The organism is Mycobacterium sp. (genome assembly GCF_047975165.1).
Lineage (GTDB): Bacteria > Actinomycetota > Actinomycetes > Mycobacteriales > Mycobacteriaceae > Mycobacterium.
In genome coordinates this window covers 57,672-114,732 of the sequence record NZ_JBKECZ010000087.1, presented here as the reverse complement: position 1 = coordinate 114,732, position 57,061 = coordinate 57,672, and the positions used below count along the sequence as shown (strand labels likewise).

The following is a 57,061-nucleotide window of genomic DNA, read 5'->3' as shown; positions in this document are numbered from 1 at the left end:
GCCCGGGCGATGCTCCCACCACGTCCACACCGGCAGCCAGGATGCACATCACGTCGGCCATGGCCTCCGGCAGCCGGGTGTCGCCCATCGCGCAGTAGACGACGCACTGCGGCCCGGTGGCCAGCAGTGCGTCCAGGTCGCCGACGGCGTGGACACCCGTCGGCACCCCGGTACCGGCGGCGCCTCGCAGACCGGGACCGCACAACTCGGCGGCATCCAGCCCGATTTTCTCTTGCGTGGACACACACACGCCGGTCAGCTCGAAGGCGGAGTTGTCGATCAGCTCGGCCAGTGCCGGACGACCGACATTGCCGGTGCCCACCTGTGCGACACGAATCGGCATGGGGCTCCTCTGTCCGCGAGCGCGGCGCGGCAACGTTTCCAGACAGTAGTCCATAGGTTGCCGACGGTTCCCGAGGCACTAAAGTTGAGCTGTGGGGCACCGCGAAGATGTCGGGTTCACCTCCGGGGATGATCGGATCAGCGCCTGGTTGTATCGGCCTGACCGCAGCGATACGCCAACACCACTGGTGGTGATGGCACATGGCCTGGGATCGGTACGCACGATGAGACTGGACGCCTTCGCCGCGAGATTCAGTGCGGCCGGCTACGCGTGCCTGGTGTTCGACTACCGCCACTTCGGCGACAGTGAGGGTCAGCCCCGGCAGTTGCTCGATATCAAGCTGCAATTGGCCGACTGGGCAGCAGCCATCGCTTTCGCGCGAACCCTGCCCGGAATCGACACCGACCGAATCGCGTTGTGGGGCACTTCTTTCGGCGGCGGCCATGTGATCGAGTCGGCCGCCCGGCTGCCCGGCATCGCCGCCGCCATCGCGCAATGCCCCTTCACCGACGGAATCGCCTCGGTCCGCGCGATCAACCCGTTGACAGCGGCGCGGATCACCGCGCGGGCGCTGCGCGACACCGTCGGTGCCCGGTTGGGCAGAGACCCGGTGATGATCGCGACTGCCGGCCGCCCGGGTGATGTCGCAATGATGACCGCCCCCGATTCGTACCCGGGCTATTTGGCGCTGGTGCCCGACGGCGAGGAACTGCGCAACGAAGTGGCCGCCCGCATCGGGGTGAAACTGCCGTTGTACCGACCCGGCCGCAGTGCCGCGAACATCAAGTGCCCCATCCTGTTCTGCGTGTGCGAATCCGACACGGTGGCGCCGGCTCAAGCAACGTTGCGCCATGCCGCCAAAGCTCCGCGCGGCGAGATCAAGCGGTACCCCGAAGGCCATTTCGCAATTTACCTGGGTGCCGCGTTCGAGCGCGTCGTCGCAGACCAGATCGCATTTCTGGACAGGCACCTCAAACCCGCCGGCGTTTAGGCGCCGAAAAGCCGAAAATCGCGGGCCGACCGCTCTAGTCTCTGGTGGATACCCGAACTCGCGGTAGCGGATAGTCCAAGCGGGTGGTCGGGGGGGACAGGGACCCGCAATCGGAAGGATCGGGATGACACACCTACTTGCCTCGCCTGAGGCGCTGGCGGCAGCGGTCGGCAATGTGGACGGAATCGGCGCGACCATCCGCGCCGCCAACGCCGCGGCGGCGGGCCCCACAGCCGGGCTGCTGGCGGCGGCCGGCGACGAGGTGTCGGCCGCCATCACCGCACTGTTCAACGAATACGGCCTGGAATACCAGGCGGTGACCGGCCAGGCGACGGCGTTCCACAGTGATTTCACCCGCGCGCTGTCCAATGCGGCGACCTCCTACGCCCAGGCCGAAGCCATCAACGGCGCCGCCCTGAGCGCCGGGGTGTCCAGCACCCTGGCCACCGCCGCCGTTCCGGTTCAGTCGCTGCTCGGCGGGCCCGGAGCGCTGCTGACCGGATTCGGCGGCCTGACCGGACCGGGGTCGCTCCTGACCGGGATCACCGGCTTCGGCGGGACGGGCGCCCTGCCCGCGGCGCACCTGACGGACCCGATCACCGGGTTGATCATGGGCGGCACCGGCAACCCGTGGCCGGGAGAGCAGTACGTCGAGGACGTCAACACCGCCTTCATCCAGACGCTGTTTCCCGGTGCCACCCCGCTGGGTCTGACCACTCCCGAAGAGTTCTGGCCGGTCACACCGCAACTCGGCACCCTGACGTTCAACCAATCGGTCGCCGAGGGCGTCACCCTGCTCAACGAGGCGATCACCTCCGAGCTCACCGCCGGCAACGACGTCGTCTCCTTCGGGTTTTCCCAGAGCTCCACCGTCATCACCAACTACATCCGGGACCTGATGGCCGCCGGCTCACCCAACATCGACGACTTGGCGTTCATCCTGGCCGGGGCACCCAATAATCCCAACGGGGGCCTGTTCGCCCGCTTCCCGGGCCTGTATCTGCCGTTCCTGGACGTGTCGTTCGACGGCGCCCTGGAAGCGACCAACCCCTACGAGACGACCATCTACACCGCGCAGTACGACGGCATCGCCCATGCGCCGCAGTACCCGCTCAACGTGGTGTCGGACCTCAATGCCCTGATGGGCTTCTTCTACGTGCACAGTGACTATCCCGATTTCTCCGACGCGGTGCGGCTGCCCACCTCGCCGGGCTACACCGGGAACACCGAGTACTACATGTTCCTGACCCAAGACCTGCCGCTGCTGCAGCCACTCCGGGACTTCCCCGTGCTCGGCCCGGTGGCCGCCGACGTGATCCAGCCGCCGCTGCGGGTGATCGTCGACCTGGGCTACTCCGACTACGGCTATGCCGACGTGCCGTCCCCGGCCGGCCTGTTCCACATTCCCAACCCGCTAAGCGTCGGCTACTACCTGGGCACGGGGGCGTTGCAGGGGCCCTACGGCGCGGCAGTGGGCATCGGAGTGGAGGCCGGGCTGCTGGGGCCGGAAGCCTACCCGACCACCTACCCGTGGGTTCCGATGGTCAATCCGAGCCTGAACGTCGATCTCGGCCCGGCCCTCAACCAACCCCAGACGACGCTGCTGTCGCTGCTCAGCGGCGGCCTGGGCGATCTGTTCGGCGGCGTCCCGCCGATCCTCAACTGAGCGCCGGCCGGCTGATGTGGGTCGGGGCGAATCGCCCCTCCTGTCCGCGAGCGTAACGCCACGACGAAATCCGGAGCGGAATTTCGCAGCCCCGTTACGCTCGCGAACGACTCGCAGCGGCCGGCCCCCGGCTCAGCCTCCCAGCGGGGACTGGGTGCGGACGTTCTCATCGCGGATCAGCCCGCGCAGCAGCGCGGTGCTGAACTCCGCGGCGATCTCGTGTGCGGTTCGTCGCCCGGACGCGCGCAGCCACCGGTAGCTGCCCATCGTCATGCCGATGTAGCCCAGCGCCAGCACATGTGAGTCGCATTCGTAGAACTCGCCACTGGCGATCCCCCGGTCGATGAGGCCGTGCACATGTTCGTGGACCTGGGTCTCCTTGGCGCGCACCTCGGCAACCTGCTCGGGGGTGAACCACTCGGCGATGTAGGGCTGCTCCTGGAAGTAGACGGCGGCACGTTCGGGGTTGCCGGCGATACCTGTCAGCAACCGGGCGGTGTACTGGTAGAGCGCCTCCCGGGCGGTCCAGGAGGGATCGTCGTGCAGGGCGGCAAGGGTGCCCTCGGCTGCCTGGCGGTAGATGTCGAACAGGATCAGCGACTTGCGCGCGTAGTAGTGGTAGACGGTCGCCTTGTTCAGGCCGATCACGTCGGCCACATCGTCCATCCGGGTGCCGTGGTAGCCGCGCGCCGCGAACAGCTTGGTGGCAACGGACAGCAACTCCGCGCGGCGGGAAAGGCCGGTCTCGGACGGCATCGGTACTCGCTATCGTCGCTGCCGGTCCGGCCGATGGAACGTCGGGTGCGGCATCTACCAATCAACTGGTTGGACAGTTTACGGGGGACGGCACCTGTCGCAGCCACGTGGATGGGGCTAGACTCTGCGACGTACCCCAGTGGTGGGTCGATCACCAGCGGAGAGGTGGAGTTATGGACCCGGCGCCCGACTACGACATGAGCGACGAGCTCGAATACTTCTTCGGGTACCTCACCTGGGGAATCCGGGGCGTCGAATCCGGCAACGGCTACCCGCCGCCGTCCTACCCGCCGGTCTAGGCCCTACCCGCGTCGGCGGCACTACAGCGCTTTGAGTTCCTCGGCGACCCCGGTGACCGACTTCTTCGCATCCCCGAACAGCATGCTGGTTCCCTCGCCGTAGAACAGCGGGTTGTCGATCCCGGCGAACCCGGAGTTCATCGAACGCTTGAGCACGATCACCGACTTCGCCTTGTCGACGTTGAGGATCGGCATGCCGTAAATCGGGCTGGCGGCGTCGGTGCGGGCCGACGGATTGGTGACGTCGTTGGCGCCGATGACGATCGCCACGTCGGTGCGGGCGAACTCGTCGTTGATGTCGTCCATGTCCTTCATGGCGTCGTAGTCGACCTCGGCTTCGGCCAGCAGCACGTTCATGTGCCCGGGCATCCGGCCCGCGACCGGGTGGATCGCGTACTTCACCGTCACTCCCTTGGCCTCCAGCAGGGCGGCCATGTCTTTGACGGCGTGCTGCGCCTGGGCGACGGCCAGCCCGTAGCCGGGCACCACGATCACCTGGTTGGCGTAGGCCATCTGGATCGCCGCGTCGGCGGCCGAGGTGGATTTGACGGTCCTGTCACCGCCGTCCCCGCCGCCGCCGGGCGCGACTCCTCCGCCGCCGAAGCCGCCCGCGACGATCGCCGGGATCGACCGGTTCATCGCCTTGGCCATCAGGTTGGTCAGGATCGAACCCGAGGCGCCGACGATCATGCCGGCGACGATCATCGCGGTGTTGTTCAGCGCCAGGCCCGCCGCCGCGGCCGACAGCCCGGTCATCGCGTTGAGCAGCGAGATCACCACCGGCATGTCGGCGCCGCCGATCGGCAGCACCACCATCAGACCCAGCACCGCGGCGGCGACCAGCAGGCCGATCATCCACCACAGGGATGCCCCGCCGCTGCCGGGATGGGCGTTGAGGCCGATCACCACCGCCGCCGCGACCGCCCCGGTGAGCAGCAGCAGGTTGATGGGCTGCTGCAGGCGGCCGAAACCGATCGGTTTGCCGTCGATGATCTCCTGCAGCTTGCCGAAGGCGATGATCGAGCCCCAGAACGAGATCGACCCGACGATCGCGGCGAACAGCGACGCCACCACGATGTGCACGGTCGGCGACTCGCCGTGCTGGAACGCCGAGAATCCGGTGGTCTCGATGAACTCCGAGAGCGCGATCAGCGCGACGGTGCCGCCGCCGACACCGTTGAAGAACGCCACCAGCTGCGGCATCGCGGTCATCTTGGTCAGCCGGGCCGGCGGCACGCCGAGCACGACGCCGACCACCAGGCCCGCGATGATCACCACCCATTGGTCGGTGTGCCGGATCTTGACCAGGGTGGCCGCCACCGCGATCGCCATGCCCACCGCGGCGATCAGGTTGCCGCGCACCGCGGTCTTGGGCCCGGTCAGCCCCATCAACCCGTAGATGAACAGCGAGAACGCCAACAGGTAGAGGACGGTCACCAGGTAATTCATTTGGCGGCCTCTTCGGACTTGGCGCCGGGCAGGGCTTTTGCGCCGGCGCCGGGCAGCGCTTTCGGCTCGGCGCCCGGCAGCGCTTTCTTCTTCCCTTTGAACATGCCCAGCATCCGGTCGGTGACGATGAACCCGCCGATCACGTTCAGCGTGCCGAACACCACGGCGACGAACAGGATGATCTGCACCGCGACGGACGGGTGTTCGACCTCGCCGGCCACCACCAGCGCGCCCAGCACGACGATGCCGTGGATGGCGTTGGTGCCCGACATCAGCGGGGTGTGCAAGGTGTTGGGCACCTTGGAGATCACCGCGAACCCGACGAACCCGGACAGCACCAGGATCGCGAGGTTGGCCAGGAGTTCGTCGTACATGCCGTTCATCTAGCTGTCCTCTCCGGCATTCTGGCGGGTGACGCAGGAGTCGGCGATGACTTCGTCGTCGAAATCAGGGGCCAGCGTTCCGTCGGTGATCAGCAGGTCCAGCAGGGCGGTGATGTTCTTGCTGTAGAGCTCGCTGGCGTGCTCGGGCATGGTGGCCGGCAGGTTGAGCGGGGAGGCGATGGTGACATCGTGCTTGACGACGGTGCGCCCCGGCTCGGTGAGTTCGCAGTTGCCGCCGGTCTCTCCCGCCAGGTCCACCACCACGCTGCCGGGCTTCATCGCCTGCACCGCCCCGGTGGTCACCAGCCGCGGCGCCGGGCGGCCGGGGACCAGCGCGGTGGTGATGACAACGTCGAACCCGCTGATCGCGGTTTCCAGCGCCTTCTGCTGCTGGGCACGCTCTTCCTGGGTGAGTTCACGGGCGTACCCGCCCTCACCGGCAGCGTCGATACCGATGTCGAGCCACTGCGCGCCCACCGAGCGGACCTGGTCGGCCACCTCGGGGCGCACGTCGTACCCGGTGGTGCGCGCGCCCAGCCGTTTTGCCGTCGCCAGCGCCTGCAGGCCGGCCACCCCGACGCCCAGCACCAGCACGGTGGCCGGCTTCACGGTGCCCGCCGCGGTGGTGAGCATGGGGAAGAACCGGGTCGATTCGGAGGCGGCCAGCAGCACTGCCTTGTAGCCGGACACGTTGCCCTGTGAGGACAGCGCGTCCATCGCCTGGGCCCGGGAGATACGCGGGATGGCCTCCAACGCAAAAGCCTGCACGCCGGCCTGCTTCAAAGCGCCGATAGCGTTGTCGGCGTTGCGGGGTGCCAGGAAGCCGATCAGCGTCTGTCCGTCGCGCAGTTTGCCCACTTCGCCGGCATCCGGCGGCGCAACCTTGACGACGATGTCCGCCGCCCAGGCGTCGCCGATGGTGGCGCCGGCCTCGGTGTAGAGGGCGTCGGGCAGCAGGGCCCGTTCCCCGGCTCCGGCCTCGACGACGACGGCGACGCCGCTGTTCGCCAGGGCCGCCACCGCCTTGGGTACCAGGGCGACGCGACGCTCGTCTGTTCCGGATTCGGCCACCACCCCGATTGTGACGGGTGACGTCTGCGCTTGTGTCATGGCGCGTACATCTACTTTCTGCACTTTCCGGTGTCCTCGGGGTGCACCGCATTCTGATTGCTCAGACACCCTACGGGACTGCCGGGTCGAGTGAAAAACACGGCAATCACAGCGAACACCGGCAGCCGCACCGGTTGTCCGCCGCGTGTCCTATCGTGGCGAACATGGACTTCGCAATGTCCGCCAAAGCCGGCGACTACCACCAGAAACTGTCCGACTTCATGACCGAGCACGTCTTCCCGGCCGAGGCAGCCTACGAGCAGTATCGCAACGAGGCCGGCCCGAACGATTTCACCGTTCCCCCCGTCGTCGAAGAGCTCAAGGTCAAGGCGAAGGAACGCGGCCTGTGGAACCTGTTCCTGCCCGCCGAATCCGGGTTGACCAACCTGGAGTACGCGCCGCTGGCCGAGCTCACCGGCTGGAGCCTGGAGCTCGCCCCCGAAGCACTCAACTGCGCCGCACCCGACACCGGCAACATGGAGACCCTGCACCTGTTCGCCACCGAGCAGCAGCGCAAGGACTGGCTGCGGCCGCTACTCGACGGTGAGATCCGCAGCGCTTTCTCCATGACCGAGCCCGCGGTGGCCAGCAGCGACGCCCGCAACATCCAGACGTCGATCGTGCGCGACGGCAGCGACTATGTGATCAACGGCCGCAAGTGGTGGACCTCGGGTGCGGCGGACCCGCGCTGCAAAATCCTCATCGTGATGGGCCGCACCAATCCGGAAGCGGCCAGCCACCAGCAGCAGTCGATGATCCTGGTGCCAATGAACACCCCGGGGGTCGACGTGGTGCGCTCCACCGGGGTGTTCGGCTGGCAGGACCAGCACGGCCACTGCGAGATCGTCTACGACAACGTTCGGGTGCCCGCGACCAACCTGCTCGGCGAGGAGGGCTCAGGTTTCGCGATCGCCCAGGCCCGGCTGGGGCCCGGCCGCATCCACCACTGCATGCGGGCCCTCGGCGGGGCCGAACGCGCGCTGGCTCTCATGGCCGACCGGGCCCGCAACCGGATCGCCTTCGGCCGACCGCTGGCCGAACAGGGCCTGGTCCAGCAGGCGATCGCCACGTCCCGCAACGAGATCGACCAGGCCAGGCTGCTCTGCGAGAAGGCCGCCTGGACCATCGACCAGCACGGCAACAAGGCCGCCCACCTGCTGGTCTCGCAGATCAAGGCGGTGGCCCCGCGGGTGGCCTGCGACGTCATCGACCGCGCCATCCAGGTGCACGGTGCCGCGGGCGTCTGCGACGACACCCCGCTGGCCCGGCTCTACGGCTGGCACCGGGCGATGCGCATCTTCGACGGCCCCGATGAGGTGCACATGCGCACCATCGCGCGCTCCGAGCTCGGCAGGGAGCAGTCCGCGCTGGCCGCGGCGGTCACCAACCGTGACTGAGGGTTTCCGGGAGCTGCCGGGAGCCTGGAACTTTCGCGACGTCGCCGACGCCACGGCCGGGCTGCGGCCGGGCCGGTTGTTCCGGTCCAGCGATCTCAGCGGCCTCGACGACGGCGGTCGCGCGGCACTGCGTCGGCTGGGCATCACCGATGTCATCGACCTGCGGGCGGCCAGAGAGGTCGCCCGGCGCGGCCCGGGGGCGGTGCCCGACGGCGTCGAGGTGCACCTGCTGCCGTTGCCGGACCTTGGCGACGAGACGACGGACGCCGGGCCCGGGACCGGAGCTGGAACCGATGCGGTGACCGACGAAGAGGCGCCGCACGAGACCGCGTTCAAGCGGCTGCTGACCGAAAGCGGATCCGAGGAGTCCGACGAGGCGATCGAGGCGAACACCGTCCGCTACATGACCGAGGAGTACCGCGAATTCCCCACCCGCAACGGTGCGCAGCGCGCGGTGCTTCAGACATTCAGCCTGCTGGCTTCCGGACGGTCGGTGCTCACCCACTGTTTCGCCGGCAAGGACCGCACCGGCTTCGTGGTGGCCACCGTGCTGGAGGCCATCGGGGTGGACCGCGACGCCATCCTCGCCGACTACCTGCGCAGCAACGCCGCCGCACCGCAGTTGCGGGAACGGATCACCGACATGATCGCTCAGCGCCCCGACGTCGGCCTGACGCCGGAGGTGGTCACCTTCACCAAGGCGCGGCTGTCCGACGGGGTTCTGGGGGTGCGCCGCGAGTACCTGGAATCGGCGTGGCATGCTATCGACGATTCGTTCGGTTCACTGGACGGCTACCTGCGGGATTCGGGGGTGACCGACAGCCTCGTTGCTAGGCTGCGGCAGGCACTGCGAGGCTGAGACACCACGGCCCGCTACCACACACCACACGCATTGACCACCGCCGAACAAAACAGAGCAGGAAGCCCCCTCAACCATAGTCTTTTCTCACCACCCAGCCGTAGTTGATTACCGCCGCCGCGGCGAACGTCGCCGGCCTGCACACCGCGCTGGCCGAGGCCAACGCGACCGCCCTGGGCCGGACGACCGGCGTGGTGGCCGCCGCCGCCGACAAGGTGTCGGCCGCCGCCGCGTTCACCGGCCCACTGGCCGCAGCCACACCACTCGAATCGCTGATCAACCAGATCCAGGCGTTCTTCATCCCTCCACCACCAGCTCCTACACCGAGAACATCGTCGACTCGGTCACCCCGTACCTCGACCAGGAGTACGCGGTGCCGATGATCATGAGCCCCAGCGGCATCTCGGTGCCGGACGCTAAATACATGGGCAATGCCCGGAACTGGATGGACGCGGGATACGTCTTCGACCCGGCGAATCCCGCGAACTTCCCGCTGAGCACCAACGAGGGGCTGTACCCGATCACCGCTGTCAAAGACCTGGAGCTGACCCCGTCGATCAACCGCGGACTCCAGGAGCTCTACAACGGACTCTTCGGCCCCTACGGCACGATCACCCAGGGTACGGCGACCACGGTGTTCGGTTACTCCCAGAGTTCCATGCTGTCGTCGCTGCTGATGCAGCAGCTGATGGCTTCCGGCTCACCGAACACCGACCTGCTCAGCTTCAGCCTGGTGGGCAACGAGATGAACCCGAACGGGGGGATGCTGTCGCGGTTCCCCGGCCTCAACCTCGCAGCGCTGGGCATCGACTTCTACGGCGCCACCCCGGCGGGCTCCGGCTACCCCGTCTACAACTACGCCCTGGAGTACGACGGCTTCGTCGATTTTCCGCGGTACCCGCTCAATGTCCTGTCGGATCTGAACGCGTTCATGGGGATCGCGTTCGTACACACCACCCACATGGACTACGACCCGAACAACCTGCCGCCCGGCTACAGCCTGGTCGAGATGCCGATATCACCGGAAAGCGAAGCCAACTACCCGGGCCTGAACAATTACGACGTGATCACCTACGGCCAGCTGCCGCTGCTCACCCCGTTGCGCTGGCTGCCGGTGATCGGCGACCCTCTCGCGGATCTGGTCCAGCCGAACCTGCGCTAGTTCGTCAACCTCGGCTACGGCGACCCCAACTACGGCTACTCGACCAGCTACGCCGACGTGCCCACACCGTTCGGTATTGCCCCGCCGATCCCGCCGAACTTCCTGGGTGACCAGGTGATCCTGGCCAACGAGGGCTGGAACGATTTCGTCGGCGACATGAGCGGAATCCCCCCGGCGATGAGCCAGGACATCTCCAACCTGGTCAGTGGGGGTGGAGGGGTCGGCGGTACACCGACCTTCACCTTGCCGCCGGCCGACGAGTTCACCCTCGACAACTTCATCGACGGGTTCCAGGCCGCGAACGACCGCTTCACCTACGCGGTGTCTGCGTCGGCGTCGGATGCCTACGCCGTGCTGCTGCCCACCGCAGACATCGCCAACGCCATGGTGACCACGCTGCCGTCCTACTCGCTGAACCTGTTCCTCGACGGTATCCAGCAATTCGCCGACGGGGACCCGAACGGTTTGATAAACGCGGTCGGCAATCCGATTGTCGCCTCTACCGGGCTGATTACGCTGGCCGGCGGCCTAGAGGCCTTGTCGGTTATCCTGGCTGTCGGCTCGATCGCCGACAACTTCACCGGCGGCTGATAATAGCCCCGCGGGTTGCCATCGCTCTTGGCCGCAGTCAATTTTGTGATCCAGCGCACGCCGCGGTCGGCCGTGATCTACTATCACTCGTGTTGGGTATCACCGGTACCCCACCCCGTCATTTGGCCACCCCCGATGTACGCCGGACTGTGAAGGAATCCCGCCCATGTCGTTTCTCACCACCCAGCCGCAGTTGATCACCGCCGCCGCGGCGAACGTGGCCGGCCTGCACACCGCGCTGGCCGAGGCCAACGCGACGGCTCTGGGCCCGACGACCGGCGTGGTGGCCGCCGCCGCCGACGAGGTGTCGGCCGCCGCCGCCGAACTCTTCGAGACCTTCGGGCTGGAATACCAGCAGCTAGCCAGCCAGGCCACTGCCTTCCACAGCCAGTTCCAGCAGGCCCTGTCCACGGCCGGCATCGCCTACACTCAAGCTGAGGTTGCCGGCGCCGCCGCCTTCACCGGCCCACTGGCCGCAGCCACACCACTCGAATCGCTGATCAACCAAATCCAGGCGTTCTTCATCCCCACCACCAGCTCCTACACCGAGAACATCGTCGATGAGGTCACCCCGTGGCCGGGCAACAACTTCGAAATCCCCAGCATTCTGACCGGCAGCGGCACCTCGACACCGTCGGACAGCTACATGACCAAGGCCCGCGCCTACATGAACGCTGGGTTCGACAGTCTGGTGACCAACGGTTTTGCCAACAACCCGGTGAGCACCAACGAGGGGCTGTACCCGTTCACGGCGATCAAAGACCTGATGCTCACCCCGTCGGTGGATCGCGGCCTCCAAGAACTCTACAACGCCGTCTTCGGGCCCTACGGGACGCTCTCGATCGACGATGCAACCGGCGAGATTTCCGGTCGTCCCACCTCGCTGTTCGGCTACTCCCAAAGTTCCATAATGCACTCGCTATTCATGCAACAGCTCACAGACTCGGGTGTGGTTCCGAATCCGGACCTGCTCAGCTTCACCCTGATCGGTAATGAGATGAACCCCAACGGGGGCCTGCTGTCGCGGTTCCCCGGCCTCAATGTCGCCGCGCTGGGCATTGACTTCTACGGTGCGACCCCGGTGGACTCCGGCTACCCCGTATACAACTACACCCTGGAGTACGACGGGTTCGCCGACTTCCCGCGATACCCGCTCAACATCCTGTCCGACGTGAACGCGTTCATGGGGATCGCATTCGTACACGGCACCTACCTGGACTACGACCCGAACAACCTGCCGCCCGGTTACAACCTGGTCGAGCTACCGATCTCACCGGAAACCGAGGCCAACTACCCGGGCCTGAACAACTACTACATGATCACCCACGATGAGCTGCCGCTGCTGACCCCGCTGCGCTGGCTACCGGTAATCGGCGACCCCATCGCGGATCTGGTCCAGCCGAACCTGCGCTACTTCGTCAACCTCGGCTACGGCGACCCCAACTACGGCTACTCGACCAGCTACGCCGACGTGCCGACCCCGTTCGAGCTGTTCCCGCCGATCCCGCCGAACTTCCTGGGCGACCAGGTCACCCTGGCCAACGAAGGCTGGAACGACTTCACCAGCGACGTCAGCGCCATCATCCCGTCGATGAGCCAGGACATCTCCAACCTGTCCGGCGGCGGGGGGGGCGGAGGTACCCCGACATTCACCTTCCCGCCAGCCAGTGAGTTCACCCTGGCCAACATGATCGACAACTTCCAAGCCGCCAACGACCGCATCACCTATGGAGTCTCGGCGACGGCCTCGGGTTTCTACGCCGTACTACTGCCCGCGGCCGACATTACCAACGCCCTGGCCACCACGCTGCCGTCCTACTCGCTGAACCTGTTCCTCGATGGAATTCAGGACTTCGCCGGCGGCGACCCGAACGGGCTGATCAACGCAGTCGGCGACCCACTTGCCGTCACTGCAGCCATGCTGACAATGGGCGGCGGACTTGAGGCACTCGCCGTTCTCGACGCCGTCACAGCGATACCCGGTAACTTCAGCGCCAACTAAGGCCCGGTGAGGAGAGATCCCACCAACACCCACCCATGTCGTTTCTCGCCGTCCAACCGCAGGTGATGGCGGTCGCTGCGGAAAACTTGGCCGGGATCCACACGGCCCTGGCCGAGGCCAACGCGACCGCTCTGGGCCCCACGTCCGCCGTGGCTGCGGCTGCGGCGGACGAGGTGTCGGCGGCTGCGGCCGAACTCTTCGAGACCTTCGGCGCCGAATACCAGCGGGTGCTCGGTCAGGCTGAGGCCTTCCACGGCCAGTTCCAGCAGACCCTGGTCGCAGCCAGCACCGCCTACAGCCACGCCGAGGCGGCTGGTGCCGCAACGTTTTCTGCCCCGTTGGCAGCGGCCTCACCAATCGAATCACTGATCAAACAGATCCAGGCGTTCTTCATCCCGTCCACCACCAGCTCCTACACCGAGAACATCGTCGAAAGGGTCACCCCGTACCCCGGCGGGCCGTACGAGGTAGCGATGATCATGAGCGGCAGCGGCACCTCGACACCGTCGAACAGCTACATGAACAAGGCTCGCACCTGGATGAACGCGGCCTACACCATAACCGGCGCCAACTATCCGCTGAGCACCAACGAGGGGCTGTACCCGATCAGCGGGGTCAAGGATCTGATGCTCTCGCCGTCGGTGGAGCGCGGCGTCCAGGAGCTCTACAACGGACTGTTCGGGCCCTACGGGACGGTCGTCAACGGCCATCCCACGTCGGTGCTCGGCGCCTCGCAGAGTGCCGTCATCTCCTCGATCCTGATGCAGCAGCTCACGGCGTCGGGCGTCTTCTACGGCGCGGACAATCTGAGCTTCACCCTGGCCGGCAACGAGCTGGCCCCCAACGGCGGGTTTCTGTCGCGCTTCCCCGGCCTCAACATCGCCGCGCTGGGTGTGGACTTCTACGGCGCCACCCCGGCGGACTCCGGCTACCCCGTCTACAACTACACCCTGCAATACGACGGGTTCGCCTCCTTCCCGCAGTACCCGCTCAACATCCTGTCCGACATCAACGCCGTCATGGGTGTCGCGTTCGTGCACCCCAATTACGGGGATTACCAGCCGGACAACCTGCCACCCGGCTACAACCTGGTGGAGCTGCCGATCTCGCCGGAAACCGAGGCCGCCTACCCCGACCTGAACAACTACTACATGCTCACCACACCGGAGCTGCCGCTGCTGATCCCGCTGCGCTGGCTACCGGTAATCGGCGACCCCATCGCGGATCTGATCGAGCCGAACCTGCGCTACTTCGTCAACCTCGGCTACGGCGACCCCAACTACGGCTACTCGACCGGCTACGCCGACGTGCCGACGCCGTTCGAGCTGTTCCCGCCGATCCCGCCGAACTTCCTGGGCGACCAGGTGATCCTGGCCAACGAGGGCTGGAACGACTTCACCAGCGACCTGCGCACCATCGTCCCGGCGATGAGCCAGGACATTTCCGAGCTGGGCGACGCCAGCACGGGCGCCGGCGCCGCGCCGTCATTCACGCTGCCCCCGGCGAACGAGTCCACCGCCGAAAGCCTCATCGACCGCTTCCAGACGGCGAACCGCAACCTCACCTACGCGGTCTCGGCGTCGGCGTCGGACGTCTACGCCGCGCTGCTGCCCACCGCGGACATCACCAACGCCATGGTGACCACGCTGCCGTCGTACTCGCTGAACCTGTTCCTCGAAGGAGTCCAGGACTTCGCCGCCGGTGATCCGAACGGGTTGATCAATGCGGTCGGCAAGCCGATCGCCGCCTCCACCGGCATCTTGACCATGGCCGGCGGCATCGAGATCGCAGTACTCCTCGACGCCGCGTCTTCGATATACGACAACTTCACCGGCGGCTGACCGCAGCCGGGGGGCTGGCCTCCGGCCGCAGGTCGCCAGCCGCCGCCCCGCCGCCCCGCCGCCCCGCCTGCTCGCGAGCGTAACGCCACGGCGAAATCCGGAGCGTGAAATCGCAGCTCCGTTACGCTCGCGAACGATTCGTGGCCGCCGGCCGCCGGCCGCCGGGCCCCGGGGCCCAGGCCCCCAACCGGGCTACGGCTCCAGCACAACCTTGCCCAGCACGCCGCCGTCCTCCAGGCTCTGCAATGCGGCCCGTGCTTCGGACAACGGGTACCGCTGCGGCGGCGGCGGTTTCAGGCCAAGCGTAACCAGTTGGTTCAGGCCCGAGGAAAACAGGGCGACCGAGCCGGGAACGGTGTTGAGGTATTCGCCCCAGGCAACCCCGAGCACCCCGATATTGCGCAGCAACAGCCGGTTGACGCTCAGGGTGGGAATGCGGCCGGTGGCGAAGCCGACCACCAGGAGTTTGCCGTCGATAGCCAGTGCCCGGACGGCGTCGTCGAACGCCCGACCCCCGATCGGGTCGACGACAATATCGACTCCGGCGCCGTGGGTGTGCTCAAGGGCCCGCTCCACCCACCCTTCGGCCAGGTGCAGCACGTGGTCGGCGCCCAGCGCCTTCACATAGCTGGCCGCGGCCTCGCGGTGAGTGACGCCGATCAGCGTGCTCGCACCCATCGCCTTGGCGATCTGGACGGCGGCTGTCCCCACCCCACCCGCAGCACCGAGCACCAGCACCGTCTGCCCGGGACGCATCGCCGCGCGCCGGGACAGCGCAAAATACATGGTGTTGTAGTTGACCAGCAGTGACACCGCTTCGGCGTCGTCGAGCTCCTCTGGGCTGCGAATCACGTTGGCCACCGGAACCGCAACCTGTTCTGCGTAGCAGCCGAGTACCCCGAATGCGGAAACCCGTTCCCCGACCCGGAAACCCGAATCCTCCGGGGCCGAGTGCACCACGCCCGCGGTCTCCATGCCGGGCACGAACGGCGGCGGCAGCTTCAGCTGGTATTTGCCCTTGGTCAGCAGAAGGTCCGGAAAGCAGACCCCGGTGGCGCGAACGTCGATGACAATGTTGCCGGCCTTGGCGCGCACGTCGGCGACGTCGGTGTAGACGATCCCGGACGGCCCGGAAAGCTCCTCGACGACAGCGGCTTTCATCGACGGAAGGCGACTTTCATATGCGGCCCCGGGCTTTCATCAAGGCAGGAAGGGTTGACAGAGGCAGACGTTCAGCCCCTACAGCTTGAAGCCGGCCTTCTTCGTAGCCGACAAGTCGGTGATCTCACTCCAGCGGTCCGCCACATCCGCCACGGTGGGGGGCGTATCGAAGTTGGCGCCCTCGTTCTGGAACAACGCAACCCGTTGCACCTTGCCGCCGCCGACGACGAATACCGATGCGGTGTCGGGGCATTCCTCGGCGCACAGGTAGGCCACCACCGGTGCGACGAAGTCCGGCGTGAGCTTGGCCAGCACCTCCGGCGGCATGAGGTCCTCGGTCATCCGGGTGGCGGCGATCGGGGCGACGGCGTTGGCGTGGATGCTGTACTTGGCTCCTTCCAGTGCCAGAGTGTTGATCAGGCCCACCAGGCCAAGTTTCGCCGCGCCGTAGTTGGTCTGACCGAAGTTGCCGAACAACCCACTGGTCGAGGTGGCCACGACCACCCTGCCGTAACTCTGCTCGCGGAAGTGCGGCCAGGCGGCGCGGATGACGTTGTAGCCGCCGTACAGGTGCACCTTGAGCACCGCATCCCAGTTCTCGTTCGTCATCTTGTGGAAGGTGCCGTCGCGCAGAATGCCAGCGTTGCTGACGACCCCGTGCACGGCACCGAACTCGTCCAGCGCGGTCTTGATGATGCCCGCCGCGCCCTCTGGTTCGGCGACGCTGTCGTAGTTGGCGACCGCGCGGCCCCCACCGTCACGAATCTCGGCGACCACCTGGTCGGCCATCGCTGAACCCGCGCCAGTGCCGTCACGGGCGCCGCCGAGGTCATTGACGACGACGCAGGCTCCTTCCCGGGCGAGGGTGAGGGCGTAGTCCCGGCCCAAGCCCCCACCGGCTCCGGTGACGACGACGACACGATCCTGCACTCCGGGCATCGGGTTCCTCTCTTGTGGTTGAGCGACACGGAGCCATCAGGGCTCCGCCCCGGCACCGGTCGGAGCCGGCGCCGGGCGAACGGTCCCGGGCTAGAACAGCTTGCGAGCCAGCTTCAGAGCCCGTTCGGTGTAGGGCGGGTAGAGCATCGTGGAGAAATCGGGGCGCGTCGGCTTGGTCAGCACCGACTTGCGATGGCTGAATTCGTCGAATCCCCACTTGCCATGGTAGGCGCCCATGCCCGATGCCCCGACCCCACCGAACGGGAGCTTGGCCGTCGACACCTGGAATGCCAGGTGATTGATCAGCATGCCGCCCGCCGGCACCTCCTTGATGAACCGCTCCCGGGTATCACGCGACGTGGTGAACAGGTAAGCCGAAAGCGGCTTGGGCCGCGCATTGATGAAGTCGATGGCCTCGTCGAGACCTTTGACGGTGAGAACCGGCAGGATCGGACCGAATATCTCGTTCTGCATCACCGGGCTGTCCGGGTCCGCGTCGGTGACAACGGTCGGCTGGATGCGCAGGGTCGACGCGTCACGGTTGCCGCCCGCGACGACCCGGCCGGTCCCGCCGGCTTCCACCTCCGAAAGGTACCCGTCGAGCCGATCGAACTGCCGCTGGTTGACGATCCGCATCCCGGCCGGATTGTCCTGGGACCGGAACTTCGTCAGGGCCGCACCGATCTTGTCGACCAGCTCGTCGTGGATGCTCGCGTCGGCGAGCACATAGTCCGGTGCGACACAGGTCTGGCCGGCGTTGAGAATCTTCAGCCAGGCGATCCGCTTGGCCGCCACATTCAGGTCGGCATCGGCCGCCACCACCACCGGGCTCTTGCCGCCGAGTTCCAGCGTCACCGGCGTGAGGTGCGGTGCCGCGCCCTCGTACACCTTGCGGCCGATCTCGGTGCCGCCGGTGAACAACACCCGGTCCAGGCCCTGGGCGATCAGTTCCTGGCTCACCATGCCGTCGCCCTCGACCACCGCGACCGCGTCCGGATCCAGGTACTTGGGCACCAACTCGGCCATCAACCGCGACGACGACGGCGCAAGTTCGGACGGTTTGAGGATCACGGCGTTGCCGGCGGCCAACGCACCTACAGCCGGACCAAGCGTCAGGTAGAACGGATAGTTCCAAGCCCCGATGATCAACACCGTGCCGTAGGGTTCGTACTCCACCCATCCGCGGCCGGGCAGCTGCGGCAATTCCAGCAGGAGGTACTTGCGGCGCATCCACCTGCGCAGCTTCTTGGCGGCGTACTTCGCTTCGCTGTAGGTGGTGGCGACGTCGGCGATGAACGTCTCGGTGTCGTTGCGGTCCAGATCCTCTCTCAGCGCCGCTGCGATAATCGACTCGTTCTCCTCCATCAACCTCGCCAGCGCCAGCAGCTGTTCCCTACGCCACTCGTAACTGCGGGTGCGGCCGCTGCGAAAGGTTCTGCGCAGTCGGGCCACTGTGTCGGCGACGCCACTCATGTCGGCGGAAACGTGCGGCTGCGCGGACGCGGCCGGGGATCGGGTGGTCATCTTTGGCCTTCCTTGATCAGACTCAACCCCACTGTTCTGGCAACCGTCTACGGCCCATTCGCGCGGGGTTCATACCGCGATCCTAGCCTCCCCACTCGGGGGGACAACAGGTCTTCGGCTTGGCGGCCGAGGGGACGACCGTGAGTGGAACCACCGGTGGGCCCGCGGGCCCACAACCAACGCTCTAGCCGCGCACCGCCGTCACGAACTCGGAGAAGGCGTCCTCGTCGTCGGCCGACGGCGGCTCGACCATCCACCGGCCCAGGCGCTGCATCTCCTCCACCGAGCTCGCCGCGGTGGCGCGCCAGCCGTGCTGGTTCAGCCAGTCGGCGACGCGGGCCCGGTTTTCGTCGCGATACATCAGTTCGCCGATGTCGATCGTCTCTTCCAGGCCGATCTGTTCGGCAATCTTCAGGAACCGCTCGCGCATCTGCTGTCGGCGTTCCTCGGCGTGGGACGGCGCGGTCTCGGCCGCGACGCGACTGCCCGGCGGACTCAACTCGCCGACCTGGGCGAACAGCCGGTCTTGGGCCTCAGCCGGCAGGTACATTAGCAGGCCCTCGGCCAACCAGGCCGTCGGCACCGCCGGATCGAACCCCGCGGCGCGCAGCGCCGCCGGCCAGTCCTGGCGCAGGTCGACGGCGACGGCGCGGCGGTCGGATTTCGGAGTGACACCGTGGCCGGCCAACGTCGTCGACTTGTAGTCCAGGACCTGGGGCTGGTCTATCTCGAAGACCCTGGTGCCGGACGGCCAGTCCAGCCGGTAGGCCCGCGAGTCCAGGCCCGAGGCCAGGATGACGACCTGACGGATCCCTGCGGCGGTGGCGTCGGCGAAGTAGGTGTCGAAGAAGTTCGTTCGAACCGCCTGGTAGCCGCGCATCTGCCGGATCATCGCCGCCGCCTCGGGGTCCACGCTTTCCACCTTGTCCACGATGGACGGGTCGAGCATGGCCTCCCACATCACGTCGGCGTTGGCGTCGTCGACCAGAATCTTGGCGTAGGGATCGCGGATCAACGCGTCGGGCTGTTCGGTTTCGACGGCTCGCGCGGCGGCCACCATGACCGCTGTGGTTCCGACGCTGGTCCGGATGTCCCAGGTGTCGTCGTGGCTACGCAGTGTGCTCATCGCAGGCTCCTTCGAGGCCGATGTGTCTGGAGGGCCGGTCAACTGCATCGCGACGACGTCGCCGTGGCGAGCGCACGGAGACCAACTGTGACCCGGCCATGCTACCGAATAGATTAGCTAATCTATACGCTTTGTGGGTCAGGTCACCGAGTTCCGCACGGCATCGCCACAACAGCCGTCTTGCACCCTACGCAAGCTCCGGACCCAGCTGGATGCCGCCGAACCTACCCGCCTGGTAGTCGGCGAGCGCCTGGATCACCTCGGCCTTGGTGTTCATCACGAAGGGCCCGTAGTGGAACACCGGTTCGCGGATCGGTTGCCCGCCCAGCAGCAGGATCTCCAATGGCCGCGCGCGGATCGAGCGGGCGCTCGCGACGACACGGTCCCCCGGCCCCAGCACCGCCAGCCGGCCATGTTCCACCGGGTGCCCCGCCGGACCGACAGCGCCCTCCCCTGACAGCACATAGACGAGCGCGTTGAAGTCCCGGCGCCACGGAATGTCGAGCCTCGCACCGCTTTCGACGGTCGCGTGGGCCAGCGTGATCGGCGTATGGGTGATTCCCGGCCCCCGGTGACCGTCGATCTCTCCGGCGATGACGCGAATCAGCGCACCTCCGTCGCCGGAGGCCAGCAGGGTGGCGTCGCCGCCGTCGATCGCCTGATAACGGGGCGGAGCGAACTTGTCTCGCCGCGGCAGGTTCACCCACAGCTGGATACCGTGGAACAGCCCGCCGGTCCTGACCAGCTCCGCCGGCGGTGTCTCGATGTGCAGGATGCCCGCCCCGGCCGTCATCCACTGGGTCGCCCCGTCGGTGATCAGCCCGCCGCCACCGTGGGAGTCCCGATGTGCGAACGCTCCGTCGATCATGTAGGTCACGGTTTCGAAGCCGCGATGGGGATGCCAGTCGGTGCCGCGGGGCTCCCCCGGTGCGTATTCCAGCTCCCCTATCTGGTCCATGTGCACAAACGGGTCCAGCGCGGCGGTGGCGACCCCGGCGAAGGCGCGGACCACCGGGAAACCCAGTCCCTCGTAGCCTCGCGGGCCGGTGGTGACCGAGCGGACGGGACGCTGAGAGTCGCCGGGCGCCGACGGTGCCACCCGGGGCAATGCGAGCGTGTCTGCGGTGATGGCGGGCATGTCTACCTCCTGGGAATATGGCTACCCTAGATACCCGGACTTAAGTCCGTTTATTCCCGACGGTCCGGGGCCCAGCGCCCGCACGGCCCGCTTGCCCCCGCCGCTGCCGCTGCCCGCTGGGCCCGGGCCCCGGCCCCGGCCCCGGCCCCCAGGCCCCAGGCCCCAGCCTCCGGGCCCCAGCGCCCAGCCCTCGGGCCTCGGCCCCCGGCCCCCGGCCCAACCCCCGGCAACCGCTGCGCTGATAGCGTTTGCGAGCATGCCGAAGCACCCGCACTGGGCATCGCACGTCGCCGCCGGCGGCCACTTCGGAGCCTCCATCCGAAATGCCGGCTACCTGCAGAAGTGGCTCCTGCTGGGTGCCGCGATCGGCGTCATCGCCGGACTGGGCGCCGTGGTGTTCTACCTGGCGATCAAATACACCGGCGCATTCCTGCTCGGTCACCTCGCCGACTACCACGTCCCCACCCCAGCTGGCGAGGGAGGCAGCCACGGATCAGCCGGGTTCCCGCGCGCGTGGACCATTCCGCTGATCACCACCGGTGGAGCGCTGCTGTCGGCGCTGATTGTCACCAAGTTCGCCCCGGAAGCCACCGGCCACGGGACCGACGAGGCCATCGAGGCAACCCACACCGACCCCCGCGCGATCCGCGGGCGCGCGGTGCTGGTCAAGATGATCGCCAGCGCCCTGACCATCGGTTCGGGCGGTTCGGCCGGCCGGGAAGGCCCCACCGCCCAGATCTCGGCCGGCTTCAGTTCACTGCTCACCCGCAGGCTCAACCTGTCCGACGAGGACGGCCGCATCGCGGTGGCGCTCGGGATCGGCGCGGGCATCGGAGCCATCTTCGCCGCACCACTGGGCGGCGCCGCGCTGACCGCGTCGATCGGCTACCGGGACGACTTCGACTACAACGCCCTGCTACCCGGCTTCATCGCCTCGGGAACGGCATACGCGGTGCTCGGCTCCTTCCTCGGTTTCGACCCGCTCTTCGGCTACATCGACGCCGAGTACCGCTTCGAGCGCGCCGCCCCGCTGCTGTGGTTCGTGGTGATCGGGCTGGCCGCCACCGCAATCGGCTACCTCTACGCCCAGACCTTTCACAAGGCGGTCGAGCTGACACACCGGCTGCCGGGCAGCCCAATTCTCAAACCCGCACTCGGCGGCCTGATGGTGGGCCTGATGGCGCTGGCGATCCCGCAGATCTTGAGCAGCGGCTACGGCTGGGCGCAGCTGGCCGCCGATCGCACCGCGCTGATGGCGATTCCGCTGTGGATCGTCATCGTCCTGCCGGTCGCCAAGATCCTGGCGACCTCGCTGTCCATCGGCAGCGGAGGATCCGGCGGCCTGTTCGGACCCGGAATCGTGATCGGCGCCTTCGTCGGCGCCGCCATCTGGCGGCTGGGTGAGTTGAGCGGCCTGCCGGGCGTGCCGCACGATCCGGGGATCTTCGTCGTCGTCGCGATGATGACGTGCTTCGGCAGCGTCGCCCGCGCCCCGCTGGCCGTCATGCTCATGGTCGCCGAGATGACCGGATCTTTCTCGGTGGTGCCGGGCGCGATTCTCTCCGTGGGTATCGCATCGCTGCTGATGTCGCGCACCAACGTCACCATCTACGAATCGCAGCGGCTCAACCGGCAGACCGCCGAAGCCGACCGCGCCGGCCGGGGTGCGCAGCAGGCGGGCGGGTGCTGAAACGGACTCGGGGAACGTCCTGCATCAGATCCCCGCGCTCACCCCGCCGCCCGACGCCCCCGCCCCGGCAGGCAGCCTATTCGCCCCGGCCCGCGCTTCCGCCCGCGCGCATGGCCGCCCAGAACCGGGCGGCTTCGCGGATCGACTCTTCGACCGGCCGGGGCCGCCAGCCCAACTCGCGGACCGCCCTGCCGTGGTCGACGTGGGCTTCGGCCCGCATCATCCGCACCGATGTCAGGCTGAGCTCGGCGTCCCTGCCGGTCACCTTGGCCCGCAGCGTTCCCAGCGCACCCAGGGCGTAGAGCGCCGGCACCGGGATCGACCGTTTCGGCGGCACCACCCCGGCTTCGTCGGCGGCGATGCGAACCACGTCGGTCAACGCGATCATGCGTTCGGAGATCACATACTTCGCGCCGTTGCTGCCGCGCTGCGCGGCCAGGATCATCGCCCGGGCCGCGTCGTCGACCCCGACGGCCTCGAGTTCGATCCCCGGCATCAGGAAGGGCAACTTGCCGAAGACCGCGCCCGCGATGAACGCGCCGTGCGGGGTGCGGCCCCAGTCGCCGGCGCCATAGGTCGTCGAGACGCACATGGCCACCGTCGGCACCCCGCGGTCGGCGGCATAGCCCAGGACCAGATCCTCGGCCTGCACCCGGGACCGCACGTAGGCACTGACCCGCCGCTGCGGACCGATCCGGTCGGATTCGTCGGACACCCGCCCGCGCCGACGGTCCACCGTCGCATAGGTGCTGGTGAAGACGAACCTGCGCAGGCCCGCGTCCTTGGCCACCTCGAGGACGTTGCGCACGCCCTCGACGTTGGTGCGGAACAGCGGTGCCGGGTCCCGCAGCCAGGCGCGGGTGTCGACCACGCAGTAGTAGACGTCGTCGCAGCCGTCCATTGCCGCGGCGACGGTGGCCGTGTCGAACACGTCGCCGTGGAACCGGGTGAGCGGCAAGCCGTCAATGCTGCGCGTGTTGGCCGCCGGGCGCACCATCGCGCGAACCTGGTGGCCGTCTTCGACGAGCAGGCGGGTGACATGCGAACCCAGGAAGCCGTTGGCTCCGATGACGAGTTTCGGTTTCGCGCCCCGCGGACTCATCGGCGACCGCCGTTCTCCCGCAGCCAGCGGGCGGCATCCTCATCGAGGGTTCCCAGGTGTTGCGCCCGACGGCACCACTTCAGGGCCGCCCGCATGAAGCGCAGCGGGTTGTAGATGTCCTCTTGGCGGCACCACAGTCCGTCGCCGGCGTAGGTGATGATCGAGATGTTGGTCGCGCTGATCACGCTGCCGTCGCCGGGATCGCGCATCGGGTTGTCCAACTCCATGATCACCCGCCCGGTGGGCTCATCGATCACCGACCACAATGCCGGGAAGGCCACCATGTGGCTGCCGGGAAAACTCGTCATCGTCCGTCTGATCCAGGCGCGTACCTCATCGCGACCGCGCATGGTGCCCGCCGCGTGCTCGATGTACTCGACATCGGGGGTGTAGTGCTGCACCCAGGCGTCCCAATCGTGGGTTCGGGCCGCATCCCCGACGGTCCGCTCGAACCGCTCGAACGCCGAGGTCAGTTCGCTCCGGGGGAATTTTGGCCCGCTCACCAGCCGTTACACCTCACGGGCGGAGTGTAGCCTGGTGGCCCGGTCCCGGGGTTGGGGTCGGGTCCCAGGCCGGTAAGGAGGACGCAGATGACAACGACACAGCGAGCGGTCCTTGCCGGTGGGTGCTTCTGGGGGATGCAGGATCTGATCCGCAAACAGCCGGGCGTGCTCTCCACCCGAGTCGGCTACAGCGGTGGCAACGTCCCCAATGCGACCTATCGCAACCACGGCACGCACGCCGAAGCCGTCGAAATCATCTTCGATCCCGCCGTCGCCGACTACCGGGCACTGCTGGAGTTCTTTTTCCAGATCCACGATCCGACAACCAAGGACCGCCAGGGCAACGACTGCGGCCCCAGCTACCGCTCGGCGATCTTCTACGCCGACGCCGCCCAGCAGCGAATCGCCTTGGACACCATCGCCGACGTCGAAGCGTCCGGCCTGTGGCCGGGCAAGGTAGTCACCGAGGTCAGTCCGGTCGGCGATTTCTGGGAGGCCGAACCCGAGCATCAGGATTACCTGCTGCGCTACCCGCACGGCTACACCTGCCACTTCGTCCGGCCCGGGTGGGCGTTGCCCAGCCGCGCGACTTCGGAAAAGTAGGTCGGGCCGTCGGCGGCGTGTTGGTCGCGCCCCGTGGGGTGATGGCCTCGTCGAAAATATTCAGGCCACCGTGGCGAAGCCTTTCGGCAACGGCCGACCGATCCCCCGCGCCCGCAACGACCAGGAGCCGGTTCGGGTGGGGTCCTTGGGCGTGAACTCTGGGCTGTCGTAGTCGACTGTGAAGACAGGGCTTTCACTGTGAAGCCACGGCTTTCACTGTGAAGCCACGGCGGGAGATTCGCCCAGATCTCGCCCTGGCTTCACAGTCAACGCCAACGATTCACAGTCAACGCCAACGATTCACAGTCGACGCTCTGGGCGCACCATCGACGCCACACGCTCACGGTCAACGCCACCGGCAACGCACGCGCAGTGTCCAACCGTCGAAACTGGCACTGCCGCGATCCGCCGGTGCCGCCGGTGCCGGCGCTCAGGCGCTCCCGCGACCCGGCGAAAATCAGCGACGTCGGTGCACGACGATCCGGCCGCCGTCCTTCGGCGCGAACGCGACGCCGCGGTTGTGCGACCGTTCGGCGGGCGCATCGGTGGTTTCCACCTCGAAGACGCGCAGCACCGTACGTAGAACCACATCCATCTCCATGTTGGCGAACGCCGAACCCACGCAACGCCGGGTACCTCCGCCGAACGGAATCCACGCGAACGCCGCCGGCTTGGAGCCCAGGAACCGCTGCGGATCGAACCGGCCGGGGTCGGGGAAGAACTCCGGATTGCCGTGGATCTGCGAGATGCTGGTGACGATCGAATAACCCTGGGGGATATCCCATTCGCCGAGTTCGAACACCGGAGTGTAGACATGCCGTCCGGTGAGGTCGATAACGTTGCTCGCCCGCTGGACTTCCATGATCGTGGCCTGGCGCAGCTCACTCCCACCGGAATCGGCTTCCGCCACCAGCCCCGCCAGCACTTCCGGGTGCCGGGTGACTCGCTCGAACGCCCACGCCAGGGTGGTTGCGGTGGTTTCGTGGCCGGCGGCCAGTAGCGCCAGCAGCTCGTCGCCAATGTCCTTGCGCGACATCACAGCGCCGTCTTCGTAGGTACTGCGCAGCATCAACGCGAGCACATCGGTGCGCTCCTCGAAGTTCGCGTCCGCCCGTTCGATCTCGATCAGCCGGTCGATGACGACGTCATACCGGCGTCGCCACGCCGCCAGTCGCCCCCAGGGGCTGTAGCGGCCGTAATTTCGTTTGGCAGTCGGCATGGGCGCCATCCTGGAACCCAACGTGACCCAGGGTGGGATCATCCGGCGCAGCTGGTCGAGCTCGGCGCCGTCAGCACCGAAGATCGCCCGCAGAATGGCATTGAGCGTGATCCGGTTCATCGTCGGCAGCGTGGGAATCGACTGCCGATCGGGCCAGCCCGCAGTCTCGCGCAGCGTCTCCTCTTCGATGATCGCCTCGTACTTCTTCATGGCTTTGCCGTGGAACGGGGGGGCAAGCAGTCGGCGCCGCCGCCGGTGGTCCTCGCCGTCGAGCCCGAACACAGATCCCGAGCCGAACAGCCGGCTCAAATTGGGCTGGATGTTGCCCAGGGCGTCGGGGCTCGCGCTGAACACCTGCTTGGACAGCTGGGGATCGCAGACGACCACAACGCTTCCGTACACCGGGAGGTCGACGCGAAAAACCTGGCCGTGCCGGCGCACCATCTGCTTCCAGAACCAGTGGCGGGCCAGCACGAACCCCATGCCCTGAAAGAACTTCGGCCCCGCAACGGCCGGGGGCAGGCGCAGAGCGGGGGCAGCGGGTGGTGGCGGGACTTCGGCGGTCACGTCGTCCATCGCGGTCCGCACACCGTCCTCCACCGTCTCGGCCCTCGCCGTGTCCGGACTCATGTCTTCACCTCTCCAAATCTGCCCGGCTTCCCGTGCCTGCCCCGCCATCCCCACGTGGTACGTCGCAGTACCACACACTCACCCTGTACGGTACTCTTTGGTACCAAACCTGACAAGCATCCGGAGGAGCCCACCGGTGACAGCACAGGCCCACCGCCCCGAGCTGACAGAGCCTGCGGCCGCTCATGGATTCCGGTTGCGTCTGCTGGACGGCCTCGCAGCCTCCATCGGCGAACGCGGCTACCGCGCCACCACCGTCGCCGACATCGTGCGCCACGCCCGCACCTCCAAACGCACCTTCTACAGCCAGTTTTCCAGCAAGGAGCACTCTTTCGAGGAGTTGCTGCGGGTGGAGGTCCAGCTGATGGCCGGCGACATCCGCGCCGCGGTCGACCCCACGGCGGACTGGCGCCAGCAGATCCGCCAAGCGGTCGAGAGCTATGCCGGCCATATCGAAGCACGCACCGCGGTCACCCTCAGCTGGATCCGCGAATTCGCCTACCTGGGCGAACATGCACGCCCCGTGCAACGCCAGGGACTGGAATTGCTGACGGACCTGTTGATCGAACTCAGCGGCAGCCCGGGATTCCAGCGCGCAAACGTGCCACCGCTGACACCCCCGCTGGCGATGATTCTGGTGGGGGGCCTGCGCGAACTCGTCGCCATCGCCGTCGAGGACGGCACGTCTCCCCGGGAGATCATCGAACCGGCCGTGGACGCGGCGATCGCACTGCTGGGGCCCCGCGTTCCAGGGCAGTAGCGCGGAGCCGGCGGCTCAGCGAAACTCCGCGCGGTTCGCCGAAACTCCGCGCGGCTCGGCCAATGCCCGCGCCGCACGGGGGAGCGAGACAGCCCGGCGGCGTCACCGAAGCAGGAACGCCCGCAACCGGTCCAGCACCAGTTCGGGCCGCTGATCCACGATCCAATGCCCGACACCGGGCACCAGCTCGACCTTGAAGTCGCTGATGTGCTCCTCGTACCCGTCAGTGGCGCCGGCGGTCATCACCGGATCGTCGATACCGGTCAGCCACCGGACCGGCACGTCCACCCGCCCCCCCGGCTTGTCCGAGCCATACTCGCCGCGCACCCAGCTGAGCATTTCCCGCAGCTGAAAAGTGCGGTACCAGCGAGAGCCCGCCTCCGCGTGCCCGGGCAGATTCATACAGTCGCTGTACATCGCGACATCGTCGGCCGGCGGTGTGTACCCGCCTCCGACCCAGGACATGAGGAACCGGACGAACCTGGAGTTGGGTTCGCCGATGATCCGCGGCCCGATGACCGGCAGCGCCAGCGGAATCTGATACCAGAACCGCCAGAGATTGATCAGCGACCCCACATCACGTTTGGCGAATGGCGCGGCGGTGTTGACCCCGAAGAATCCGGTGACTTTCTCGGGGTGGCGCAGCATCATGATGAACGCAACCGGCCCGCCCCAGTCGTGCGCGACCAGCTCGACCGTCGGCACCCCCAGATGGTCCAGGACACCGGCGAGATCGTCGGCCATATCGGTCTTGAGATAGCTCGACGCGGGCGCCGAACTCCAGCCCGCCCCCCGCAGATCGGGGCACAGCACCCGGAACCCGTCGGCAACCAGCGGGGGGATCAGTTTGTGCCACTCCCACCAGTTCTGCGGGAAGCCGTGCACCAGCATGACCGCCGGTCCGTCCGCCGGGCCGGCGTCGGCGACGTGGATGGTGACACCGGCACCGAGATCGACGTAACGGTGTTCGACACCGTCCAGGGCGGGCATTGCGACCATGGGTACCGAAGGTAGTACTACCGCAGGAACCGTTCGACCTAGGGCGCGAATCGCCTCCGAAAGTCGGTCGCACCCGGCCACCCGGCCACCCGGCACCCGGCCACCCCTCGCCCAACGTGCAACTGCTGCGGAAAAACGGCTGTTTTCCCGCAGCAGTTGCACGCTCGGCACTCCAGCCGAGTGAAGACACCCCCTATGCGGCGACCGGCAGGGCCTCCACCGCGCCACGACCGGTGCCCGCGGCCGCGTCCTGCCGCAGAGCCCGCTTGCGCGAGGCGGGGAGCGTCAGCCGGACGATCTTGCGGACCACGGTGCCGAACTGCCGCAGCAGCGGGCCCTTGTTGTAGGGAATTCCGTACCGTCCGCAGATCTCTTCGACCTCGGGTGCGATCTCGGCGTACCGGCGGGCCGGCATGTCGGGGAACAGATGGTGCTCGATCTGGTGTGACAGGTTGCCGGACATGATGTGGAAGAGCTCCCCGCCGGTCAGGTTCGCCGAACCGAGCACCTGGCGCAGATACCACTGGCCACGGGACTCGCCGGCTGCCTCCTCGACGGTGAACTCCTGGGTGCCGTCCGGGAAATGGCCGCAGAAGATGATCATGTACGACCAGACGTTGCGCATCAGGTTCGCAGTGAGATTGCCGGCGAACACGAACGGCGCGAACGGCCCGGCCAGCAGCGGGAAGGCCACATAGTCCTTGAGCGTCTGCCGGCGGGTCTTCTTCCACGTCTCCTTGAGCATCTCGCGCTTGTCGCGAAGCTTGATCTCGCCGGTGCGAATCCGCTCGGACTCCAGTTCGTGCAGCGCGACGCCATATTGGAAGAACACCATCAGCAGGAACGCATAGACGGGGTTGCCCAGGTAGTAGGGCTCCCACGGCTGGTCCTCGCTCATCCGGATGATGCCGTAGCCGATGTCGCGGTCCATGCCGACGATGTTGGTGTGGGTGTGGTGCAGATAGTTGTGCGAGTGCCGCCACTGGTCGGCTGGGCAGGCGGTGTCCCACTCGAAGTCGCGGCCGGAGATCGTCGGGTCGCGCATCCAGTCGTACTGGCCGTGCATGATGTTGTGGCCGATCTCCATGTTGTCCAGGATCTTGGCCGCACCCAGCATCGCGGTGCCGAACAGCCAGGCCGGCGGCAGGAACAGCAGTGCCCGCCCGCCCACTTCGAGTGCGCGCTGGGTCTTGATGACTTTGCGGATGTAGTCGGCGTCCTCCTGGCCCAGGTCCGCCAGTACGCGGTCCCTGATGGCGTCGAGTTCGCGGCCGAATGCGTCGGCCTGCTCTTTGCTGAGGGTGATCTCGTTGTGTGCCATGGTTTTTACTCCTTTGCGTGGGTGACTGTGAATTTCACGACGCGACACGCCGTGCACGCGTCGTCTGATTCACAGTCGCGAAGTTTGGTTCAGTTCCTACAGGGCGATGTCGACGTCACCGACGGGAACGCTGACGCAGATCTGTATGTCCTCCCCCGGAGCGGTGGAGACCGCGCCGGTGACCAGGTTGCGCACGGTGCCGGCGGTCTTGCGGCACGTACAGGTGTGGCAGATGACCATCCGGCAGCCGTTCTTCGGTGTCAGCCCGGCCGATTCGGCCTGCTCCAGAATCGAGCGGCCATCGTCGACGATGTCGATCCCGCTGTCGGCGAAACTCACCTGCCCGCCCGTCGGGTTGGCCGGAGCTTCGATCACCGGCGGCACGAAGCTTTCGGTGAACACGTTTTCACAGTGCGCCTTGACGGCGTCGATCAATGCGGTTGGCCCGCAGACGAACACCGCGTCGGGTGTCGGCATGGCCGCGGCCAGGTGTTCGGCGCCGAACCGGCCGGCCAGGTCGCCGGTGCCCGACCGGGTGTATCCGTGCAGCACCCGCACTCCGGGCATCGTGGCCATCGTGGCCAGGTCATCGCGGTAGCCGGCATCCTCGGCGGTACGGGCGTAATGCACGAAGGCGATCTCCCCGGCGTGGCCTTCGGCGACCAGGGTGCGCAGCATCGCCATCACCGGTGTGACGCCGCTGCCGCCGGAGATCAACAGGATCCGGCGGGGCCGGCGCTCGGGCAACACGAAGTCGCCGCCGATGCCGTCCAACCCGACGGTCATGCCGACTTGGGCTTGTTCGTACAGGTAGGTCGAGACTAGGCCGCCGTCGTGTACGCCGACGGTCAACTCGAGCCGCGGACTGCCTTCGGCGTTGGCCGGCGAGTAGCACCGCGAGTGGGTGCGCCCGTCGATCTCGACCGAGACGTTGACGAACTGTCCGGCCTTGATGGTGTGGCGTTCGGTGAACGCGGCATTGGGAACCAGCGTCAGGGTGACGCTGCGGGGAGTCGTCCGCCGCACGTCGACCACCTTGGCGCGGCCCTGGCCCGACGTCCAGGTCGGTGTCACCAACTCGGTGTACCGGTCGACGCCGTGCGGGCCGGTGAGCAGATCGACGAGGTCGGAACTCAGCACTCGCCGGGCGAATGTTTGAGTGAACGTTTGAGTGAACATGTGTATACCGTGACATCGGCCAGTGCAGGTGGTCAAGGGTTTTGTCGCGTTCTGTGCTACGGTTCACATAGTGAACACTCGTACTCCTGGCTCACGGTCTCGACGCAGCGACCCCGACGGGGGTCAGAGCCGCGACCGCAGTCGGACCAGAGAAAAGCCCCGGGGCACGCCCTCACGCGGAGAGCGCAAAGAGGCGACCAGGCGCTCCATCATCGCCGCAGCACTCAAGGCGCTCAACGACCGCAGTTTCAGTGGCCTGAGCCTGCGGGAGGTTACCCGCGAAGCCGGGATCGTGCCCGCGGCGTTCTATCGCCACTTCGAGTCGATGGAATCGCTCGGCCTGGTACTTATCGACGAGTCCTTCCGCAGCCTTCGCGACACCTTGCGCAGCGCACGAACCGGCAAGCTGGACCCGAGCCGAGTGATCGAGTCATCGGTGGAGATCCTGGTCGGCAGCGTCGCCGAGCAGCGCGAGCACTGGCGTTTCATCTCCAGGGAGCGATCGACCGGGCTGTCCGTGCTGCGCTACGCGATTCGCACCGAGATCCGTCTGATAACCGCCGAGCTGGCCACCGACCTGGCCCGGTTTCCTCGGCTCAACGCGTGGAGCACCGAGGATCTCAACGTGCTGGCAAGCCTTTTCGTCAACGCGATGATCGCCACCGCCGAAGCCATCGAGGACGCTCAGAGCACTGAGGCGCTGGAGGAGATCCACCGGATCGCCGTCAAGCAACTGCGGATGATCACCGTCGGCGTGGCGGGGTGGAAGAGCAACGCCTGACCCACCGCGGATCGACCGGGGAAGCGAGCCGGCAACCGGGTGCGGGGGAACCCTGAGTCACCGGGGTTCGCGCCACATCGGCCACATCGGCGGGCAGCCGTCCGGCAGCTGCATCTCGCCGCGCACCGTGAAGCCGAATCGCTGGTAGTACGCCACATTCTCGAACTTCGTCGACTCCAGATAGGCCGGGCAATATTCCTGGTCGCAGCGGTCCAGCCGGGATCGCATGAGCGCCTGGCCGAAACCCCGGCCGCGCACCGACGGGTCGCTTCCGATGACCGCCAGATACCAGTGCGGCTGCTCCGGGTGGGCGCGTTTCATCGCGACCTGCAGGGCTCGTCCCTTCGCAGACCACAGGCCGAACACCCGCAAAAAAGTCGGTATCTGCGCCAGTTGCGCCCACCCCGACTCCCGCCAATGATCCGGAGGGTCCCATAGCGCCGCAGCACCGATGTCCGGGCCGTCGCAGGCCAGCTCGACCCCGCCGTGGCGCAGATGGTGGTGACGGGTCATCGTCGCGAACATCCGGCGCAGGTGCGCCAGGCGGGCGCTCGCATCGGGTAGGAGCCACACCATGATCGGATCGTCGTAGAAGGCACTGGCCAGGGTTCGCGCCAGCGCGGGGATATCCATCCGCTGGACCGGACGTGCCTTAGGGGCCATCTGCCCGACCGTATGCGGACGGAGCGCAGCGCGCCAGTGCGATGGGCGCCACGCGGCTCACCGCCCCACGGGACCGGGACCGGGACCGCCGAGCGTATCGGCACAGCGAAGTATCCGTTGCTTTTTCGCACTAGCGATATGCTCGGGGAAGGGGTGGCCGAGCATCCCGCACTCCCCCCACCCCGCATGAAGCGACCAGGCCCACCCTGGCCACATTTACCTCAATACTCTCCTTTGCAACGTTCACCCCATAAAGCTGTTGTCACAGTATTCAATCGCCTAGTCTGGCTCATAGAAGTTTTCTGGGTTTCGCCTAGCGAAACGGATGTTTCTCGTTGATTTGGTGTGAATATGTCGTATGTTCTTGCTTTCAACGAAGAATGGGCGCCCTCTGCGAGCCAGTTGGCACGTATCGGTACGTAACTGATCGAGGCCAACAGTGCCGCCACCGCGCCGACAACCCAGCTAGCTGTTGCTGGCCATGAGGTCGTTGACGGCTGTGCCTCCGACTAGGGATCTCTCGGATCGAACGCCTTGGAGGCGGCGTCTTCGGTAAGTGCTCGCCGTAGGAGGTCGGCGTCTCCGCGGAGTTCACTTACATGTAGCACTTGGTCGACGGTGAGGGCACCGGCGACGAGACCGACGACGGTGTCGGCGTCGGACGCCAGAACGGTCTCCGGTCGATGCGCGACACCGATGCGCGCGCTCGGGCCGTCATCGTCGATGCGGAGGACGATGAGCAGGCCCTCCACCTCGAAGCCGACCTCCACTGGCGGCGCTTTGGTTCTTCCCTGGAGGATGGCAGGCAGCGCGAGGGTCAGCCATCGCGGCCGGAACTCGTCATCGCCCCGCCCGGAAGCCAGCCGAGGGACGCCCCACCGCCCCAGAGCCTCCATCGGCTCCTTGAGTTCCGCGCCCCATCGCGTCAGTCCATACAGGACGCCCGCGTCTCCTAGCGCTCGCTCCACGACGCCGGTCTCCTCCAGCGTTCGCAACCGTTCAGCCAGGAGGTTGCTCGCCACGCCAGGCAGGGAGGATTTCAGGTCGCTGTATCGCAGGGATCCGGGCAGCAGCTCGCGCACGATCAGGAGGTTCCACCGGTCTCCGACGACATCGAGCGCGCGCGCCAGTCCGCAAAACTGGCCATACGATCGACGTGACACACGATTGATATTTTCAACCATGCCGGATTTCATCAACTTACTGTCATCGTTGCTATGGGCTGGCCGTGCCCTGGCCGTCAGGGAGGTACCAGCATGGAGATCGGCTGGATTGGTGTGCTCATCGCGTTCGAGCAGAAGCCTCTGAAGCTGACGACCATCAACACCGGCTATCAGCTGGCGCTGTTCCTCGCGATCACGCTGGTGCTGGGACTGTTCTAGGCGCACAGATCCATGGCCGGAATGTCACGTACCAGCGCTGAGCCTCAGAGGATGACTTCGAGCCCAAGTCCGATCAGCTACAAACCACGCACGCGCAGCCACAGGAATGCGCCGCTCACTCCCGAAGGCCGCAATCGACTGATCGAACGCTGCCGCACCCGTCTGACCTCACACGTCGCGGCCGAGATGGGCATCTCCCGCGCAACTGCATCAAAGTGGGTGAACCGGTACCGTCAGTTCGGCGAACTCGGCCTGCTCGACCGATCGTCTGCCCCAGCCCGGCAGCCGAGCGCGACGCCCGGCGAGACAGTAGCGCGGCTCGAGGAGCTGCGGCGCGAATATAAGTGGTCGGCGTCCCGCATCGCCTTCAAACTGCATGCAGACGGTGTTGCGATCAGCCGGCGCACAATCACCCGGCACCTGGCCCAGCTCGGCCTGAATCGCCGCCGATTCATCGACCCGAATGGTGAGACGAACCGGGAAGTCAAGACGATCACCGCGAAGCACCCCGGACACATGGTGCACCTCCACGTGAAGAAGGTCGGACGCATCCCCGACGGCGGCGGCCGGCGCGTGCACGGCAAAGACAGCCCCGAGGCCCGGGCAGCAGCGCGCGCGAAGTCCCGCGGTGCGCGGGCCGGGTACGCGTACCTGCACTCCGCCATCGACGGGCACACCCGCCTGGGATATACAGAGTCACTCGAGAACGAACAGGCCGCGACCGCCGTCGCATTCCTGAATCGCACCCGCGACTGGTTCGCAGCCCACGGAATCGCGCGGATCCAGCGAATCGTCACCGACAACGGCGCTTGCTACCGTTCCGGCGCATTCGCCGCCGCTCTGAACGGCGCGGAGCACCGCCGCACGAAGCCATACACACCCAAGCACAACGGCAAAGTCGAACGCTACAACCGCATCCTCTCCGAAGAGTTCCTCTACGCGAAGGCCTGGACCTCAGAACACCAGCGCGAGAGAGCACTGGCAACCTGGAACCTGCACTACAACTACCACCGGCCCCACGGCGCGCATGGCGGGCAGCCGCCCGCCTCCACGACGCCATCACGCGTCAACAACGTTCTGGCCTCATACAGCTAGCCGCCGCTGCAGCCGACGAGGTATCGGTAGCGGTAGCCGCGCTGTTCGGGGAGTTCGGGTAGGCGTATCAGGGGGTCAATGCCCAGATAACGGAGTTTCACCAGCAGTTCGTCGCGGCGCTGGCCGGCACAGCCGGGTTATACGGCAGCGCCGAGGCCTTCAACGCGGCGAGTGTGGGCGACCAGATCCTGACCGCGATCAACGACCCATGGCTGACCTACACCGGCCGCCCACTTATCGGCAATGGCGCCGACGGGACCACGGGCAGTGTGAACGGACACCCCGGGGGCTGGCTGTACGGCAACGGCGGCGCCCGAGGCACCGGAGGGACCGGAGGCACCGGCAGTGTGTGCGGTACCGGCGGGCACGCGTGGCTGTTCGGCCGCGGCGGGGCCTGCGGGGGTCACGCGACCGTCGACGGCCCCACCTCATCCGCGCATGCCTACGGCGGCCAGGGCGGTGCGGTAGGCAATAACGCCGGTGATGGCGGCACCGGGGGTGACGGCAGAGACGGCGGAGACGTGACCAACCTCGGCTCCGGGACCGCTACCGGGGGCCCTGGTGGTGGCGCCGGCTCTCCCGGCGGCAACGCCGGCACAACCGGATCGGTTTCGCCATAGCCGGTGAACAGGTAAGGATGCCGCGGGCGCAGCCGGCACGACCGGGCACTCCGCGGCTCAGGAAAGCGCGATTCGCAAAGCACGCGTCAGGAAACGAAGCGGACGACGCTTTCCGCCACGCACGCGGGCTTGGTCGAACCTTCGACCTCGACAGTCGTCGCGACGACCGCCTGCACCGCACCGTTGCCGACGTCCTCGACAGTGACCAGCGAGCTGTTCGCCCGCACTCGGGAACCCACCGGGACCGGGGAGGGAAACCGCACCTTGTTCAGGCCGTAGTTGATTGCCAGCTTGATCCCGTTGACCGTGTAAATCTGGTGCTGCAACCTCGGCAGCAGCGACAACGTCATGAAGCCGTGCGCGATGGTCGTCCCGAACGGGCCTTTGGCCGCCCGCTCCGGGTCGACGTGAATCCACTGGTGATCGCCCGTGGCGTCGGCGAACAGGTTGACCTCGTCCTGGGTGATTGTCACCCAGTCGCTCTGCCCCAGAGGTTCGCCCGCGGTGGCCGCGAGCTCGGCGACCGACTGGAAAGTACGCATGCGCTCTCCTGCTCCTCGATGGCGATACCACTCGAACCTACGCCGCCACACCAGTCGCGGACACCCCGCCCAACCCCACATCCAATGACTGCCGGGCGAAGCCGACAAATTCGAACCCCCACGCCCCCTAGATTCCGGCGGACCGCAAATTTGTTCTGCGTCTTAAGCTATCCCGCGTGTCCCGACGTCGAATCCGGCCGCTGCGCAACTAGGCTTTCCGGAACTTAGAGAAGGGGCGGCGGCGTGATCGCATTCAGCGCCGGACGGCACCGGCACGAACCAGCAGCCCGCACCGAGCCGGATGCGAGCCAACCCGCACCGGCGGACTCCCCACCCAGCGCGGAGGAAAAGCGCCGCTGGGTGGCTCCGATCAGGCGAGTCCGGCGTCGTACTCCCTGGGATCCCGCCGAGAGGCACGGCGGTATCCCCGCACTGGATGGCCTGCGCGCGATAGCCGTCGCCCTGGTTCTGCTCAAGCACGGCGGCGTCCCCGGCTTCGGTGGCGGATTCGTCGGCGTCGACATCTTCTTCGTGCTAAGCGGCTTCCTGATCACCTCGCTGATCCTCGACGAACTCGGACGAACCGGGCGGATCGATCTGACCGGCTTCTGGATTCGCCGGGCACGCCGGCTGCTCCCCGCCCTGGTGCTGATGGTCCTCGCGGTGGGGGCGCTTCACGAACTGCTGCCCTCGCAGTCGCTCAACGGACTCCGTGGCGACGTGATCGCCGCATTCTGCTGGTTGGCCAACTGGCGGTTCGTGACTCAACAGACCGACTACTTCACCCAGGGCGCTCCGCCCTCACCCCTTCAGCACACCTGGTCGCTGGGAGTGGAGGAACAGTACTACCTGGTCTGGCCGCTGCTGCTGGCCGCGGTGACGCTGCTGTTGGCCGCACGCGCAAAGCGGTATTTCGCCAAGATCACCGTCGGCCACGTGCGGTTCAGCGCCTTCATCATCGCCACCCTGGGCGCGGCGGCAGCGGCAACGGCCGTCATTTTCTTCGCATCCGACGCGACTCGCGACCGCATCTACTTCGGCACCGATACCCGGGCGCAAGCGCTGCTCATCGGTGCCGCGGCAGCGGCTCTACTGGTTCGCGACTGGCCGGCGCTCAACCACGGCTGGTGTCTGATCCGCAGTCGCTGGGGACGCCGCGTCGCCCGGCTGACGCCCATCGCGGGGCTGGCCGCGCTGGCCGTGATGGCGCACCACGCCAACGGTAACTCGGCTGAATTCCGTCATGGCCTGCTCACCGTGGTGGCACTGGCCGCGGCGTTCGTCGTCGCGCCCGTTGCACTCGAGCAGCGGGGCGCGGTAGCCCGCCTGCTGTCCTGGCGCCCGCTCGTCTGGCTCGGCACCATCTCCTACGGGATCTACCTGTGGCACTGGCCGGTGTTCCTGTTGCTCAACGGAGAACGCACCGGATGGTCCGGTGGCGCATTGTTCGCCGTGCGCTGTGCGGCCACGGTTGCGGTGGCAGCGGTCTCATTCTGGGTGATCGAAGAGCCCATCCGCAACTGGCGGCCGGAAGGCGTTCCGCTGTTGCCGTTGGCCGCAGCCACCGCTGCCAGTGCCGGGGCGATCGCGGTGCTGATAGTACCGATCGGAGCCGGGCCGCGTGAGCCCGACCGGCCGCCTGAATTCTCGGCGGTTGCGGCAGTATCCCCGGCGCCGCCGGCCGCCGCTGCAGCCGCTCGTCGGCCACGCGGCCCCAACGCGCCATATCGCGTCTCAGTATTCGGCGATTCGATCGGCTGGACGATGATGCATTTCCTGCCGTCGACACCCGGGTTCGAATTCGTCGACCACACGGTGATCGGATGCAGTCTGGTCCGCGGCACGCCGTACCAGTACGTCGGCGAAACCCTGGAACAACGGCCCGAATGCAACAATTGGCCGAGCCGCTGGGCAGCGCAGGTCAGCTACGACCGTCCGGACGTCGCATTTCTGGTCATCGGCCGCTGGGAGACCGTCGACCGGGTCATCGAGGGAAAGTGGACCAATATCGGCGACGCAAGGTTCGACTCGTATCTCAACTTCGAGTTGCATCGTGCACTGAAAATCGCCGGCTCAACCGGTGTTCGGGTAGTGGTCGCGACCGTGCCCTACAGCCGGGGTGGCGAGAAGCCGGACGGCCGCCCGTATCCCGAGGACCAGCCCAGCCGGGTAGACAAGTGGAATGCGATGCTGCGCAACGCGGTTCACCGCTATCCCAACGTCGAAATTCTCGATCTGAACAAGAAACTGTGCCCGAAGGGCGTATACACCGCCAGAGTCGACGGCATCAAGGTACGCAGCGACGGCGTGCACCTGACCTCCGAAGGGGTCCAATGGCTATTGCCGTGGCTTGAGGAATCGATCCGGTAGCCGGGTCGGTCCGACCGTCAAATACCTACTCGGCAGCTCAGTTCCATGCTGTCGCGTTCCCGGCCGGGAAAGTTGAAGCTGACGTATCCGTTGCCCGGATCGCGCACGTAGTCGAGGTAGGGCCGCATATCCGCGGCTTCGGCGTTGTCGGCGACTACCAGCGCTCCCGTCGACAGCGACGGTTCGAGCAGCTTGATCACCGGGTGATAAAGGTCCTTCCAACCGTCGAGCAGCACGAAGTCGACCGGTCCGTCCAGCGCCGTCAACGTAGAAAGTGCGTCGCCCTCCAGGATTTCGATCACCGCATCCAATCCTGTTTCGGAGAAAGTACGGCTGGCCGCGGCGATCTTGGATTCGCTGAGTTCGGTGGTGATCACCCGGCCGGCACCGTTGTCCCGCACCGCGGCCGCCAGGTGTATCGCCGATATCCCGAACGACATCCCGAATTCGACGACCGTAGCCGGCCGCGTCGCTCGCACCAGCGAGTAGAGCAACCGGCCCGCATCCCGGGTGACCGGAATGTAGAACTCGCTCATAGCCTCGGAGCGTTCCCGCACGGTCATCGGTCGTTCGAACTCGTTGTGTCTTTCGCGCAACGACGCCAACTGGTCGTCGGCGGCGCGGTACATCGTGTCGAGGACTGCGGAGACCCCGGACTCCTGCAGAGTGTTGGCCATGCCGCCGAGCCTAGACCGTGCGCACCCCGGGTTTCGCCGCCATGCCGCGAACCGGCAGATCAGGGGATGACGTTGATCGGATCACCGATGTTCACCTGGTTGAAGTACCAGGAGGCGTTGTCCGGACTCAGGTTGATGCAGCCGTGGCTGACATTGGCGTAGCCCTGCGAGCCGACCGACCACGGGGCGGAATGCACGTAGACGCCACTCCAGGTGACGCGGATCGCATAGTACGCCGTGAGCTTGTACCCATCGGGGTCAGTGAGCGGGATGCCGATGGTCCGCGAATCCATCACGACGCTGTTTTCCTTCGACAAGGCGCTGAAATTGCCGATAGGGGTCGGGCGGCTCGGCTTGCCCATCGACGCCGGCATGACGCGCAATATTTCGCCGTTTCGGCTCACCGTGAAGGTGTGCGCGGAGATGTCCGCCACGGCCAGGAGGGCGTCGCCGGTTTCGAAGCCTTCGGTCAGTTGCTGGATGCCGACCGAAATACGCGAGTGCGGCGCCCAGTATGTGTCCGGGATCCAGCGCACGACGTAGCGGTTCTCCCACTGAAAGTGCCCCGTCACATTGTTCGGCGAGTCGATTCGGATGGCTCGTTCGGCGGCATGGCGCTCGACGACGGGTGCGCTGAACGTCACCTCCACCGGAGTGGCCACACCCACAACCGAGCCCGGGGCGGGAAAGATCGACGCAACATCCGGCAGCGCATGGGGCACCGGAACGGCTCCGGTGGCCGGGCTGCCCGACCCTGCTGCCACCATGGTGGCAGCCGCCAGCACCACGAACAGATGACGAGCCACTGCACGCATTGCCTGTGCCCTTCGGGTCGGTGCGACGAACACCAGCCATCCTACTGGCCGGCCACCGGCAACCGCTGGTGTAGGGCAATCTCAGGCTTAGCCTGGATTCACCGATGTATTGGCTGGTCATGGGGTGTCGGAATGAGGAAAGCGCCCTTGAGCTGGGAGGATCGGTGTTCTCTATGCATCAATCAGACCAGTTCAGAAAGGCACTTCCGGTGCAAGTGTCCCATAGCTGCGCTGCGTCGTCGGCTGTCTTCGATGATGCCCATCGCGTGTCGTGTGCCGGACTGGTGCCGGTGATGACGCTGGCCGCCCAAACCGGATTGCCTGAATTGTTGGCCGACAAGATTTCCATCCCCGCACCGAGGATCGAGTCGGGATCGGCCAACCCTGCACCGAAACTGAGCACGGCGATCGCCGGGATGCGCCTGCGGGCCGGCAGGACCGGCTCCGGCAAAGGAACCGGCCGGATGGTCGCCCAGGCCATCACCACAGCCCGAGCTGTCGGGGCAATCGGTGCGATCCTGGTGCGTGGTGATTCCTCCTACGGCACTCGCGCTGTCGTCGGCGCCTGCCGGCGCTACGGTGCACAGTTCTCCGTGGTCATGGGCCGCAACGCCGCGATCGACCGGGCCATCAATGCCATCGACGAGTCCGCGTGGGCGGCGGTGAAATATCCGGGCGCGGTGCGTGATCCCGATACCGGCGAGTGGATCTCCGATGCCGAAGTCGCTGAGATCGGCTACACCGCGTTCGCGGCCACCAAAGACCGGTTCACCGCCCGATTGGTGGTGCGTCGGGTCAAAGACGCCCGCTTCCGCGACACCCTGTTCCCGGTCTGGCGGTATCACCCGTTCTCCACCAACACCGACCTACCAACCACCCATGCCGACATCACCCACCGCCAGCACGCGATCATCGAAATGGTCTTCGCCGACCTCATCGACGGGCCCCTGACCCACATGCCTGGATCTTTCACGCGGCTAGGCGTTGATGGGTGTCGTTGGCGCGAAAGGTGCGCTGTCACAAGGACGATCGGAGTGCTTGAAGTTCCATTATCCGAGATGAGAACACACCTATCAGACGCAGACCAATACCGACTGGTCGAAGAATGTGCGGGTTGAGGTCCGTGGCGACGACGTGGTGGGGCATGCCGGGATTGCGATCCCGCGCATGCTGGCCGACAACCTGGGTTTGACCATCGGTTTGTCTGCGGTGCTATCGCGCCCGGAGGTCACTCACTACCGGGGCTCGGTGCTGCGCGATGTGGCGGTGTCGATCGCCGGCGGCGCGCAGAACCTGGCCGGCACCGCGATGCTGCGCGATCAGCACCGATTGTTCGGGGCGGTGGCGTCGGTTCCGACGATGTGGCGGTCCCTTAACGAGATGGAGCAGCCGAGCATCGTCGAGGTAGCGCTAGTGCGCAACAAGGTCCGCCAGCGAGCGTGGGAGGCGATCGAGGCTCGCCATGGCGCGATCCCGGCGTCACGCACCTGCTACGGGGATTTGGGTGCGGTGATCGCGATCCGCATCGAAACCTCCCTGGGCGTATCACACAGCGATAAACGATGCGCCGCAAGCAATTTCAAGGGTGGATATGGCTGTCATCCGCTACTGGCGTGTCGCGCAAACACAAGGCTTCATTTTCGCCACCGACGAAACCACCGACGTCGGATACGAGTCCGGCACCACCGTCAGCCCCGACTACACGGCTCCGCCCAGCAGGTCCAACGGCAAAATCGATTGGGTGCGAATCGATCTTGGCGAGAACGCCAACGACGCCGACCACTACATTAGACCCGACGAGCGCTTCCGGATCGCGATGGCCCGCCAGTAACTGGCGCGTCACGTCGAGGCGATTGTCGAATACCGTTCGCGCAGTACTACTTTGAGAATCTTTCCGGTCGGGTTGCGCGGGATGCTCTTGGTGAAGATGACCCTTCTCGGCAACTTGTAGCGCGCAAGCTTGGTTCCGCAGAAGTCGAGGATCTGTTGCTCGCTGACCTCGTTCTGATCGGCGACAACGATGGCACAGGCGATCTCGCCCCACTTATCGTCGGCCAAGCCGATGACCGCCACCTCGCTGACCCCGGGAACGCCGATTATCACGCTTTCGATCTCGGCCGGGTAGACGTTTTCGCCGCCGGAAATGATCATGTCCTTGAGACGATCCTTGATGTAGAGATAACCCTCATCATCGATTTCGCCGATGTCGCCGGTGCGGAACCAACCGTTGTCGATGGCGTCTCGGGTGGCATCAGGGCGATTCCAGTATTCCTTGAGCAAGATGTCGGACTTGATCACAACTTCGCCTTCGCCCCGCTCGCTGATCACGCCATCGTCACCACGCACGCCGATGTCGGTGAACATGGTGGCGCGTCCGGCCGAGCCGGCCTTGCGCAGCGCATCCTCACTAAGTAGCAGGGTGCCGCCGCCGCAGGATTCGGTGAGCGCGTAGCCCTGCACGACCTCCATGTTCTTGGCGGCATAAATCTTGATCAACGCCTCCGGCATGGGCGCACCACCGGTGATGAAGTAGCGGAAATCGGGCGCATCGAGTTCGGCGAACTCGGGTACCTGCCGCATGAAGTTGAGGATCGCCGGCACGGCGCCACCAATGCAGACCCGTTCGTCGACGATCAGTGACCACACCTTCGTTGCATCGAAGTGAGGCATCGAGATCAGGCTGACCCCGCGCATGGCGCTGAAGATCACCGTCGTCAACGCTGCCACATGGAACATCGGCAGGGGGAGCAGCAGGCGGTCCTGGTAGCGGACGTCGACAGTCGAGGCCCATGAGCTTGCGGCCGAGTGCACCGAGTCGTGCGTGTGCACGACGCCTTTCGGGCGTCCGGTAGTACCCGAGGTGTACATGATGAAAAGGTTGTCGTCGCCGCCGCAGTTAACGGTTGGTTCGTTGGCGGACGACGACCTCAGCCGGTCGCCCAACGAGTCAACGCCGTCTCCCATCGGCAACCAGTAGGTGACAGTGCGAGGTGGGTCGGTATCCGCCCTGACGGCGTCAACCACCGCCGCCAACTCCGCTCCGAAGATCACCGCTTTGCTGCCGCTGTCGGACAGGATGAAACTCACCTCGGGCGCAGCCAGGCGTGTGTTGAGCGGGACCGCTACCGCCCCGATCTTGGCTGCGCCATAGAACAGGCAACAAAACTCCACGCTATTGGGCATCAGCAATCCCACGCGGTCGCCTTTACCGATCCCCAGGGAGGTGAGCAGGTTTGCGCACCGGTTCGCCAGCGCGTTCATCTCTGCGTATTTCATGCGCACGTCGGTCGATGGCTCGACGTAGGCTTCGAGCCCGGGCGAGACGGTTGCCCGTTGTCTGAGCATGGAGCCGATGTTCTTCATGTGGTCCTCTGCTTCGGTGTTGTGGGACTCGTTGCAGTGGCTCCGCTTTGGAGTTCGGCAAAAGCCTGTTCCATGAGTTCGGCCAGCCGGAAGGGCTCGTGAACGGCTTCCGGCGCTGCGCCGATTCCGATACAAAGTTCTGTATTGATGCTGGCGAAGGTGACGTTGAGTCCGGCGCCAGGCGGCACGATGGGCAGGCCATTGAAGGCGACCATCGGGGCGCCGGCGAGATACAGCTGCTCGGTGGGCCCCTTCATGTTTGATATCACCAGGTTGGCGCTCGGCAGGTTCCCGAGTAGGGGTAGGGCATCCGCCATCGTCAAGCTGCTGAGTAGAAGGAGCGCATAGGTCTGGCGTGACGCCGTTTGCATTCCGCGCCCTTTATCCTTCGCTCTCGTGGTCGCCGCGTTGATCTCCTTAAGGCGCTCAATGGGACTCGCCTCGGGTCTACCCATCGCGATCAGTTCGGCGGTCACCTGATTGCCTCCGCCGTCGCCCGACTTTTCGCGTAGCGACATTGGCATGAAAGCGACCAGTGGTCGGTCGGTGGGCACCTGGTGTTCGTCGAGGTAGTGATGCAGCGCGTCGTCGATCACCGTCATCACCACGTCGTTGACAGAGGTGGCGGTCGCCTTGGCGAGGGCCTTCACGCCGGCAAGTGGCAGATCCACGTTCGCATACGCGCGCGCCGCTGACTTCGCCGTGTTGTTGAACAGGGTGCGTCGCGCAGTAAAGGGCAGGGACGCCTTGCGCGCCTTGAGGCTCAGTGATTGCGCGCCAAGGTCTGCCACGTCTGCGCCAACACCGAAAAGGCCTCCCGGCAGTTTACTGAGCCCCTTGACCATCGATTGCAGCTGCTCGGTGCGCGACGGCGTGGTGGCTGCCCGGCGCGGCCGGAGAGCGCCGTTGAACGACATCCAGGGACCGGCCAGCGCCTTGTCGTCCGGTGAATCGCTGAGGAAGCTGCGCATAGCGCGCAGGCCTCCTTCGCCGTCGATGAGCGCATGGTGCACTTTGAGAAAGACCGCGATCCGGTCGTTCTCGATGCCGTCGATGATGTAGCACTCCCAGAGCGGGTGCCCCCTGTCCAGCAGGCCGGTGTTGAGGAACGAAACCGATTCGTGAAACTGCCGCATCGAACCCGGTGCCGGTAGTGCGATGTGCCGAATGTGATAGTGCATATCGGGCTCAACGGTCTCCCAAGCGGCAACATCTCTGCCTAGCCACTTCAGCTTGTGATTGAAGGGCTTGACAGCCTGGCTGTCCCGATATGCCTCGAAGAGATGAGGTCCGAACGAAGACTCCTGCCCTTTCGGCTTCTCGAAGATCGTGTAGGCAGCCATGTGATTTGGCCGATTGGCCCTCTCGAGCAACAGGAATGACAGATCGATGGGACTGATGCGCGTCATGTGGCCGTCTCCTTGGATGTGGTCTGTGTACGTGCCGTCGCGAGCAACTCTTCGAGCGAGGCGCGGAAGCCGCGCACCAATTCCCATGCGTCGGGAACCACGGCGGCATCGGCGAGGACGCACACATTGAACTGGTCGCAATAGCTCCAGACAGTCATGTTGAGCGTCGCGCCGTGGGAGATCTGTCCGGTGGAGAACCACTGATCGACGCGCCACCGGCCGAGATACCGCGGCTCACGCGGCCCTGGCACGTTGGACAACACCACGTTCTTGAACGTGTCGAAGCGGCCCTTGGTTCGGGCATTGCCACGCGCCAGGGCCGCGATGAGGCGTTCCGGCAGCAGCTCGACCAAAGCGCCGAAGTCGGCGTCCTTGGTCTGGGCGAAGTGTTGCTTGGTCGCCTCGGCGGCGACGTGTGTCGCGCGCAGCCGCTCGAGCGGGTCGGCGATGTCGGTATGCAGCCAGACGTAGTCGACCGACGAGTAGTTACCCGGGTGTGCACGCTCGGCCGCCGGGGTGACGGCGAGCGGCATCGTCGCCACCATAGCGCCGTCGGTAAGCGAGCCGGAACGCTCGAGATAGTGGCGCACGCTACCGGCGACGCACGCCAGGAAGACGTCGTTGATCGTGACCCCGAGCGTCTTGTTCACCTCGCGAACTTCGGCGAGTGAGAACGATTCGCAGCAAAACCGCCGGCTACGGGACAGCCCACGCTGGAAGGGGCCCGGCGGAGCGGAGCGGTCGAATGCGGACGGGACACGCCGTTCGCCATCTTTGGCGAACTCCCGCTCGATGCGCACCCGATCACGCACGGCCCGCGCGGTCGGGGCGATCTTGCTGAGCCTGCCGGGCAGGTCTCGCAGCGCCCAACCCAATCGCTGCCTTGCCGACGGCAGTGGCGGCGGTTCCCACGGGGGCGGAACTACGCTGGCATCGTCAGGCGTGTCGTTGTAGAACGCGGAGAGCATGTCCAAGATACCGACGCCGTCGGAGTAGGCATGGTGCACCAGCGTGACCAGGCCGACGCGGCCGTCCTCGAGGCCCTCGACCACCCAGGCCTGCCACAGGGGGCGGTCGCGGTCGAGCGGATGTGCATAGATCTGCTCGATCAGCTCGCAGAATTCCGCCGTCCCCCCGGGCGCGGGACACGTGACTCGGCGCACGTGCGCGTCGAGGTCAAAATCGGGATCCTCGACCCAGATGGGGTGATGCAGGCCCAGCGGTGTCGGTAGATACCGGAGCCTAAAGACCGGCAGCAGGTGGGCGCGATCCTCGAACATCTGCCGCGCCTTCGGCCACGACCAGCCATCAGGATCCGTCGAAGGGTCGAGCACGCTGATCTTGAGCGTGTGGTTGTAGGCGCTGCCACCGTCGAGATACAGCATCAGCGCGTCAACGCCGTTGAGTCTGCGCATCAAGTCCTGAGTCTCCTCTCGTGCCCGCGGGCCATCGGTCCGCGAGGGCTAGCCTCGGCACCCGCCAGCTTCTCCATCAATGGCTCATTTGTCTACAATTTCGCCGCAAATATTCGTGCCATCGCGCAGGTCTTGGTAGCCCTCGTTCACTTGCTCGAAGGTGTAAGTGGTGGTGACTAGTTCGTCCAGCTTGAGCTGGCCCGCGTCATATAGTCGCAGTTGCCGCACGATGTCGTACTGCGGATTGCAGGAACCGAACAGAGATCCTTTGATCGTCTTCTCGTCCAGCGTCAGGTCGGTTCCGGAAACATGCACGGTGAGTTTGGCGAGGTCCACCAACCCGGTGATGACGACGGTGCCGCCCTTGCCGATCACCGCGGTCGCCGCCGCTACGACCTCCTCGTCGACGGTGTCCACCAGGATTAGCGCCGCCTCGGCGCCCTTCCGCCAGGTAAGCTCGTCGACTTTCGCCGCGGCGCTGGCGGCATCAGCGAACGCGTGGGTCGCGCCGAACTTGAGCGCGGTGTCGCGCTTGAACGACACGGGGTCGACAACGACGACGTACTTGCAGCCGGCGGCGGTTGCGCCCTGGACCGCGTTGATGCCTAAGCCTCCCGCACCGTAGATGACGGCTGTGTCACCTGCCCGCAGGTTTCCGGCATTGATCGCGGTACCCCAACCGGACGGTACCCCGCAGCCGACCAGCACCGCCGTCTCAAGCGGTAGCCATTCGTCGATTTTCACTACCGAATGTTGGGACACGGTGGCCCGTTCAGCGAATGTCCCTAGCATGCACATCGCACCGAAATCGGCTCCCTTGGAATGGAATCGAAATGCACCGTCGGGCATGCTGCCTTCCAGGATGGTGGCCCCATGTCGCACAGGCTCTGCCGGCCGGTCGAGCAGCAGCGGCAGGTTCCGCAGTTGGGGATGAAACTGCACACCACATGGTCACCGGCCTTGACCTTGGTCACGCCGGCTCCGACCTCCTCGATGACCCCGGATCCCTCATGGCCACCCATGATCGGGAACAGTGGTGGCAGGTCGCCGTCGGTGAGGTGCAGATCCGAATGGCACAGCCCCGCAGCGGTGTACTTGATCAGCACCTCGCCCGGACCGGGCCCATCGAGATCCAGCTCCATCAGTTCGAACGGTTCGCCGGCCTCAAGCAGGACCGCGGCAGTGGTTTTCACGGTGATGTGTGTCTTTCTGTGAGGTGGGGTGCCGCTACTCGCGGACCAGGGGCAGAATTTCGCGACGCCGGCGGCAACGATGCGCCGATAGGACGAGCCGGTGATGCGCGCGAGCACGTCAACGGCTTTGGCCTCCCAGCCGACCATGACCCGGGCGTGGCCCTTGGCAACGGCGTCGACAATGGTCTTTGCGGCCATCTCGGGTGAATGCAGAGCCAGTCGCTTGTCGAAGAACGCCGCGAAGTCTGCTGGCCCTCGTCGTCGGCGACAGTGGCGTTGCGGGCGACCGCGGTCTTGATGCCGCCAGGGTGCACGCAGGTCACCTTGACCGGGTGCTTGGCGACCAACATCTCTTCGCGTAGCGCCTCGGTAAAGCCGCGCACAGCGAATTTCGCTGCATTGTAGGCGCTTTGACCGGGAATCGCGATCAGACCAAACAGGCTGGCGACGTTGATGATGTGTCCGTCGCCGGATGCGATCACATGCGGCAGAAAGGCTTCAGTTCCGTTGACCACACCCCAGAAGTCGACGTCGATGATGCGCTCGATGTCTTTGAACTCCGACTTCTCCACGTTGCCGTTGTAGGCAATGCCGGCGTTGTTGTAGACCCGGTGGACGGTGTCGAAATGTGTGACGGCGGCGTCTCCGCAGGCCAGTACGGCTTCCCGTTCAGCGACGTCGAGTCGATCGGAACTGACGTGTGCGCCCAATGCCTGGGCTAGGCGCGCCGTTTCGGCCGGTCCCTCGGTGTCGACGTCAGAAAGGGCAAGCTTAACTCCCTTTTCGGCGCGATTGAGGGCCAGGGCCCTACCGATGCCGGACCCGGACCCGGTGATCACTGCGACCTTGCCTTCGAAATGGACTCATCTGACGACTTCCTGTGATTGGTGGAGGTGGCTACGTAGCCTTGCCCCGAGGTCGGCGACCGCTTCGCGCGCTTCGGGGAGCAGGCTGACCTGGAGATGAAAGTCGTGCCACATGCTGAAGAAACGGCGATGTTCGAGGCCTGTTCGCGATGCGGCGCAGGCGGTTTCGATCTTGTCCGCATCGACGGAGACAGGATCGTCGCTCGCGGTCTGCATGACAATCGGCGGTAGGCCGCCCATATCGCCGTACGCCGGAGAGATGCCGGGCAAGCGGGGATCGGAGGATCCGGCGTAGCGCAATGCCCATTCGTTACACATGGACGGAAGGATCAGGGGATCGCGCAGTACTTGTCGCGTCTGGTCGATGTCGGCGGCGAGGTCGGCCCATGGGCAGATCAGGCCGAGCGCGGAGGGAGTCGGGAGTCCGCGATCGCGCAGCGCCATGACGAGTGCGAGTGCCAGCCCACCACCAGCCGAATCACCAGCGATGACAGTGGTTTTCGGGTCAAGGCCATCATCGAGCAAGCACGAGTACACGGCGGCCATCTCCTCGAGGGCAACCGGGTAACGGGCCTGCGGTGCGCGCGTGTAGTCGGGGACCAGCGCCGTCATGCCGGCCGCAGCTGCAAGGTGGGCAACCATGCCGCGGTAGCCCTTGGCGCTGCCCAGGGCATATGCCCCACCATGCAGGTAGATCAGGGTGCCGCGAATTTCGGTCTGCGGGGGCTGGACGCGCTCGACGGGGACCCCCGCGATCGAGACGCGTTGGAAGCGGGTGCCCTTGGGAGGACGCGCGGCGGCCGTGAGCGTTGCCAGCATGAGGCGCCGGCCGGCCACTCCGAGCCTGCGGGACGCGAACAGTGGTCGGGCCCCGCGCAATACGGACCGGATGGCTCTCTTGCGTAGTTCCACTATAACTCAGGCCGCCGCGTTGTCTCGGGCAACGGCGGCAAAGTGCAACACACCGTCGTCGATGGGCTCTTTGAGAAGGACCTTGACGTCCTTCTCGTAATGCATGAGCACTTGCCACGGGTGCTTGGATCCTTGACGCGGTAAGAGGTGCTTACCGCGCTCGACATAGCCGGATCGCAGCTGGTCGAACATGTCGATGCCCAGCGCACAGTTCTCCAGATCGCGGGGTGTCGCCACCGCGTGGCCGTTGTCGTCCATGAATTTGAACAAGCGACACAGGTAGGCGCCGACGATATCGGACTTCAGGGTCCACGATGCGTTGACATAGCCGATGATCCAGGCGAGATTGGGAATGTTTTGCACCAGCACGCCCTTGTAGGTCATCCCATCCTGCAGGTGGTGGGTTCGACCGTCTACGGAAAGCTGTACGCCGCCAAGCATCTGGATGTTGAGGCCGGTCGCAGTGACGATGATGTCCGCCTCGAGCTCCCGTCCGGACGTGCACAGGATGCCCTGCTCGGTGAAGGTGTCGATCTGATCGGTAACCACCGATGCCGCACCGGATGCCAGCACTTTGAATAGATCGCCGTTCGGTACGGCACACAGCCGCTGATCCCAGGGCAGGTACTCCGGGGTGAAGTTGCTCATGTCGACCGACGGGCCCATGCGACGGCGCACTTCCCAGAGCAGAAGTCGGCGCATCAGGCGGGGCCAGCGCCGGCAGGCCTGGTAGAGCCGACGTTGGAACGTGATGTTGCGTTTGCGGCCGAAGCGATATACCCAGTTGTCAGGCAGGAAGCGCGCCAGTACTTCAGAAATCTTGTCGACTGCGGGCAGTGAGAAGATGTACGACGGCGAGCGCTGCAGCATGGTCACGTGCTCGGCACGGGATGGGAAGGGGCCGGCCATCGCCGGAACGAGGGTGACCGCCGTTGCTCCACTGCCGATTACCACGACCTTCTTGCCGGCGTAGTCCAGGTCTTCGGGCCACTGTTGCGGGTGAACGCAGCGCCCCGCGAAGCGGTCCATGCCGGCGAAAGTCGGCAGGTAGCCGGCGTCGTAGTCGTAATATCCGGTACAGCTGATGAGGTAATCGCAAGTGTAGACGCGGGTTTCGTTGGTTGCCTCGTGCACGGTGGTGACGGTCCAGCGGCTCTGCGGGCTAGACCAGTCCGCGGCGACGACTTTCAAGCCGTATCGGATCTTCTCGCCGACGCCGTACTCCGCAGCGGTGTCGGCGATGTACTGCCGGATGGATGGCCCGTCGGCGAGTACCTTCGACTCCCGCCACGGGCGGAACTTGTACCCGAAGGTGAGCATGTCTGAGTCCGAACGGATGCCCGGGTAGCGGAACAGGTCCCACGTGCCACCCAACTGCTCGCGTCGCTCTAGCACGGCGATGGTCTTGTGGGGGAGTTCGGCGAGTATGTGGCAGGCGGTACCGATACCGGATAGGCCGGCACCAATGATCAGGACATCGAAATGTACTGCGGTCATGTAATTCCTCGCACTTCTGGGCTACTGCTCTGTGCAGGCGCTGTATCAAGAATCGTGTGCTGCGACCGGCAAAGTATTGACCGAGTGCGACAGACTGTTATCTTTTCCCGACGCAATCCTCGCGTGCCGTGGCCGCACGGTGGCGCGTCCGCGTTGGCCTAGGATAGTCGTGCACGCCGTCGAAAGCCTTGACAGTTCCCGACAGTCTTTTATCATTACCCGACACAGGGAGGTGATGAGCATGGGCAGTTTGATCCGCGCCACCAACCTGTGGGGATACTCAGATCTGATCCGGGAACTCGGTGCTGACCCGCGGCCCTTTCTCCAGCGCTTCGGTATCCGGCCGGGTGTCGAGCAGCAGCAGGACGCGTTCATGTCTTTGGACGGGTTCGTGCAGATGCTGGAGGCCAGCGCAGAGGAACTCAACTGCCCGGAATTCGGACTTCGCCTTTCCCGCTGGCAGGGTCTGGCCATCCTTGGCCCCATAGCCGTGATCGCGCGAAATGCGCAGACGCTGCTCAGCGGGTTTGAGGCGATCGGGCGCTACTTGTATGTACATTCGCCGGCCCTGTCGCTGAATGTCTCACCAACCACCGCGGGGTCAAACGTCAGGTTTAGTTACGAGGTCACCGACTCGGCGTTTCCGTATCCGCTTCAGGGCTACGAGCTCAGCATGGCCAACGCCGTCCGCATGATCCGCTTTCTTGGCGGCCCAGACGCACGAGCCCGCGTCGTCGCATTCAAGCACGAGCAAGTGGGGCCGGACGCCTCATACGACGCTGCCCTGGGTTGTACCGTTCGGTTCGGGCAGACGTGGTGTGGATTTGAGGTACCCCGCCGTTTGGCCGAGCGGCCGATCGACAACGCAGATCCGGAAACCAGACGCATCGCAACGAAGTACCTGGAGTCCCACTACCCACCGAGCACCGCCACGCTGTCCGCAAGGGTGTCCGAGCTGGCCCGTCGTCTGCTGCCCACCGGCCAATGCACCGCTGAGGTCCTCGCCGACCAGCTCGCCATGCATCCGCGGACGCTGCAACGGCGCCTGGCCGCCGAGGGTGTGCGATGCCAGGATCTCATCGAGCGGGAACGACGCGATCAAGCGGCGAGGTACCTCGCCGAACCGGGGCTGTATTTAAGCCAGATTGCGGTTCTACTGGGCTACTCCGAGCAGAGCGCACTCAATCGGTCGTGTCGACGCTGGTTCGGCAAGACTCCCCGGCAGTACCGCGCTGACCTGCCGACGTCTGCCTTGCCCTCTGCCTCGTCCTCCCATCAATGACCAGGGACCTGAGTCGATGACAGTGGTGGTGGAAAGCCTCACGGCAAGAGATAGTGGCCGTCGATGACCGACGTCGATCCCCTTGAGACACGCCGGGACCAAGTCACGGATATTCCCGCGGAACTATGGCGGGCGGGCTTTGAAGACGTCGAGGAGATCGGGCGTGGTGGGTTCGGCGTGGTGTACCGCTGCGCCCAGCCGTCGCTGGACCGAGCCGTTGCCGTGAAGGTGTTGACCACCGACCTTGACCCGGACAATCTCGACCGCTTCGTGCGTGAACAGCGCGCGATGGGTCGCCTTTCCGGACACCCGCACATCATGAACGTGTTGCAGGTAGGCGTGTTGGCGAGCGGCCGTCCTTTCATCGTGATGCCCTACTACGTCAAGAACTCGTTGCAGGTTCTGGTCCGACGGCACGGGCCTCTTGGTTGGCGCGAGACGCTCACCATAGGGGTCAAGCTCGCTGGTGCCCTGGATGCCGCGCACCGCGCCGGCACACTGCATCGCGACGTGAAACCCGGGAACGTTCTAGTGACCGATTACGGGGAACCGCAATTGACCGACTTCGGGATTGCCAGAATCGCCGGCGGTTTCGAGACGGCGACGGGGGTGATCGCCGGGTCGCCGGCCTACACCGCGCCCGAAGTGCTCGAAGGGAGATCGTCCACACCGGCATCGGACGTGTATTCACTGGGCGCGACCTTGTTCTGTCTGCTGACCGGTCATGCCGTGTACGAGCGGCGCAGTGGCGAGCAGGTAGTGGCCCAGTTTCTACGGGTGACCTCGCAGGACCTCCCGGACCTGGACGTAGCGGGACTGCCGGCTGACGTGGCAGCGATCATCGCACGGGCCATGGCTCGGGATCCGGCGGAAAGGCCCGCGAGCGCCGCGGAATTCGGTGACGAGTTGCGCGAAGTTCAACAACGCAACGGCCTCACCGTGGACGATATGCCACGTCCCGTCGAACTCGGTGTGGAGCGTCAAAAGTCGTCCGGAACCCACCCGTTTCAGCGTAATCGCGACGCGGCCTCGACTTTCGAAACGCCCCCGACACCCGCGACGAAGTACCGGCCCTCCGTCCCTACCAGGTCGCTGGTTGCCCGTGGCCGACTCCTCGATGTCCTGCGGGGAGGCGGACGCCGGCGGTTGGTTCTGATGCACGCGCCTTCAGGTTTCGGCAAGAGCACGCTGGCGGCGCAATGGCGTGACGAACTCGCGAGCGACGATATCGCTGTCTCCTGGTTGACGGTCGACGACGACGACAACAACGCGGTGTGGTTTCTGGCGCACCTACTCGAGTCGATTCGGCGGGTTCGTCCCGCTGTAGCCGAGTCCTTCGGGCAGCTGCTCGAAGAATACGGAGATGACGCATGTCGCTATGTTTTGACCGCTCTCGTCGACGAAATCCACGAAAAGGACGAAGCGCTCACGGTGGTGATCGACGACTGGCAGCGCGTAACGGACAGTCAAACCACAGCCGCCCTTGGCTTCCTGTTGGACAACGGATGTGACCATCTGCAGGTCATCGTCACCAGCTGGTCCCGTGCCGGATTGCCGTTGGGCAAGTTGCGGATTCGCGATGAAGTTATCGAGATCGACTCCGGTGCATTGCGTTTCAATACTGACGAGGCGGCGTCATTGCTCAACGATGTAGGGGGTCTACAGTTGTCGCGCGGCGACGTGGAGGCCTTGACCGCATCGACCGACGGCTGGGCCGCAGCCCTGCAGCTGGCCACGTTGTCGCTTCGCGGCGGCGGTGATGCCGGCAGCCTGCTGCGTCAACTTTGCGGTTCCAGCGACGTGATCCGAGAATTCTTGGGCGAGAACGTATTGGATATTCTAGACGGCGATCTGCGTGAGTTCCTGTTGGCGACATCCGTCACCGAGCGGACCTGCGCCGGCCTCGCCTCCGCGCTGGCCGGCGTGACGAACGGGCAGGCCTGGCTGGAAGACGTCGAACAGCGCGGCTTGTTCCTGCAGCGGATCGATGACGATCTGCAGTGGTTTCGCTTCCACCAGATGTTCGCCGATTTCTTGCGCCGTCGCCACGAACGTGATCGACCAGAACGCGTTGTAGAGCTTCACCGTGCAGCATCGACCTGGTTTGTCGAGAACGGCTACCTCAACGAGGCCGTTGACCACGCGCTGGCCGCCGGCGATCCCACTCGTGCCGTAGAGCTTGTCGAGCAAGATGAGACCAACCTGCTAGAGCAATCGAAGATGACAACGCTACTCGGGATTGTGAAGAAGCTGCCCCAGCAGTTGGTGGTTCCGCGGCCCAGGATCCAACTCGTAATAGCCTGGGCAAACATCCTTTTGCAGCGTTCTGTGCGCGCGGACAGCGCGCTCGACCGCTTCGCAGCGGCCTTGGGCCGCGCCGACCTTCCCGACGCGATGCGTGCGGATCTGCGAACCGAGGCTGACGTGCTGCGGGCGGTCGCCGACGCCCTGGCCGATCGGGTCGAGCGGATAGACGAACTGGTCGCCGAGGCGATGTCGAGGCCGAACTCCTTGCATCCACGGGTTCCCGCGTCCGCGGGGACCGTCGCGGCGTTCGCGGCCATCTGTCGTTTCGACTTCGGTGCCGCCGACCAGTTGCTTGACTGGGCCGCGCCCTATCAGGAAATCATGGGACCGTTCTCCGCCGTCTACGGGCACTGCTACCGGAGTATGGCGGCAAGGCATCGGCTCGATATTCCGGCGGCGCTGGAGAACTGCCGCGCGGCACTCGAGATTGCCAACGGAATCGGATCGCACTCCCACGCGGCCCGGCTGGCGGGATCGTTTCTTGGCGAATTGCTCTACGAGACCGGTGATTTGGTTGAAGCCGCGCGTCTCTTGGACGACAGCTTTTTCCTCGGGTCCGACGGTGGCGGGGTGGACTACCTGGCCGCCGGGTATGTGATCGGTGCACGGATCAAGGCGGGGGAGGGAAATCTCGGTCTTGCGGCTGACCGTCTTTCCGCCGGTTCCAAGGCGGCAGTTCACCTCCGGCTGCCTCGACTTGCCGCCCGGATCAACAACGAGCGCATCCGGCTGGGCATCGGTATCCCGCCCGTGGTTGCCGCCGAATTACTCTCGCCCCGCACAATTCCCCGCGACAGTGGGATCGCCACAATGACGGCCGAACTCAACGAGGACTCCGCCGTGCGACTACTTTCGGGGAGCGCAGCTGCTGATGACCGCGAGCAAGCGTGCCGACGGGCGACCGATCTGATCGCTGCGATCGATGGCGAGCGTCGACCGTTGGCGGCGCTGAATGCGCACGTGCTCCGCATCGAAGCCTTCACGGCCGTTGGCCGGGGAGACGACGCTCGTGTCGCACTGGGTCCGATCGCCGCGCAGTGCGCCCAGCTCGGGCTGTCACGTCTGCTTGTCGATGCTGGTCTCACATAGTGAGACCAACTGCTCACCAGAACATCCGGCGTGTAGGCCGGCGTCGTGATGGCCCGCTCGCGTCGGCGCCGGCGTGCGTCGGAGACGGCGCCAACCGCGCTGACAGTCGCAGGGACGAGAATGGGGAACAAGATGATGAAGAGGACGATGGCGATCGAGAACATGCTTTGCTCAGCTTTCTCCGCGGGGCGGGAGGGTTGGTTGTGTGAATCGAGTCGCGAAAGATTCGCTCGGAGCAGGCGTTTCGGATGATGTGCCCGGTAGACACAGGATCGCCGACAATGCGGGTCTGAGTCTTGACAATCCTCGATAGGCTTTTGTCAGTTCCCGACACTGGCGTGCGATAGGGTTCAATCGATGCGCGTGCTGGTATCAGTTCCGACGTGGATGTCGTTTCCTCAGTAGTCCAAACCCGTGATCAGCTTGTATCGCCATATCGGCGCGCGGGAGCAGATGTGCCCTTCGGTGATCTGCTGCCCTCGCACGGCACCGAGATGGAGGGGTGGTTCTGGCGGCTATCCGATGCCCGAGAAGGACGGGTGGTGGTTGCGCTATGCAGTGAAAACCGCCATCCAGGGGGCAATCGGCCCACCGCGGCGATCGTCTTACACCCTGGCCAGGTGGTGTGGTCGACGGCCATAGACGGAGTACGCGCTGACCGCACTAGGTTCGCCATCGAGGCCGAAAGCGAGGTTGACCTCGTAGATGCGACTGGCGACCGGCTCAGGACGGTCATCGGAGACAGCGAGGTCGATCTGAAGTTCGACGACGGATTCCGGTGACCGAAAACCCTGGGCGGCGGGGAGTGTTCTCATCGGTCCCCTTCCTGAATCAGGATTGGCACCCCTACCGCTTGGGTGGGAAGGCGTCGGGAAAGGTCACCTGCGGCGACAAGCGCTGGACATTCGGTCAACTCCACCAGAAATCATCACCACCTGATCACCCGCCGAAAGGCCCTACCGGAGCACACAGGAAAAGCTGGACAGACCAGCCGATACCCCCTGCCCACAACCACTGCGACCAGCAACAGCCACCTCAGCACCGTTCCTCCGGGTCATTCGGTGGATCGAGGCTAAGCCGTCAGCCGCCGTTCGGGATCGGGACAGTTGGCATGTCCGCGCTGGTCAACCGTCTGCGTACGGCCTCACGACCACGACTTCGATCGTCGTCGCGGAGGCCACGGGTCAGGCTGTCGAGTGGGTGGTGTCACCCGGATTCGCGTGGCATCGCCGGGCGACTCAACGCTGCGCCGACGCCGTCGCCAGGCCCCCCCAGGCTGCGCGGGCGCCGGAATCCCCGACGCGGTAGGTCTGCACCAGGGTGGCCGCGGACGCGAGGATCACCAACACGCTGACCGCGATGTGCGCAGCGGGTTTGACGGTGCGGCCTCGGCTCACCCGCAGGCCTACGACTGCAAGCGCGGTCAGCGCGACCACCAGAGCCCCGATCACGTAGATCAGGATTTCACCGAGGCCCCGATGGTGCTCGATCTCCTGCGAGTTACCCAACCTGCCGGCCAGCCAGACACCCGAATTGATGGTCAGGGGCGTCACGATCAGGGTTATCGTCGCCAGCGTCAGGGCCAGCCAGATCAGCCGCCGCCGCGCTGCCGGCCACACCGCGCACACGACCCCCAGGATCGCGGCCAGCGGGCCGAGCACCACCACCAGGTGATTGAGCAGGATGTGGGCCGGAAGCCCGTCGACGGTCGACATGGCAACTATTGGCTCGCTTTGACCTTGGCCGCCGCGGATTCCGGCATCGGCTCGTAGCGCGTGAAGGAGCGGGTGAACGACGCGGCACCGTGGGCCAGCGAACGCAGGTCGACGGCATAGCGCGTCAATTCGACCTGAGGCACTTCGGCGTTGACCACGGTGCGGTCGTTGCCGGCGGTGTCGGTGCCCAGCACCCGGCCACGCCGCCCGGACAGGTCGCCCATCACGGCGCCGACGTAGTCGTCGGGGATCACCACCGAGATCTCGTCGATGGGTTCGAGCAGCACGACTTTCGTGGCTGCCGCGGCCTCGCGCAGCGCGAGCG

51 protein-coding genes and 5 pseudogenes (2 of these 56 only partly in view) are annotated in these 57,061 nt (G+C 65.8%); 25 read left to right on the top strand and 31 right to left on the bottom strand.

Annotated features, from left to right (window positions below):
- On the bottom strand, positions 1–343 hold the start of the coding sequence (locus ACK5M9_RS09075; protein ID WP_416892828.1) for a diacylglycerol kinase. Its footprint begins 770 nt before the window's first position; the window shows 343 of its 1,113 coding nt (coding positions 1–343); its start codon is at positions 341–343; its stop codon lies beyond the left edge, outside the window.
- A 91-nt stretch (positions 344–434) separates the two neighbouring features.
- Here ACK5M9_RS09075 and ACK5M9_RS09070 point away from each other — a divergent pair, with 91 nt between their 5' ends.
- On the top strand, positions 435–1,334 hold the full coding sequence (locus tag ACK5M9_RS09070; RefSeq protein ID WP_416892827.1) for an alpha/beta hydrolase: 900 nt from the start codon (positions 435–437) through the stop codon (positions 1,332–1,334).
- 124 nt (positions 1,335–1,458) lie between these two features.
- Positions 1,459–3,000: a PE family protein gene (locus tag ACK5M9_RS09065; protein WP_416892826.1), complete on the top strand. Its 1,542-nt coding sequence runs from the start codon at positions 1,459–1,461 to the stop codon at positions 2,998–3,000.
- Positions 3,001–3,132: 132 nt separating this feature from the next.
- Here the strand turns inward: ACK5M9_RS09065 and ACK5M9_RS09060 are convergent, their stop codons facing one another.
- Complete coding sequence (locus tag ACK5M9_RS09060; RefSeq protein WP_416892825.1) at positions 3,133–3,756, bottom strand: TetR/AcrR family transcriptional regulator; 624 nt, start codon at positions 3,754–3,756, stop codon at positions 3,133–3,135.
- A 173-nt stretch (positions 3,757–3,929) separates the two neighbouring features.
- Here ACK5M9_RS09060 and ACK5M9_RS09055 point away from each other — a divergent pair, with 173 nt between their 5' ends.
- On the top strand, positions 3,930–4,055 hold the full coding sequence (locus tag ACK5M9_RS09055) for a hypothetical protein (protein WP_416892824.1): 126 nt from the start codon (positions 3,930–3,932) through the stop codon (positions 4,053–4,055).
- A gap of 21 nt (positions 4,056–4,076) precedes the next feature.
- Here ACK5M9_RS09055 and ACK5M9_RS09050 read toward each other — a convergent pair whose 3' ends face one another.
- The 3 genes from ACK5M9_RS09050 to ACK5M9_RS09040 are packed head-to-tail and all read right to left on the bottom strand — an operon-like array spanning position 4,077 to position 6,997.
- Entirely contained in the window at positions 4,077–5,504 is a 1,428-nt protein-coding gene (locus tag ACK5M9_RS09050; RefSeq protein ID WP_416892823.1) for an NAD(P)(+) transhydrogenase (Re/Si-specific) subunit beta, read from the bottom strand.
- Positions 5,501–5,878, bottom strand: a complete 378-nt coding sequence (locus ACK5M9_RS09045; RefSeq protein ID WP_416892855.1) for an NAD(P) transhydrogenase subunit alpha — start codon at positions 5,876–5,878, stop codon at positions 5,501–5,503. Before ACK5M9_RS09045 ends, ACK5M9_RS09050 begins: the two co-directional genes overlap by 4 nt.
- A 9-nt stretch (positions 5,879–5,887) precedes the next feature.
- Positions 5,888–6,997 carry a Re/Si-specific NAD(P)(+) transhydrogenase subunit alpha gene (locus tag ACK5M9_RS09040; RefSeq protein ID WP_416892822.1) on the bottom strand — a complete coding sequence of 370 codons (1,110 nt, stop codon included), beginning with the start codon at positions 6,995–6,997 and terminating at the stop codon, positions 5,888–5,890.
- Between the two features lie 176 nt (positions 6,998–7,173).
- On the opposite strand from ACK5M9_RS09040, the gene ACK5M9_RS09035 reads away from it, so the two are divergent.
- The 7 genes from ACK5M9_RS09035 to ACK5M9_RS09005 all read left to right on the top strand — a co-directional run bounded on the left by ACK5M9_RS09035 (position 7,174) and on the right by ACK5M9_RS09005 (position 14,849).
- A complete protein-coding gene (locus tag ACK5M9_RS09035; protein WP_416892854.1) occupies positions 7,174–8,394 on the top strand; it encodes an acyl-CoA dehydrogenase family protein in 1,221 nt (406 codons plus the stop codon).
- Positions 8,387–9,253 carry a tyrosine-protein phosphatase gene (locus tag ACK5M9_RS09030; protein ID WP_416892821.1) on the top strand — a complete coding sequence of 289 codons (867 nt, stop codon included), beginning with the start codon at positions 8,387–8,389 and terminating at the stop codon, positions 9,251–9,253. Before ACK5M9_RS09035 ends, ACK5M9_RS09030 begins: the two co-directional genes overlap by 8 nt.
- Positions 9,254–9,357: 104 nt before the next feature.
- Positions 9,358–9,636, top strand: a complete 279-nt coding sequence (locus tag ACK5M9_RS09025) for a PE domain-containing protein (RefSeq protein WP_416892820.1) — start codon at positions 9,358–9,360, stop codon at positions 9,634–9,636.
- Positions 9,633–10,415, top strand: a complete 783-nt coding sequence (locus ACK5M9_RS09020; RefSeq protein WP_416892853.1) for a PE-PPE domain-containing protein — start codon at positions 9,633–9,635, stop codon at positions 10,413–10,415. Before ACK5M9_RS09025 ends, ACK5M9_RS09020 begins: the two co-directional genes overlap by 4 nt.
- 57 nt (positions 10,416–10,472) lie before the next feature.
- A complete protein-coding gene (locus ACK5M9_RS09015) occupies positions 10,473–11,006 on the top strand; it encodes a hypothetical protein (protein ID WP_416892819.1) in 534 nt (177 codons plus the stop codon).
- A gap of 166 nt (positions 11,007–11,172) precedes the next feature.
- Entirely contained in the window at positions 11,173–13,008 is a 1,836-nt protein-coding gene (locus ACK5M9_RS09010; protein WP_416892818.1) for a PE-PPE domain-containing protein, read from the top strand.
- 35 nt (positions 13,009–13,043) lie between these two features.
- Positions 13,044–14,849: a PE-PPE domain-containing protein gene (locus ACK5M9_RS09005; RefSeq protein ID WP_416892817.1), complete on the top strand. Its 1,806-nt coding sequence runs from the start codon at positions 13,044–13,046 to the stop codon at positions 14,847–14,849.
- 192 nt (positions 14,850–15,041) lie between these two features.
- Here ACK5M9_RS09005 and ACK5M9_RS09000 read toward each other — a convergent pair whose 3' ends face one another.
- The 5 genes from ACK5M9_RS09000 to ACK5M9_RS08980 all read right to left on the bottom strand — a co-directional run bounded on the left by ACK5M9_RS09000 (position 15,042) and on the right by ACK5M9_RS08980 (position 20,737).
- Positions 15,042–16,010: an NADPH:quinone oxidoreductase family protein gene (locus ACK5M9_RS09000; protein ID WP_416892816.1), complete on the bottom strand. Its 969-nt coding sequence runs from the start codon at positions 16,008–16,010 to the stop codon at positions 15,042–15,044.
- A 78-nt stretch (positions 16,011–16,088) separates the two neighbouring features.
- On the bottom strand, positions 16,089–16,949 hold the full coding sequence (locus tag ACK5M9_RS08995) for an SDR family NAD(P)-dependent oxidoreductase (RefSeq protein WP_416892815.1): 861 nt from the start codon (positions 16,947–16,949) through the stop codon (positions 16,089–16,091).
- Positions 16,950–17,039: 90 nt separating this feature from the next.
- Entirely contained in the window at positions 17,040–18,473 is a 1,434-nt protein-coding gene (locus tag ACK5M9_RS08990) for an aldehyde dehydrogenase family protein (protein ID WP_416892814.1), read from the bottom strand.
- A 184-nt stretch (positions 18,474–18,657) separates the two neighbouring features.
- Positions 18,658–19,599, bottom strand: coding sequence for a class I SAM-dependent methyltransferase (locus tag ACK5M9_RS08985; protein WP_416892813.1), 942 nt, complete (start codon positions 19,597–19,599; stop codon positions 18,658–18,660).
- 187 nt (positions 19,600–19,786) lie between these two features.
- The gene (locus ACK5M9_RS08980; RefSeq protein ID WP_416892812.1) at positions 19,787–20,737 is read right to left on the bottom strand and encodes a pirin family protein; all 951 of its coding nucleotides are present in this window, start codon (positions 20,735–20,737) and stop codon (positions 19,787–19,789) included.
- A 256-nt stretch (positions 20,738–20,993) separates the two neighbouring features.
- Here ACK5M9_RS08980 and ACK5M9_RS08975 point away from each other — a divergent pair, with 256 nt between their 5' ends.
- Entirely contained in the window at positions 20,994–22,427 is a 1,434-nt protein-coding gene (locus tag ACK5M9_RS08975; protein ID WP_416892811.1) for a chloride channel protein, read from the top strand.
- Between the two features lie 76 nt (positions 22,428–22,503).
- Here ACK5M9_RS08975 and ACK5M9_RS08970 read toward each other — a convergent pair whose 3' ends face one another.
- Complete coding sequence (locus ACK5M9_RS08970) at positions 22,504–23,529, bottom strand: NAD-dependent epimerase/dehydratase family protein (RefSeq protein ID WP_416892810.1); 1,026 nt, start codon at positions 23,527–23,529, stop codon at positions 22,504–22,506.
- Complete coding sequence (locus ACK5M9_RS08965) at positions 23,526–24,032, bottom strand: nuclear transport factor 2 family protein (RefSeq protein ID WP_416892809.1); 507 nt, start codon at positions 24,030–24,032, stop codon at positions 23,526–23,528. The genes ACK5M9_RS08970 and ACK5M9_RS08965 overlap by 4 nt, the downstream gene beginning before the upstream one ends.
- 87 nt (positions 24,033–24,119) lie before the next feature.
- On the opposite strand from ACK5M9_RS08965, the gene msrA reads away from it, so the two are divergent.
- Positions 24,120–24,635, top strand: coding sequence for a peptide-methionine (S)-S-oxide reductase MsrA (gene msrA / locus ACK5M9_RS08960; protein WP_416892808.1), 516 nt, complete (start codon positions 24,120–24,122; stop codon positions 24,633–24,635).
- Positions 24,636–25,092: 457 nt separating this feature from the next.
- Here the strand turns inward: msrA and ACK5M9_RS08955 are convergent, their stop codons facing one another.
- Positions 25,093–26,430, bottom strand: a complete 1,338-nt coding sequence (locus ACK5M9_RS08955; RefSeq protein ID WP_416892852.1) for a cytochrome P450 — start codon at positions 26,428–26,430, stop codon at positions 25,093–25,095.
- Positions 26,431–26,620: 190 nt separating this feature from the next.
- On the opposite strand from ACK5M9_RS08955, the gene ACK5M9_RS08950 reads away from it, so the two are divergent.
- A complete protein-coding gene (locus ACK5M9_RS08950) occupies positions 26,621–27,244 on the top strand; it encodes a TetR/AcrR family transcriptional regulator (protein ID WP_416892807.1) in 624 nt (207 codons plus the stop codon).
- 102 nt (positions 27,245–27,346) lie between these two features.
- Here ACK5M9_RS08950 and ACK5M9_RS08945 read toward each other — a convergent pair whose 3' ends face one another.
- The 3 genes from ACK5M9_RS08945 to ACK5M9_RS08935 all read right to left on the bottom strand — a co-directional run bounded on the left by ACK5M9_RS08945 (position 27,347) and on the right by ACK5M9_RS08935 (position 30,743).
- Entirely contained in the window at positions 27,347–28,243 is an 897-nt protein-coding gene (locus ACK5M9_RS08945; RefSeq protein ID WP_416892806.1) for an alpha/beta fold hydrolase, read from the bottom strand.
- A gap of 193 nt (positions 28,244–28,436) precedes the next feature.
- Positions 28,437–29,564 carry a fatty acid desaturase family protein gene (locus ACK5M9_RS08940; protein WP_416892805.1) on the bottom strand — a complete coding sequence of 376 codons (1,128 nt, stop codon included), beginning with the start codon at positions 29,562–29,564 and terminating at the stop codon, positions 28,437–28,439.
- A 96-nt stretch (positions 29,565–29,660) separates the two neighbouring features.
- Positions 29,661–30,743, bottom strand: a complete 1,083-nt coding sequence (locus ACK5M9_RS08935; protein WP_416892804.1) for a flavin reductase family protein — start codon at positions 30,741–30,743, stop codon at positions 29,661–29,663.
- A gap of 70 nt (positions 30,744–30,813) precedes the next feature.
- On the opposite strand from ACK5M9_RS08935, the gene ACK5M9_RS08930 reads away from it, so the two are divergent.
- Complete coding sequence (locus ACK5M9_RS08930; RefSeq protein WP_416892803.1) at positions 30,814–31,524, top strand: TetR family transcriptional regulator; 711 nt, start codon at positions 30,814–30,816, stop codon at positions 31,522–31,524.
- A 57-nt stretch (positions 31,525–31,581) separates the two neighbouring features.
- Here ACK5M9_RS08930 and ACK5M9_RS08925 read toward each other — a convergent pair whose 3' ends face one another.
- Complete coding sequence (locus ACK5M9_RS08925; protein ID WP_416892802.1) at positions 31,582–32,187, bottom strand: GNAT family N-acetyltransferase; 606 nt, start codon at positions 32,185–32,187, stop codon at positions 31,582–31,584.
- A 509-nt stretch (positions 32,188–32,696) separates the two neighbouring features.
- Positions 32,697–33,383 (bottom strand): winged helix-turn-helix transcriptional regulator, encoded by a 687-nt coding sequence (locus tag ACK5M9_RS08920; RefSeq protein WP_416892801.1) that lies wholly within the window; start codon positions 33,381–33,383, stop codon positions 32,697–32,699.
- Between the two features lie 60 nt (positions 33,384–33,443).
- Between ACK5M9_RS08920 and ACK5M9_RS08915 the strand changes: the two genes are divergently transcribed.
- From ACK5M9_RS08915 to ACK5M9_RS08895, 5 genes and pseudogenes are all read left to right on the top strand, one after another.
- A complete protein-coding gene (locus ACK5M9_RS08915) occupies positions 33,444–33,569 on the top strand; it encodes a hypothetical protein (RefSeq protein WP_416892800.1) in 126 nt (41 codons plus the stop codon).
- Between the two features lie 51 nt (positions 33,570–33,620).
- Positions 33,621–34,664, top strand: coding sequence for an IS481 family transposase (locus ACK5M9_RS08910; RefSeq protein ID WP_416892851.1), 1,044 nt, complete (start codon positions 33,621–33,623; stop codon positions 34,662–34,664).
- Positions 34,628–34,726 carry a PE domain-containing protein gene (locus tag ACK5M9_RS08905; protein ID WP_416892850.1) on the top strand — a complete coding sequence of 33 codons (99 nt, stop codon included), beginning with the start codon at positions 34,628–34,630 and terminating at the stop codon, positions 34,724–34,726. The genes ACK5M9_RS08910 and ACK5M9_RS08905 overlap by 37 nt, the downstream gene beginning before the upstream one ends.
- A gap of 12 nt (positions 34,727–34,738) precedes the next feature.
- A pseudogene (locus tag ACK5M9_RS08900) lies at positions 34,739–34,816 on the top strand (PE domain-containing protein); the annotation flags it as partial.
- Between the two features lie 21 nt (positions 34,817–34,837).
- Entirely contained in the window at positions 34,838–35,284 is a 447-nt protein-coding gene (locus ACK5M9_RS08895; RefSeq protein WP_416892799.1) for a hypothetical protein, read from the top strand.
- A gap of 86 nt (positions 35,285–35,370) precedes the next feature.
- Here ACK5M9_RS08895 and ACK5M9_RS08890 read toward each other — a convergent pair whose 3' ends face one another.
- The gene (locus ACK5M9_RS08890; protein WP_416892798.1) at positions 35,371–35,826 is read right to left on the bottom strand and encodes a MaoC family dehydratase; all 456 of its coding nucleotides are present in this window, start codon (positions 35,824–35,826) and stop codon (positions 35,371–35,373) included.
- Between the two features lie 369 nt (positions 35,827–36,195).
- On the opposite strand from ACK5M9_RS08890, the gene ACK5M9_RS08885 reads away from it, so the two are divergent.
- Complete coding sequence (locus ACK5M9_RS08885) at positions 36,196–38,196, top strand: acyltransferase family protein (RefSeq protein WP_416892849.1); 2,001 nt, start codon at positions 36,196–36,198, stop codon at positions 38,194–38,196.
- Positions 38,197–38,213: 17 nt separating this feature from the next.
- On the opposite strand, the gene ACK5M9_RS08880 is transcribed toward ACK5M9_RS08885, so the two are convergent.
- A complete protein-coding gene (locus ACK5M9_RS08880) occupies positions 38,214–38,873 on the bottom strand; it encodes an O-methyltransferase (protein WP_416892797.1) in 660 nt (219 codons plus the stop codon).
- A gap of 59 nt (positions 38,874–38,932) precedes the next feature.
- Positions 38,933–39,688: a L,D-transpeptidase gene (locus ACK5M9_RS08875; RefSeq protein WP_416892796.1), complete on the bottom strand. Its 756-nt coding sequence runs from the start codon at positions 39,686–39,688 to the stop codon at positions 38,933–38,935.
- A gap of 209 nt (positions 39,689–39,897) precedes the next feature.
- Between ACK5M9_RS08875 and ACK5M9_RS08870 the strand changes: the two are divergent.
- From ACK5M9_RS08870 to ACK5M9_RS08860, 3 genes and pseudogenes are all read left to right on the top strand, one after another.
- Positions 39,898–40,650: pseudogene (locus tag ACK5M9_RS08870) on the top strand (transposase); the annotation flags it as partial.
- Positions 40,651–40,795: 145 nt separating this feature from the next.
- Positions 40,796–41,245: pseudogene (locus tag ACK5M9_RS08865) on the top strand (hypothetical protein); the annotation flags it as partial.
- Between the two features lie 34 nt (positions 41,246–41,279).
- A complete protein-coding gene (locus ACK5M9_RS08860) occupies positions 41,280–41,519 on the top strand; it encodes a hypothetical protein (protein WP_416892859.1) in 240 nt (79 codons plus the stop codon).
- 8 nt (positions 41,520–41,527) lie between these two features.
- Here ACK5M9_RS08860 and ACK5M9_RS08855 read toward each other — a convergent pair whose 3' ends face one another.
- The 7 genes and pseudogenes from ACK5M9_RS08855 to ACK5M9_RS08825 form a co-directional block, all read right to left on the bottom strand.
- Positions 41,528–43,051, bottom strand: a complete 1,524-nt coding sequence (locus ACK5M9_RS08855) for an acyl-CoA synthetase (protein ID WP_416892795.1) — start codon at positions 43,049–43,051, stop codon at positions 41,528–41,530.
- A complete protein-coding gene (locus ACK5M9_RS08850; protein ID WP_416892794.1) occupies positions 43,048–44,460 on the bottom strand; it encodes a WS/DGAT/MGAT family O-acyltransferase in 1,413 nt (470 codons plus the stop codon). Before ACK5M9_RS08850 ends, ACK5M9_RS08855 begins: the two co-directional genes overlap by 4 nt.
- Positions 44,457–45,875, bottom strand: coding sequence for a WS/DGAT/MGAT family O-acyltransferase (locus ACK5M9_RS08845; protein ID WP_416892793.1), 1,419 nt, complete (start codon positions 45,873–45,875; stop codon positions 44,457–44,459). The genes ACK5M9_RS08850 and ACK5M9_RS08845 overlap by 4 nt, the downstream gene beginning before the upstream one ends.
- Before the next feature lie 84 nt (positions 45,876–45,959).
- Positions 45,960–47,068, bottom strand: a pseudogene (locus tag ACK5M9_RS08840) (NDMA-dependent alcohol dehydrogenase).
- A gap of 42 nt (positions 47,069–47,110) precedes the next feature.
- Positions 47,111–47,907 (bottom strand): annotated as a pseudogene (locus ACK5M9_RS08835) (SDR family NAD(P)-dependent oxidoreductase); the annotation flags it as partial.
- Between the two features lie 24 nt (positions 47,908–47,931).
- Entirely contained in the window at positions 47,932–48,846 is a 915-nt protein-coding gene (locus tag ACK5M9_RS08830; RefSeq protein WP_416892792.1) for an alpha/beta hydrolase, read from the bottom strand.
- Positions 48,847–48,852: 6 nt separating this feature from the next.
- Entirely contained in the window at positions 48,853–50,343 is a 1,491-nt protein-coding gene (locus ACK5M9_RS08825) for a flavin-containing monooxygenase (RefSeq protein WP_416892791.1), read from the bottom strand.
- A gap of 235 nt (positions 50,344–50,578) precedes the next feature.
- On the opposite strand from ACK5M9_RS08825, the gene ACK5M9_RS08820 reads away from it, so the two are divergent.
- On the top strand, positions 50,579–51,625 hold the full coding sequence (locus ACK5M9_RS08820) for an AraC family transcriptional regulator (RefSeq protein WP_416892848.1): 1,047 nt from the start codon (positions 50,579–50,581) through the stop codon (positions 51,623–51,625).
- Between the two features lie 63 nt (positions 51,626–51,688).
- Positions 51,689–55,021, top strand: coding sequence for a protein kinase domain-containing protein (locus ACK5M9_RS08815; RefSeq protein WP_416892790.1), 3,333 nt, complete (start codon positions 51,689–51,691; stop codon positions 55,019–55,021).
- 605 nt (positions 55,022–55,626) lie between these two features.
- Here the strand turns inward: ACK5M9_RS08815 and ACK5M9_RS08810 are convergent.
- From ACK5M9_RS08810 to ACK5M9_RS08800, 3 genes are all read right to left on the bottom strand, one after another.
- Entirely contained in the window at positions 55,627–55,836 is a 210-nt protein-coding gene (locus ACK5M9_RS08810) for a hypothetical protein (RefSeq protein ID WP_416892789.1), read from the bottom strand.
- Positions 55,837–56,259: 423 nt separating this feature from the next.
- Positions 56,260–56,736, bottom strand: a complete 477-nt coding sequence (locus tag ACK5M9_RS08805; RefSeq protein WP_416892788.1) for a DUF2231 domain-containing protein — start codon at positions 56,734–56,736, stop codon at positions 56,260–56,262.
- Between the two features lie 5 nt (positions 56,737–56,741).
- Positions 56,742–57,061, bottom strand: the 3' portion of a protein-coding gene (locus tag ACK5M9_RS08800; protein ID WP_416892787.1) for an elongation factor G-like protein EF-G2. The gene runs 1,870 nt beyond the window's last position; 320 of the gene's 2,190 nt are visible here — the last part of the coding sequence; the start codon falls outside the window, past its right edge; its stop codon occupies positions 56,742–56,744.

Coding starts and splice junctions, on each gene's coding strand:
- ACK5M9_RS09010 (WP_416892818.1), top strand. CDS start 11,173: ATGTCGTTTCTCACCACCCAGCCGCAGTTGATCACCGCCGCCGCGGCG.
- ACK5M9_RS08995 (WP_416892815.1), bottom strand. CDS start 16,949: ATGCCCGGAGTGCAGGATCGTGTCGTCGTCGTCACCGGAGCCGGTGGG.
- ACK5M9_RS08970 (WP_416892810.1), bottom strand. CDS start 23,529: ATGAGTCCGCGGGGCGCGAAACCGAAACTCGTCATCGGAGCCAACGGC.
- ACK5M9_RS09055 (WP_416892824.1), top strand. CDS start 3,930: ATGGACCCGGCGCCCGACTACGACATGAGCGACGAGCTCGAATACTTC.
- ACK5M9_RS08920 (WP_416892801.1), bottom strand. CDS start 33,383: ATGAAATCCGGCATGGTTGAAAATATCAATCGTGTGTCACGTCGATCG.
- ACK5M9_RS08980 (WP_416892812.1), bottom strand. CDS start 20,737: ATGCCCGCCATCACCGCAGACACGCTCGCATTGCCCCGGGTGGCACCG.
- ACK5M9_RS08935 (WP_416892804.1), bottom strand. CDS start 30,743: ATGTTCACTCAAACGTTCACTCAAACATTCGCCCGGCGAGTGCTGAGT.
- ACK5M9_RS08890 (WP_416892798.1), bottom strand. CDS start 35,826: ATGCGTACTTTCCAGTCGGTCGCCGAGCTCGCGGCCACCGCGGGCGAA.
- ACK5M9_RS09045 (WP_416892855.1), bottom strand. CDS start 5,878: ATGTACGACGAACTCCTGGCCAACCTCGCGATCCTGGTGCTGTCCGGG.
- ACK5M9_RS08810 (WP_416892789.1), bottom strand. CDS start 55,836: ATGAGAACACTCCCCGCCGCCCAGGGTTTTCGGTCACCGGAATCCGTC.
- ACK5M9_RS09020 (WP_416892853.1), top strand. CDS start 9,633: ATGATCATGAGCCCCAGCGGCATCTCGGTGCCGGACGCTAAATACATG.
- ACK5M9_RS08945 (WP_416892806.1), bottom strand. CDS start 28,243: ATGGTCGCAATGCCCGCCCTGGACGGTGTCGAACACCGTTACGTCGAT.
- ACK5M9_RS08975 (WP_416892811.1), top strand. CDS start 20,994: ATGCCGAAGCACCCGCACTGGGCATCGCACGTCGCCGCCGGCGGCCAC.
- ACK5M9_RS08925 (WP_416892802.1), bottom strand. CDS start 32,187: ATGGCCCCTAAGGCACGTCCGGTCCAGCGGATGGATATCCCCGCGCTG.
- ACK5M9_RS08860 (WP_416892859.1), top strand. CDS start 41,280: ATGGCTGTCATCCGCTACTGGCGTGTCGCGCAAACACAAGGCTTCATT.
- ACK5M9_RS08955 (WP_416892852.1), bottom strand. CDS start 26,430: ATGGACGACGTGACCGCCGAAGTCCCGCCACCACCCGCTGCCCCCGCT.
- ACK5M9_RS08815 (WP_416892790.1), top strand. CDS start 51,689: ATGACCGACGTCGATCCCCTTGAGACACGCCGGGACCAAGTCACGGAT.
- ACK5M9_RS09005 (WP_416892817.1), top strand. CDS start 13,044: ATGTCGTTTCTCGCCGTCCAACCGCAGGTGATGGCGGTCGCTGCGGAA.
- ACK5M9_RS08875 (WP_416892796.1), bottom strand. CDS start 39,688: ATGCGTGCAGTGGCTCGTCATCTGTTCGTGGTGCTGGCGGCTGCCACC.
- ACK5M9_RS08880 (WP_416892797.1), bottom strand. CDS start 38,873: ATGGCCAACACTCTGCAGGAGTCCGGGGTCTCCGCAGTCCTCGACACG.
- ACK5M9_RS08990 (WP_416892814.1), bottom strand. CDS start 18,473: ATGACCACCCGATCCCCGGCCGCGTCCGCGCAGCCGCACGTTTCCGCC.
- ACK5M9_RS09000 (WP_416892816.1), bottom strand. CDS start 16,010: ATGAAAGCCGCTGTCGTCGAGGAGCTTTCCGGGCCGTCCGGGATCGTC.
- ACK5M9_RS08850 (WP_416892794.1), bottom strand. CDS start 44,460: ATGACGCGCATCAGTCCCATCGATCTGTCATTCCTGTTGCTCGAGAGG.
- ACK5M9_RS08855 (WP_416892795.1), bottom strand. CDS start 43,051: ATGAAGAACATCGGCTCCATGCTCAGACAACGGGCAACCGTCTCGCCC.
- ACK5M9_RS08910 (WP_416892851.1), top strand. CDS start 33,621: ATGACTTCGAGCCCAAGTCCGATCAGCTACAAACCACGCACGCGCAGC.
- ACK5M9_RS09050 (WP_416892823.1), bottom strand. CDS start 5,504: ATGAATTACCTGGTGACCGTCCTCTACCTGTTGGCGTTCTCGCTGTTC.
- ACK5M9_RS09035 (WP_416892854.1), top strand. CDS start 7,174: ATGTCCGCCAAAGCCGGCGACTACCACCAGAAACTGTCCGACTTCATG.
- ACK5M9_RS08940 (WP_416892805.1), bottom strand. CDS start 29,564: ATGGCACACAACGAGATCACCCTCAGCAAAGAGCAGGCCGACGCATTC.
- ACK5M9_RS09065 (WP_416892826.1), top strand. CDS start 1,459: ATGACACACCTACTTGCCTCGCCTGAGGCGCTGGCGGCAGCGGTCGGC.
- ACK5M9_RS08985 (WP_416892813.1), bottom strand. CDS start 19,599: ATGAGCACACTGCGTAGCCACGACGACACCTGGGACATCCGGACCAGC.
- msrA (WP_416892808.1), top strand. CDS start 24,120: ATGACAACGACACAGCGAGCGGTCCTTGCCGGTGGGTGCTTCTGGGGG.
- ACK5M9_RS08820 (WP_416892848.1), top strand. CDS start 50,579: ATGAGCATGGGCAGTTTGATCCGCGCCACCAACCTGTGGGGATACTCA.
- ACK5M9_RS09040 (WP_416892822.1), bottom strand. CDS start 6,997: ATGACACAAGCGCAGACGTCACCCGTCACAATCGGGGTGGTGGCCGAA.
- ACK5M9_RS08805 (WP_416892788.1), bottom strand. CDS start 56,736: ATGTCGACCGTCGACGGGCTTCCGGCCCACATCCTGCTCAATCACCTG.
- ACK5M9_RS08845 (WP_416892793.1), bottom strand. CDS start 45,875: ATGCGCAGACTCAACGGCGTTGACGCGCTGATGCTGTATCTCGACGGT.
- ACK5M9_RS08825 (WP_416892791.1), bottom strand. CDS start 50,343: ATGACCGCAGTACATTTCGATGTCCTGATCATTGGTGCCGGCCTATCC.
- ACK5M9_RS09060 (WP_416892825.1), bottom strand. CDS start 3,756: ATGCCGTCCGAGACCGGCCTTTCCCGCCGCGCGGAGTTGCTGTCCGTT.
- ACK5M9_RS08915 (WP_416892800.1), top strand. CDS start 33,444: ATGGAGATCGGCTGGATTGGTGTGCTCATCGCGTTCGAGCAGAAGCCT.